The sequence below is a fragment of the Microbacterium canaveralium genome (assembly GCF_047238045.1).
Taxonomy (GTDB): domain Bacteria; phylum Actinomycetota; class Actinomycetes; order Actinomycetales; family Microbacteriaceae; genus Microbacterium.
Window position 1 is genome coordinate 679,168 of sequence record NZ_JBDFMA010000003.1, and the last position, 57,075, is coordinate 736,242.

Annotated in this window: 51 protein-coding genes and 1 tRNA gene (2 of these 52 cut by a window edge); 26 read left to right on the plus strand and 26 right to left on the minus strand. The window is 69.6% G+C overall.

Going from position 1 to position 57,075, the window contains the following annotated elements; genetic code table 11:
* The 4 genes in view from ABC271_RS04205 to ABC271_RS04220 are tightly spaced (at most 11 nt apart) and all read right to left on the minus strand, a layout consistent with a single transcriptional unit that may run on beyond the window.
* Positions 1-128 carry the beginning of an ABC transporter ATP-binding protein gene (locus ABC271_RS04205; protein ID WP_412923640.1) on the minus strand. Its footprint begins 655 nt before the window's first position, so 128 of the gene's 783 nt are visible here — the first part of the coding sequence; the start codon lies at positions 126-128; its stop codon lies beyond the left edge, outside the window.
* Positions 128-1,060: an ABC transporter ATP-binding protein gene (locus ABC271_RS04210; RefSeq protein WP_412923641.1), complete on the minus strand. Its 933-nt coding sequence runs from the start codon at positions 1,058-1,060 to the stop codon at positions 128-130. Before ABC271_RS04210 ends, ABC271_RS04205 begins: the two co-directional genes overlap by 1 nt.
* Complete coding sequence (locus tag ABC271_RS04215) at positions 1,053-2,033, minus strand: branched-chain amino acid ABC transporter permease (RefSeq protein ID WP_412923642.1); 981 nt, start codon at positions 2,031-2,033, stop codon at positions 1,053-1,055. Before ABC271_RS04215 ends, ABC271_RS04210 begins: the two co-directional genes overlap by 8 nt.
* An 11-nt stretch (positions 2,034-2,044) precedes the next feature.
* Positions 2,045-3,394 carry a branched-chain amino acid ABC transporter permease gene (locus ABC271_RS04220; RefSeq protein ID WP_412923643.1) on the minus strand — a complete coding sequence of 450 codons (1,350 nt, stop codon included), beginning with the start codon at positions 3,392-3,394 and terminating at the stop codon, positions 2,045-2,047.
* Positions 3,395-3,644: 250 nt separating this feature from the next.
* Between ABC271_RS04220 and guaB the strand changes: the two genes are divergently transcribed.
* From guaB to ABC271_RS04275, 11 genes are all read left to right on the plus strand, one after another.
* Complete coding sequence (gene guaB, locus ABC271_RS04225) at positions 3,645-5,147, plus strand: IMP dehydrogenase (RefSeq protein WP_412923644.1); 1,503 nt, start codon at positions 3,645-3,647, stop codon at positions 5,145-5,147.
* A gap of 74 nt (positions 5,148-5,221) precedes the next feature.
* Positions 5,222-5,884: a TMEM175 family protein gene (locus tag ABC271_RS04230; RefSeq protein ID WP_412923645.1), complete on the plus strand. Its 663-nt coding sequence runs from the start codon at positions 5,222-5,224 to the stop codon at positions 5,882-5,884.
* 144 nt (positions 5,885-6,028) lie between these two features.
* On the plus strand, positions 6,029-7,144 hold the full coding sequence (locus ABC271_RS04235; RefSeq protein ID WP_412926101.1) for a GuaB3 family IMP dehydrogenase-related protein: 1,116 nt from the start codon (positions 6,029-6,031) through the stop codon (positions 7,142-7,144).
* A 13-nt stretch (positions 7,145-7,157) separates the two neighbouring features.
* Positions 7,158-8,024: an SURF1 family protein gene (locus ABC271_RS04240; protein ID WP_412923646.1), complete on the plus strand. Its 867-nt coding sequence runs from the start codon at positions 7,158-7,160 to the stop codon at positions 8,022-8,024.
* Between the two features lie 262 nt (positions 8,025-8,286).
* Positions 8,287-10,305: a purple acid phosphatase family protein gene (locus ABC271_RS04245; protein ID WP_412923647.1), complete on the plus strand. Its 2,019-nt coding sequence runs from the start codon at positions 8,287-8,289 to the stop codon at positions 10,303-10,305.
* A 2-nt stretch (positions 10,306-10,307) separates the two neighbouring features.
* A complete protein-coding gene (locus ABC271_RS04250; protein ID WP_412923648.1) occupies positions 10,308-14,456 on the plus strand; it encodes a metallophosphoesterase in 4,149 nt (1,382 codons plus the stop codon).
* 96 nt (positions 14,457-14,552) lie between these two features.
* A complete protein-coding gene (locus ABC271_RS04255) occupies positions 14,553-15,074 on the plus strand; it encodes a DUF3817 domain-containing protein (protein WP_412923649.1) in 522 nt (173 codons plus the stop codon).
* Entirely contained in the window at positions 15,071-16,651 is a 1,581-nt protein-coding gene (gene guaA, locus ABC271_RS04260) for a glutamine-hydrolyzing GMP synthase (RefSeq protein ID WP_412923650.1), read from the plus strand. Before ABC271_RS04255 ends, guaA begins: the two co-directional genes overlap by 4 nt.
* A gap of 233 nt (positions 16,652-16,884) precedes the next feature.
* A complete protein-coding gene (locus ABC271_RS04265) occupies positions 16,885-18,099 on the plus strand; it encodes an MFS transporter (RefSeq protein ID WP_412923651.1) in 1,215 nt (404 codons plus the stop codon).
* 27 nt (positions 18,100-18,126) lie between these two features.
* Positions 18,127-18,579, plus strand: a complete 453-nt coding sequence (locus ABC271_RS04270; RefSeq protein ID WP_412923652.1) for a nitroreductase family deazaflavin-dependent oxidoreductase — start codon at positions 18,127-18,129, stop codon at positions 18,577-18,579.
* The gene (locus ABC271_RS04275) at positions 18,576-19,928 is read left to right on the plus strand and encodes a glycosyltransferase (RefSeq protein ID WP_412923653.1); all 1,353 of its coding nucleotides are present in this window, start codon (positions 18,576-18,578) and stop codon (positions 19,926-19,928) included. The genes ABC271_RS04270 and ABC271_RS04275 overlap by 4 nt, the downstream gene beginning before the upstream one ends.
* A gap of 31 nt (positions 19,929-19,959) precedes the next feature.
* Here the strand turns inward: ABC271_RS04275 and ligD (ABC271_RS04280) are convergent, their stop codons facing one another.
* Together ligD (ABC271_RS04280) and ABC271_RS04285 are read right to left on the minus strand one after the other, a co-directional pair.
* Positions 19,960-21,183, minus strand: coding sequence for a non-homologous end-joining DNA ligase (ligD, locus tag ABC271_RS04280; RefSeq protein ID WP_412923654.1), 1,224 nt, complete (start codon positions 21,181-21,183; stop codon positions 19,960-19,962).
* A gap of 195 nt (positions 21,184-21,378) precedes the next feature.
* Entirely contained in the window at positions 21,379-22,263 is an 885-nt protein-coding gene (locus ABC271_RS04285) for a Bax inhibitor-1/YccA family protein (RefSeq protein WP_412923655.1), read from the minus strand.
* Positions 22,264-22,406: 143 nt separating this feature from the next.
* Between ABC271_RS04285 and ABC271_RS04290 the strand changes: the two genes are divergently transcribed.
* Genes ABC271_RS04290 through ABC271_RS04305 form a run of 4 tightly spaced genes read left to right on the plus strand, consistent with a single transcriptional unit; the run spans position 22,407 to position 26,470 of the window.
* Complete coding sequence (locus ABC271_RS04290) at positions 22,407-23,396, plus strand: glycerophosphodiester phosphodiesterase family protein (protein ID WP_412923656.1); 990 nt, start codon at positions 22,407-22,409, stop codon at positions 23,394-23,396.
* Between the two features lie 46 nt (positions 23,397-23,442).
* On the plus strand, positions 23,443-24,375 hold the full coding sequence (locus ABC271_RS04295; RefSeq protein ID WP_412923657.1) for an NAD(P)/FAD-dependent oxidoreductase: 933 nt from the start codon (positions 23,443-23,445) through the stop codon (positions 24,373-24,375).
* A gap of 53 nt (positions 24,376-24,428) precedes the next feature.
* Positions 24,429-25,394, plus strand: a complete 966-nt coding sequence (locus tag ABC271_RS04300) for an ABC transporter ATP-binding protein (protein WP_412923658.1) — start codon at positions 24,429-24,431, stop codon at positions 25,392-25,394.
* A complete protein-coding gene (locus tag ABC271_RS04305; protein ID WP_412923659.1) occupies positions 25,391-26,470 on the plus strand; it encodes an ABC transporter permease in 1,080 nt (359 codons plus the stop codon). Before ABC271_RS04300 ends, ABC271_RS04305 begins: the two co-directional genes overlap by 4 nt.
* A 24-nt stretch (positions 26,471-26,494) precedes the next feature.
* Here ABC271_RS04305 and ABC271_RS04310 read toward each other — a convergent pair whose 3' ends face one another.
* From ABC271_RS04310 to ABC271_RS04320, 3 genes are read right to left on the minus strand one after another with little or no spacing between them, the layout of a single operon-like run.
* Complete coding sequence (locus tag ABC271_RS04310; RefSeq protein ID WP_412926102.1) at positions 26,495-27,328, minus strand: DUF72 domain-containing protein; 834 nt, start codon at positions 27,326-27,328, stop codon at positions 26,495-26,497.
* A complete protein-coding gene (locus ABC271_RS04315) occupies positions 27,325-27,513 on the minus strand; it encodes a hypothetical protein (protein ID WP_412926190.1) in 189 nt (62 codons plus the stop codon). The genes ABC271_RS04310 and ABC271_RS04315 overlap by 4 nt, the downstream gene beginning before the upstream one ends.
* Before the next feature lie 57 nt (positions 27,514-27,570).
* Entirely contained in the window at positions 27,571-28,572 is a 1,002-nt protein-coding gene (locus ABC271_RS04320; RefSeq protein ID WP_412923660.1) for a GTP-binding protein, read from the minus strand.
* Positions 28,573-28,650: 78 nt separating this feature from the next.
* Here ABC271_RS04320 and ykgO point away from each other — a divergent pair, with 78 nt between their 5' ends.
* The gene (gene ykgO, locus ABC271_RS04325; RefSeq protein WP_022877355.1) at positions 28,651-28,773 is read left to right on the plus strand and encodes a type B 50S ribosomal protein L36; all 123 of its coding nucleotides are present in this window, start codon (positions 28,651-28,653) and stop codon (positions 28,771-28,773) included.
* A gap of 18 nt (positions 28,774-28,791) precedes the next feature.
* On the opposite strand, the gene ABC271_RS04330 is transcribed toward ykgO, so the two are convergent.
* The 3 genes from ABC271_RS04330 to ABC271_RS04340 all read right to left on the minus strand — a co-directional run bounded on the left by ABC271_RS04330 (position 28,792) and on the right by ABC271_RS04340 (position 31,251).
* On the minus strand, positions 28,792-29,376 hold the full coding sequence (locus ABC271_RS04330; protein ID WP_412923661.1) for an HNH endonuclease: 585 nt from the start codon (positions 29,374-29,376) through the stop codon (positions 28,792-28,794).
* Positions 29,377-29,754: 378 nt separating this feature from the next.
* Positions 29,755-30,684, minus strand: a complete 930-nt coding sequence (locus ABC271_RS04335; protein ID WP_412923662.1) for a thermonuclease family protein — start codon at positions 30,682-30,684, stop codon at positions 29,755-29,757.
* A gap of 246 nt (positions 30,685-30,930) precedes the next feature.
* Positions 30,931-31,251 carry an SDR family NAD(P)-dependent oxidoreductase gene (locus tag ABC271_RS04340; RefSeq protein WP_412923663.1) on the minus strand — a complete coding sequence of 107 codons (321 nt, stop codon included), beginning with the start codon at positions 31,249-31,251 and terminating at the stop codon, positions 30,931-30,933.
* Positions 31,252-31,349: 98 nt separating this feature from the next.
* On the opposite strand from ABC271_RS04340, the gene ABC271_RS04345 reads away from it, so the two are divergent.
* Both ABC271_RS04345 and ABC271_RS04350 read left to right on the plus strand, forming a co-directional pair.
* The gene (locus ABC271_RS04345) at positions 31,350-31,991 is read left to right on the plus strand and encodes a MarR family winged helix-turn-helix transcriptional regulator (RefSeq protein WP_412923664.1); all 642 of its coding nucleotides are present in this window, start codon (positions 31,350-31,352) and stop codon (positions 31,989-31,991) included.
* Complete coding sequence (locus ABC271_RS04350; protein ID WP_412923665.1) at positions 31,979-33,154, plus strand: mechanosensitive ion channel family protein; 1,176 nt, start codon at positions 31,979-31,981, stop codon at positions 33,152-33,154. Before ABC271_RS04345 ends, ABC271_RS04350 begins: the two co-directional genes overlap by 13 nt.
* 45 nt (positions 33,155-33,199) lie before the next feature.
* Here the strand turns inward: ABC271_RS04350 and ABC271_RS04355 are convergent.
* A tRNA-Met gene (locus ABC271_RS04355) sits at positions 33,200-33,275 on the minus strand.
* Positions 33,276-33,442: 167 nt separating this feature from the next.
* On the opposite strand from ABC271_RS04355, the gene ABC271_RS04360 reads away from it, so the two are divergent.
* Positions 33,443-33,688, plus strand: a complete 246-nt coding sequence (locus tag ABC271_RS04360) for a hypothetical protein (protein WP_412923666.1) — start codon at positions 33,443-33,445, stop codon at positions 33,686-33,688.
* A gap of 16 nt (positions 33,689-33,704) precedes the next feature.
* On the opposite strand, the gene ABC271_RS04365 is transcribed toward ABC271_RS04360, so the two are convergent.
* From ABC271_RS04365 to ABC271_RS04380, 4 genes are read right to left on the minus strand one after another with little or no spacing between them, the layout of a single operon-like run.
* Entirely contained in the window at positions 33,705-34,874 is a 1,170-nt protein-coding gene (locus ABC271_RS04365; RefSeq protein ID WP_412923667.1) for a Mur ligase family protein, read from the minus strand.
* Between the two features lie 33 nt (positions 34,875-34,907).
* Positions 34,908-35,612, minus strand: coding sequence for a GntR family transcriptional regulator (locus tag ABC271_RS04370; protein WP_412923668.1), 705 nt, complete (start codon positions 35,610-35,612; stop codon positions 34,908-34,910).
* Positions 35,613-35,619: 7 nt separating this feature from the next.
* On the minus strand, positions 35,620-36,600 hold the full coding sequence (locus tag ABC271_RS04375) for a DMT family transporter (RefSeq protein WP_412923669.1): 981 nt from the start codon (positions 36,598-36,600) through the stop codon (positions 35,620-35,622).
* A 32-nt stretch (positions 36,601-36,632) separates the two neighbouring features.
* Entirely contained in the window at positions 36,633-37,070 is a 438-nt protein-coding gene (locus ABC271_RS04380) for a MarR family winged helix-turn-helix transcriptional regulator (protein WP_412923670.1), read from the minus strand.
* Positions 37,071-37,123: 53 nt separating this feature from the next.
* Here ABC271_RS04380 and ABC271_RS04385 point away from each other — a divergent pair, with 53 nt between their 5' ends.
* Complete coding sequence (locus ABC271_RS04385; RefSeq protein ID WP_412923671.1) at positions 37,124-37,492, plus strand: VOC family protein; 369 nt, start codon at positions 37,124-37,126, stop codon at positions 37,490-37,492.
* A gap of 221 nt (positions 37,493-37,713) precedes the next feature.
* Positions 37,714-38,664: a hypothetical protein gene (locus ABC271_RS04390; protein ID WP_412923672.1), complete on the plus strand. Its 951-nt coding sequence runs from the start codon at positions 37,714-37,716 to the stop codon at positions 38,662-38,664.
* Positions 38,665-38,673: 9 nt separating this feature from the next.
* Here ABC271_RS04390 and ABC271_RS04395 read toward each other — a convergent pair whose 3' ends face one another.
* Positions 38,674-39,081: a YccF domain-containing protein gene (locus ABC271_RS04395; protein WP_412923673.1), complete on the minus strand. Its 408-nt coding sequence runs from the start codon at positions 39,079-39,081 to the stop codon at positions 38,674-38,676.
* 60 nt (positions 39,082-39,141) lie between these two features.
* On the opposite strand from ABC271_RS04395, the gene ABC271_RS04400 reads away from it, so the two are divergent.
* Positions 39,142-41,580, plus strand: coding sequence for an ATP-dependent helicase (locus ABC271_RS04400; RefSeq protein WP_412923674.1), 2,439 nt, complete (start codon positions 39,142-39,144; stop codon positions 41,578-41,580).
* 49 nt (positions 41,581-41,629) lie between these two features.
* Complete coding sequence (locus ABC271_RS04405; protein ID WP_412923675.1) at positions 41,630-42,691, plus strand: SseB family protein; 1,062 nt, start codon at positions 41,630-41,632, stop codon at positions 42,689-42,691.
* Positions 42,692-42,997: 306 nt separating this feature from the next.
* On the opposite strand, the gene ABC271_RS04410 is transcribed toward ABC271_RS04405, so the two are convergent.
* Positions 42,998-43,624 (minus strand): DUF1684 domain-containing protein, encoded by a 627-nt coding sequence (locus tag ABC271_RS04410; RefSeq protein WP_412923676.1) that lies wholly within the window; start codon positions 43,622-43,624, stop codon positions 42,998-43,000.
* Between the two features lie 169 nt (positions 43,625-43,793).
* Between ABC271_RS04410 and ABC271_RS04415 the strand changes: the two genes are divergently transcribed.
* The gene (locus ABC271_RS04415) at positions 43,794-46,550 is read left to right on the plus strand and encodes a carboxypeptidase regulatory-like domain-containing protein (RefSeq protein WP_412923677.1); all 2,757 of its coding nucleotides are present in this window, start codon (positions 43,794-43,796) and stop codon (positions 46,548-46,550) included.
* Positions 46,551-46,659: 109 nt separating this feature from the next.
* Positions 46,660-47,685, plus strand: coding sequence for a non-homologous end-joining DNA ligase (gene ligD / locus ABC271_RS04420; RefSeq protein WP_412923678.1), 1,026 nt, complete (start codon positions 46,660-46,662; stop codon positions 47,683-47,685).
* Positions 47,686-47,696: 11 nt separating this feature from the next.
* On the opposite strand, the gene ABC271_RS04425 is transcribed toward ligD (ABC271_RS04420), so the two are convergent.
* The 3 genes from ABC271_RS04425 to ABC271_RS04435 form a co-directional block, all read right to left on the minus strand.
* Positions 47,697-48,740 (minus strand): ATP-dependent DNA ligase, encoded by a 1,044-nt coding sequence (locus tag ABC271_RS04425; RefSeq protein ID WP_412923679.1) that lies wholly within the window; start codon positions 48,738-48,740, stop codon positions 47,697-47,699.
* A 4-nt stretch (positions 48,741-48,744) separates the two neighbouring features.
* Entirely contained in the window at positions 48,745-49,926 is a 1,182-nt protein-coding gene (locus ABC271_RS04430; RefSeq protein WP_412923680.1) for an AI-2E family transporter, read from the minus strand.
* A 90-nt stretch (positions 49,927-50,016) separates the two neighbouring features.
* Positions 50,017-51,258, minus strand: coding sequence for an acyl-CoA dehydrogenase family protein (locus ABC271_RS04435; RefSeq protein ID WP_412923681.1), 1,242 nt, complete (start codon positions 51,256-51,258; stop codon positions 50,017-50,019).
* 218 nt (positions 51,259-51,476) lie between these two features.
* On the opposite strand from ABC271_RS04435, the gene ABC271_RS04440 reads away from it, so the two are divergent.
* Complete coding sequence (locus ABC271_RS04440; protein WP_412923682.1) at positions 51,477-54,659, plus strand: right-handed parallel beta-helix repeat-containing protein; 3,183 nt, start codon at positions 51,477-51,479, stop codon at positions 54,657-54,659.
* 60 nt (positions 54,660-54,719) lie between these two features.
* On the opposite strand, the gene ABC271_RS04445 is transcribed toward ABC271_RS04440, so the two are convergent.
* The 4 genes in view from ABC271_RS04445 to ABC271_RS04460 are tightly spaced (each overlapping or abutting the next) and all read right to left on the minus strand, a layout consistent with a single transcriptional unit that may run on beyond the window.
* Positions 54,720-55,670 (minus strand): sugar kinase, encoded by a 951-nt coding sequence (locus ABC271_RS04445; RefSeq protein ID WP_412923683.1) that lies wholly within the window; start codon positions 55,668-55,670, stop codon positions 54,720-54,722.
* Positions 55,667-56,293 carry a bifunctional 4-hydroxy-2-oxoglutarate aldolase/2-dehydro-3-deoxy-phosphogluconate aldolase gene (locus ABC271_RS04450; RefSeq protein WP_412923684.1) on the minus strand — a complete coding sequence of 209 codons (627 nt, stop codon included), beginning with the start codon at positions 56,291-56,293 and terminating at the stop codon, positions 55,667-55,669. The genes ABC271_RS04445 and ABC271_RS04450 overlap by 4 nt, the downstream gene beginning before the upstream one ends.
* The gene (locus ABC271_RS04455) at positions 56,290-57,051 is read right to left on the minus strand and encodes an SDR family oxidoreductase (RefSeq protein WP_412923685.1); all 762 of its coding nucleotides are present in this window, start codon (positions 57,049-57,051) and stop codon (positions 56,290-56,292) included. The genes ABC271_RS04450 and ABC271_RS04455 overlap by 4 nt, the downstream gene beginning before the upstream one ends.
* Positions 57,048-57,075, minus strand: partial view of a zinc-dependent alcohol dehydrogenase gene (locus ABC271_RS04460; protein WP_412923686.1) — the 3' portion only. It continues 995 nt past the right edge of the window; 28 of the gene's 1,023 nt are visible here — the last part of the coding sequence; its start codon lies off the right edge, out of view; its stop codon occupies positions 57,048-57,050. Before ABC271_RS04460 ends, ABC271_RS04455 begins: the two co-directional genes overlap by 4 nt.

Below are 57,075 nucleotides of genomic sequence, written 5' to 3' on the forward strand. Positions count from 1 at the left end.
CCGATGAGGTCGCCCTGGTAGGCATCCACGGTGCAGCCGTTGAGGATATTCACCCCGGGCAGGTAGCCGGCGACGAGGTCGTCGGTGCGCAGCACCGCGGTGCGGGTGGCGGTGGCGGTGTCGGTCATCAGAGCTTTCCGTCCTTCTCGTCGGCGACGAGAGCGGCCTCGGCCTCGGCGGCGGCCTCGGCCTCGATCGTCTCGATCTGCGAGGTGGTCATGTCGCCGAGGTCGGTGTCGTGGTGCGCGCCGAGGTAGGCGTCGATGACGGCCTGGTCGCTCATCACGGTCTCGGGCGGACCCTCGGCGACGACGCGTCCTTCTGCCATCACGACGACCCAGTCCGAGATGTGGCGGACCATGTGCATGTCGTGCTCGACGAAGAGCACCGTCATCCCCTCCTTCTTGAGGTCGAGGATGTGACCGAGGAGGCTCTGCGTCAGCGCGGGGTTCACACCGGCCATGGGCTCGTCGAGCATGACCAGCGTCGGGTCGCTCATGAGGGCGCGAGCCATCTCGAGGAGCTTCCGCTGACCGCCCGAGAGCGATGCCGCGAAGTCTTCGCGCTTGGCATCCAGCTTGAAGCGCCGCAGCAGGTCGTCGGCGCGCTCGGTGTTGGCCTTCTCCTGCGAGCGCCAGATCGAGGGGATCAGGGCGCGGAAGATGTTCTCGCCCTTCTGCCCTCGGGCGCCGAGCAGCATGTTCTGCAGCACCGACAGGCGGCCGAGCGACTTCGTCAGCTGGAACGTGCGGACCATGCCCTTGCGGGACACCTTGAACGCGGGGACGCTGGCGAGGTTGGATCCCTCGAAGCTCCACTGTCCGGTGTTGGGCTTGTCGAACCCGGTGAGCAGGTTGAACAGCGTGGTCTTCCCGGCGCCGTTCGGTCCGATGAGGGCCGTGATCTGCCCGCGCGGGATCTCGAGGTGGTCGACGTCGACGGCCTTCAGGCCGCCGAACTGACGGGTGACTCCGTCGGCGACGACGATGGGATCGACCTTCGCGCAACCAGGGCCGACCTCGCCCTTCACCAGGGGGTGGGTGACGGTCGTGTCAGACATTGAACGACAGCTCCTTCTTGTTGCCGAAGATGCCCTGTGGTCGGAAGATGACCAGGAGCATCAGCCCGATCCCGACGAGGATGAAGCGCACCTGACCGGTCTGGGTCGAGCTCATGAAGCCCAGGATGCCGACATCGCGGAGTCCGACGATGATGCCGTTCGACAGCGACAGCAGCACCCAGAAGAGCGCGGCGCCCACGATGGGGCCGAGGAGGGTCGCGGCGCCGCCGAGCAGCAGTGCGGTCCAGATGAAGAACGTCAGCGCGGTGCCGTAGTTCCCCGGTTGGACGGCGCGGGGGAGGATGAAGACCACTCCGGCGAGACCGCCCATCACACCACCGAGGACGAGCGCCTGCATCTTGTAGGAGTAGACGTTCTTGCCGAGGCTGCGCACGGCATCCTCGTCTTCCCGGATGCCCTTGACGACGCGGCCCCACGGGCTCCGCATGAGCAGCCAGACGAGCAGGGTCGCGAGGATCACGAGACCCCAGCCGAACACGCGCACCCACCAGTCGTTCGCCGAGTAGGTCCACGGCCCGATGCCGTAGGTGCCGCCGGGCAACGGGTTGAGGTTCTGGAACTCGCGGTTGTAGCCGTTCAGGCCCTGCGAGCCACCGGTGATGTCGGTGAGTCCCACGGTCGAGACGACGTAGCGGACGATTTCGGCCGCGGCGATGGTCACGATCGCGAGGTAGTCCGCTCGGAGCCGCAGGGTCGGGATGCCGAGGATGAAGGCGAACAGCACCGAGGCCACGATCGCGATGAGGATCGCGAGCCATACGGGGGCCGAGAACGACAGCGTGGCGATGGCGAAGGCGTACGCGCCGACCGCCATGAAGCCGGCCTGGCCGAAGTTGAGCAGGCCCGCATAGCCGAAGTGGACGCTCAGGCCGATGGCGGCGAGGGCGTAGGCCGCGGTGGTCGGGCTGATGAGCTCGCCCGCGGCGTTGTTGAGAATCGAAAGCCAGTCCATGTCGTTCTTCCTCAGCCGATCCGCTCTTTACGACCGAGCACACCTTGCGGCCGGAACAGCAGCACGCCGATGAGCACGATCAACGCCACCGCGTACCGAAGGTCCGGGGGGATGACGATGGTGGACATTTCCGTGATGATGCCGATGATCAGCGAGCCGACGAGAGCACCGAAGGCGCTGCCCAGGCCACCCAACGTCACGGCCGCGAAGAGCAGCAGCAGGATCGCGAAGCCCATGTCCCACGTGACACCGCGGTAGAGGCCGTACAGGACGCCGGAGAGGCCCGTGAGCGCTCCCGCCAGCACCCACACGATGCGGATGACCCGGTCGACGTTGATTCCGGATGCCGCCGCGAGCGAGGCGTTGTCGCTGACCGCACGCGTCGCCTTGCCGATCCGGGTGCGGGTCAGGAAGTAGGCCACCGCCGCGAGCATCACGACGCTGACGCCCATGCTGATGAGGGACGTGAGCGTGATGGTCACCGGACCGATCGTGACGTTGTCGGTGATGCCCGTGTCGATGTTCCGGGTGCCGCCGTCGAAGAAGTACAGGTACAGGTATCGCAGCACGATCGACAGACCGATCGTCACGATGAGCACCTGGACCAACCCCACCCCGCGTTTACGGAGGGGTTTGAACAGCACGGCATCCTGCGTCCATCCGAGCGCCGCGGACAGGGCCACGGTGAGCAGGACCGCGAGAAGCAGGTTCCATCCCAGCGAGGTGAAGACGTAGAAGATGATGGCACCGAAGGTCAGCATCTCGCCGTGGGCGAAGTTGTTGACTCCGGTCGTTCCGAAGATGAGTGAGATGCCGATCGCGGCGAGAGCGAGCAGCAGACCGAAGTTCAGGCCGTAGATGAAGCGCGAGAACAGCGTGTCCCAGATGGACCCGGTCGCCACGGTGCCTTCGCCCGTCGGGAAGAGGACGTTCACGGTGTTCGTGGTTCCGACCGTCACTTCGCGCGTGACGTTGTCGGGGTCGCGCGGAGCGACGCCGTCGGGCAGCGACTCGACGTTGAGCTCTGCCGTGTACGTGCCCGGTCCCGGGACGGCCACCGACCAACGCCCGTCCGCTCCGGTGGTGCCGACCTCCGAGAAGCCGGAGCCCTCGACGGAGATCTCGACGCCCTCGACGGGTTCGCCCTCGGATTGGATGATGCCGCCGATGGTGAACTGCGTCGCCACGTCGACCGCGCCGGGGCTCCCGGACGGTGTCGGCGAAGGCGTCGTCTGGGCATGGGCTGGTGAGGCCAGGACGAGGCTCAGCACGGCGATCGCGCTCGCGAGGAGCGAGACGAGCAGGACGGCTGGGCGGGCAAGGGTGCGCGATCGTGTCGCGGTGGGGGAGGAATGACCCACGGAGTCTCCAGTTCGGCAACGCTGACGAGGTCGTTTCGTCAGCTTCGACGATCGACGCTACGAGCGTAATGTGTCATCGGTGTTTCGCAGACCGCCTCGTTAGCGAACCGTGTCGTGGTGACGGAGCTCCCGGGGCGGTTTCCCGGGAATGTTTCCGCCGTCCGGGCGCTTAGAATTCAGGGCAGGGCGCGTTGCGCGCACCGGCCGACGTCGTCCTTTTCGAGCAGGCGCCGCGCGCGCAGGAGGATCCATGGAGCAGCACGACCCCTTCGGTTTCATCGGACTGACGTACGACGACGTCCTTCTCCTGCCGGGACACACCGACGTCATCCCCAGTGAGGCCGACACGTCGTCGCGCCTCACCCGTCGGATCACCGTGGCGACGCCGCTGCTGTCTTCCGCGATGGACACGGTGACCGAGGCGCGCATGGCGATCGCGATCGCCCGCCAGGGTGGCATCGGCATCGTGCACCGCAACCTCTCGATCGAGGACCAGGCGGCCATCGTCGACCAGGTCAAGCGCAGCGAGTCGGGAATGGTCTCGAACCCCATCACCACGACCCCGGATGCCACGGTCGCCGAGGTCGACGCGATGTGCGCGCAGTACCGCATCTCCGGTCTCCCGGTCGTCGACCCCGACGGTGTGCTCGTGGGCATCATCACGAACCGCGACATGCGCTTCGTGTCCGGCTTCGAGCGTCAGACCACCCTCGTGAAGGACGTCATGACCAAGGACGGTCTGATCACCGGTCCCGTCGGCATCCACGCGAACGACGTCATCGCGACTTTCGCGAAGCACCGCGTCGAGAAGCTGCCCCTCGTCGACGACGAGGGCAAGCTCGCCGGGCTCATCACCATCAAGGACTTCGACAAGAGCGAGAAGTACCCCCTCGCGACCAAGGACGAGCAGGGCCGCCTGCGCGTCGGCGCGGCGATCGGCTTCTTCGGAGACGCCTGGCAGCGTGCCGAGGCCCTCCGCGACGCCGGTGTCGACGTCCTCGTCGTCGACACGGCCAACGGCCAGTCCGCGGGCGTCATCGACATCGTGCGCCGTCTGAAGGCCGACGCGTCGTTCGACCATGTCGACGTCATCGGCGGCAACGTCGCCACGCGCGAGGGCGCCCAGGCGCTCATCGACGCGGGTGTGGATGCCGTGAAGGTCGGCGTTGGACCGGGCTCGATCTGCACCACTCGCGTCGTGGCGGGCGTCGGCGTGCCGCAGGTCACCGCCATCTACGAAGCGGCGCAGGCCGCGATCCCCGCCGGCGTCCCCGTGATCGCCGACGGCGGGCTGCAGTACTCCGGTGACATCGCCAAGGCCCTCGTGGCCGGTGCCGACACCGTCATGCTCGGTTCGCTCCTCGCCGGCACCGACGAGTCGCCCGGCGAGATCGTCTTCCAGGGCGGCAAGCAGTTCAAGCAGTACCGCGGCATGGGGTCGCTGGGTGCGCTGCAGACCCGCGGCAAGAAGACCTCGTACTCGAAGGACCGTTACTTCCAGGCCGATGTCCCCAGCGACGACAAGCTGATCCCTGAGGGCATCGAGGGCCAGGTTCCCTACCGTGGGCCGGTTGCCGCGGTGGCGTACCAGCTCATCGGTGGCCTGCGCCAGTCGATGTTCTACGTCGGCGCGCGCACGGTCGAAGAGCTCAAGACCAAGGGCAAGTTCGTGCGGATCACCTCCGCGGGTCTGAAGGAGTCGCACCCGCACGACGTGCAGATCGTCGTCGAGGCGCCGAACTACAAGAAGTAGTCGCTTTTCTTCGACGGGCCGGGCAGGCGACTGCCCGGCCCGTCGTCGTTCACCGGCGGGTCTACGCTGTCCGCATGATCCGGCGCGAGAGGCATCCTTCGGTCACCGTTTCGGCGCGACGAACCGAGGCGTACACGGACGGCGTCTTCGCGATCGCGGCGACGCTGCTCGTCCTGGACCTCACCTCGAAGTCGCTCGGAGAAGTGACGTCCGATGCCGATCTCGCGAACGGGCTCCTGGATCTCCTCCATCCGGTGTTCTCGTTCGTCATCAGTTTCCTCGTGCTGTGCATCATGTGGATGACGCATGTGCGGCAGTTCGAGTGGATCGTCCGAATCGACAACGCGGGGATGTGGATCAACAACCTGCGGCTGCTTCTGGTCGTCCTGGTCCCCTTCACCACGTCGCTCGACACCGATTACTCCGACTATCTGCTCGGCCGCGTGCTGCTGCCGGTGAACTTCTTCCTGGCGATCCTGGTGGGCTGGCTGCAATGGACGTGGGCCCTGCGTTCGGGCGCGATCCCCGATCTCTCCCGCGAGGACGCGCGCCGGCTCGGCCGAGCCGCGCTGAGCGCGGTCATCATCAGTGGGATGGCGGTCGCGGTGAGTCCGCTGGTGGGGTCGGCTGGATTCCTCCTCTTTTTCCTCGACGGCCCCCTCACCCGCGTTCTGCGTGGAGCGGACGCCCCGACGGATTCCGTCACGTCGGACGGGTCTGAGCCGCGAGAGACCTGAGCGGATCGGAGATCTTCGACGCGTGCTTCCCCACAGACAAGGTGCGGGTGCTGCCGATGGCGCCGCGCGCGGATGAACCGTGGTGACGAACCAGACGAGGACGCGGACCGGCAAAATGTGGGCGGGTAGGCTGGGGGAGTGACCATGGAGATCGATCTCGGCCGCGCCAAGCGTGCCCGCCGCGCCTACACCTTCGACGACATCGCCGTCGTTCCGTCGCGCCGCACGCGCAACCCGGAGGACGTGTCGACGGCGTGGACCATCGATGCCTTCCCCTTCGAGATCCCGGTGCTCGGCGCGCCGATGGACTCGGTCGTGAGTCCGCGCACGGCGATCGAGCTCGGCCGTCTCGGCGGCCTCGGCGTGCTCGACCTCGAGGGACTGTGGACGCGCTACGACGACCCCGAGCCGCTGCTCGCGGAGATCGCTGGCCTGCCCGACTCGGCGGCGACGCGGCGGATGCAGGAGCTGTACTCCGAGCCGATCAAGCCCGAGCTCGTCCGCGACCGCCTCGCCGAGGTCCGTGCCGCCGGAGTCACCGTCGCCGGCGCCCTGACGCCGCAGCGTACGCAGGATCTCTATGAGACCGTCGTCGCCGCGGGCGTCGACCTCTTCGTCATCCGCGGTACGACCGTCTCGGCCGAGCACGTCTCGAGCGTCGCGGAGCCGCTGAACTTGAAGAAGTTCATCTACGACCTCGATGTCCCGGTGATCGTCGGTGGCGCAGCGACCTACACGGCGGCCCTCCACCTCATGCGCACGGGGGCGGCGGGCGTGCTCGTCGGCTTCGGCGGCGGCGCCGCATCGACGACCCGCGCGACCCTCGGACTCCACGCGCCGATGGCGACCGCGGTCGCCGATGTCGCCGGCGCACGTCGCGACTACCTCGACGAGTCGGGCGGGCGCTACGTGCACGTCATCGCCGACGGTGGTGTGGGAACCTCGGGCGACATCGTGAAGGCGCTGGCCATGGGTGCCGACGCCGTCATGCTCGGCGTGGCGCTCGCTCGTGCGACGGATGCCCCGGGTCGCGGGTTCCACTGGGGCCCCGAGGCGCACCACGCCAAGCTGCCGCGCGGTCACCGCGTCGCCGTCGATCGCGTCGGTCCCCTCGAGCAGATCCTCTACGGCCCGGCCCCCGTGGCCGATGGCACCGCGAACCTCATCGGCGCGCTGAGGAAGTCCATGGCCACGACCGGATACTCCGACCTGAAGGAGTTCCAGCGCGTCGAGGTCGTCGTCGCCCCCTACGGACACTGACACCGGTGACCGTGTGACCTCCCCCACTGCGATCGAGCAGGAGCCCCGGCAGGTCTTCCCGCCGACCCTGCGCGAGGTCATGCTGCGCCCGCGCTGGCTGGCGCTGCTGGCGTTCTCGCTCGTGGTGGCGGGCGCCTTGGCGTGGTTGGGGCAGTGGCAGCTCGGACGCGCGATCGATACGGCCCCGTCCGAGCCGGGACAGACCGAGATCGTTCGCCCGCTCGCGGATGTGGCCCAGCCGGGGCAGTACCTCGCGGATCCGCTCGTCGGTCAGCGGGTGGAGGCGACGGGGCAGTGGATCCCGGGAGACTTCCTGGTCGTCGCGTCTCGCTACAACGACGACGTCGAGGGGTACTGGGTCACCGGACAGCTGCGGCTCGACGGGGTCCCGTCGCCGACCTCGATCGCTGTCGCCCTCGGATGGACGCAGGATGCCGCCGCCGCGCAGAGCGCCGCGAATGAGCTCGAAGCGCAGGTCACCGCCGACCCGAACACGTCGACCACGGTGACCGGTCGCCTCATCGCCGACGAGGGCCCCGCCCGGCCGCCGGCCGGAACCGATCCGCAGACCATGACGCGCATGTCTCCCGCGGTGCTTCTCGGGCGGTGGCACGACATCGACGGTGTCGCCGTGTATCGCCCGTACCTCGCCTCGCAGACGGCCATCGGGTCTGTGGATGCCATTGACTCCCCGGCCCCCGATGAGCGCTCCCGGGTCAACTGGCTCAACATCTTCTACGCCGCCGAGTGGGCCATCTTCGCCGGTTTCGCGTTGTACCTCTGGTACCGCCTCGCCCGTGATGCGTGGGAGAAGGAAGTGGAAGATCTCGAGGACGCCGAGGCGGAGACCGCCGGCGCCACCCCTTCGGCTTCGATCTAGCCGGACGGAAGGGCACACGCAAAGGTGACTGGCGGGTAACGCGAGCGCCAACGAGCGACGAGCGCGCGAGGACGCCCGACGAAGGTCGAGATGACATTTCTCGCCTGACGTGAACGTTGACGGAACGTCGCGCGAGAAGGCCGCCGACGACCTGATGAGGTCACGAGCCACCGACACAATCGCTAGGGATCCGCTGACAGCGGGTCATCTCGCGTGCATCCGTCGGCCTACCCGAGGCCGGCCATGTCGAAAGGGCTTCTGCGTGCTCAAATTCGCTCGTCCGACGGCCGTCACCGCGGGGGCTGTCGCCCTCGCGATCGGTCTGTCCAGCTTCGGAGGCGGCGTCGCCGTCGCCGCCGGCGGAGGCCTCGCGCCGCCCGCCATCGATCCCGTGCTCGTGCACGCCCCGACCGCGGTTCCGGACCGGGTGATCCTGACCCCGACCGAGACGCCGACGACGAGCCAATCCGTCACCTGGCGCACTTCGAAGGACGTGACGACGCCCCGCGTCGAATGGGCCGTGAGCGGCCCGAGCGTGGTCAGCGGGGCAAAGTCGATGGATGCCACCTCCACCCACCGACTGGACACCACCCTCGGCTACGAGATCGCGCATCACTCGGCCACGCTCACCGGCCTCGCGCCCGACACGACCTACGTCTACCGCGTGGGTGACGGCGAGACCTGGAGCGAATGGCTCGAGTTCTCCACCGCGAGCGAGAAGCCGGGCGACTTCAGCTTCCTCGTGCAAGGTGACGCCCAGAACGACAACAAGGCCTACACCTCCCGCACCTTCCGTGCCGCATTCGAATCGCGCCCGTACGCGCGCCTCGTCGTGCACGCCGGCGATCTGATCGACACCGAGACGAGCGACGCCGAGTGGGGCGAGTGGCACGAGGCCGCCGCCTTCTCCAACCAGTACCTCAACGTCGTGGCATCCACCGGTAATCACGAGTACTACCCCGGTCCCGACCTGGCTGCGCACTGGGGCGCGCAGTTCGAATACCCGCTCAACGGCCCCGCAGGCGAGGAGACGTTGAAGGAGACGGTCTACTCCGTCGACTACCAGGGCGTGCGTTTCATCAGCCTCGACTCCACCCAGGCGATGGGCGCGCAGTCGCGTGCGGCACAAACGGCGTGGCTCGAGTCGCGCCTGGCCGAGAACCCGAATCAGTGGACCGTCGTGACGTTCCACCACCCGATTTTCTCGGTCACGAGCGGGCGCGACAATGCCGTGTTACGCGAGGCCTGGCTGCCGCTGTTCGAGAAGTACGACGTCGACCTCGTCGTGCAGGGTCACGACCACGCCTACGGCCGCGGCAACCTCCGCGCCAATGAGCAGAACCTTCCCGAAGGCGCGGACCCCGCGAAGAGCCATACCGGTCCCGCCTATCTCGTCAGCGTCGCCGGACCGAAGATGTATGTGCCCGACCCCGCCGAGGCGAACAACTGGACCGCGAACAATGCGAACCTCCGGGTGACGGGCCGCGATGTCCAGCTCTTCCAGACGGTCGATGTGACTTCCGACGGCCGCATGCACGTCGAGGCGCGTACGGTCGACGGCGCGCTGTTCGACGCCTTCACGATCACGAAGGACGCTGAAGGCGCAAAGCTCGTGACCGACGACGACACCGCGTGGGCCGGTGGGCCCGGATCGACCCGTGACGGTGTCGCCGCTCCGAGCGTCCCGACGCCGACGCCGACCCCGACCCCGACCCCGACGCCGACGCCGACGCCGACCCCGACCCCGACGCCGACGCCGACCCCGACGCCGACGCCGACGCCGACCCCGACCGCCGAGCCCACGACCGGACCGACCCCGACGACCGGACCGACTTCGGAGCCGACGACGAGCCCCGCACCCACGCTCGCACCCGGCGGTGAGACGAAGATCATGGTCGGCGACAACACCGTGGCGCCGGGCGGAGCCCTGTCCGTCTCGGGCACCGGCTTCGTTCCCGGAGAGCGGGTCGCGGTCGAACTCCACTCGACGCCGGTGACCCTGTCGCTCGTGACCGCCGATGCGACAGGCGCGCTCAACGCGACCGTCACGATTCCGGCCGGCACCGAGCCCGGCGAGCACTCGATCGTGCTGACGGGACTCGACTCGAAGCGCACCGCGTCCATCGGGATCGTCGTGACCCAGCCAGCCGTCGGCGCCGCCTCGCTTGCCGCGACGGGTGCCGCACTTCCGACCACCCTGATGGTTCTCGGCGGCGTCCTCGCCGCGGGGGGTGCCGTCCTCATCCTCCGCTCCGTCCTTCGCAACCGAAAGGCCTCCTGATCATGGCCCGCATCCGTACAGCCGGTCGCGCCCTTGCCGCCGGTGTCGCCTTGGGTGTGATCGCGGCCGGTGGTGTCGTCGTCACCGCGGCACCCGCGTCCGCGGCATCCGTCTCCGCCGCTCAGCGTTATGCGCCGTCGATCGTCCCCGATCGCATCACGCTGCTGCCCGCGGCCGATCCCACGACCCAGCAGGTCGTGAAGTGGCGCTCGTCCACCGGCGTCGCGCAGGGTGTGGTGGAGTACCGCAGCTTCACCCCCGCCCCCTATCCGGCGAACGTGCTCTCGGTCGACGCGCAGAGTCGCGTCGAGCAGGCCGCCGATCTCGGGTACACCAACGTCATCCACACGGCCACCCTGAGCGGCCTACAGCCTGGCGTCTCGTACATGTATCGCGTCGGCGACGGCACAAACTTCAGCGAGTGGCAGGACTTCGACACCGCGGCCGTCTCCGACGACGACCGGTTCTCGTTCGTCTACCTCGGAGACATCCAGAACGGCATCCTCGGGGATGCCTCACGCGTCGTGCGCAACGCGTTCCGCGACCGCCCCAACGCCGACCTCGTCGTGCAGATCGGTGACCTCGTCAACGACGCGCACTCCGACCAGCAGTGGGGCGAGCTCTACGAGGCCTTCTCGTACGGCCTCGGAACGCAGCAACTGTTGACCACGCCGGGAAACCACGAGTACGACGGGGCTCTGTCGTCGCAGTTCACGAGCATGTACACCTACCCGGACAACGGCCCGCAGGGCGAGGGCGGGATCTACGACCAGCTCGCCGGCACGGTGTACTACACCGACCACGAGGGCGTTCGCTTCGTCTCGCTCAACAGCAACATCTCGGATGCCGAGGGGCTGCGCGTCCAGGGCGAGTGGCTCGACAAGGTGCTCACCGAGAACGACCAGCGGTGGACCGTGGTGTACTTCCACCACCCCGTCTACTCGCTCGACGAAGGCCGGAACAACCTCGGTATCCGTCAGGAGTGGGGTCCGATCCTCGAGCAGCACAATGTCGATCTCGTGCTGAACGGACACGATCACGCCTACGGTCGCGGCAACCTTCTCGCCAACGAGAAGAACCTGCCGGCCGGAGCCGACCCCGAGCTGAGCTCGACGGGCCCGGTGTATGTCTCGTCGAGCGTCGGATCGAAGTTCTACGAGGCCGGGCCTCGGCACTGGAACGAGAACGCGGCGCACCTGCGTCGTCTGGAGACGGGTCTGCAGACCTACCAGATGATCGACGTCAACGGTGGCACGCTCCGCTTCGAATCGCGCACAGCCGACGGCAAGTTCTTCGACGGCTTCACCATCACCAAGGACGGCGACACCAAACTCGTCGTCGACGGTGTCGAGCCGCAGGTCATCGACCCCGGGACCCCGGCGCCGTGCCTGGGCTGCGAGCCGAACCCCGACCCGGGCCCGACGGATCCGACCGACCCCGAGGTCCCCGTGGGCGACTTCGAGTACGAGCAGACGGCCCTTCTCGACGCCGTCATGCCGAACAGTGTCGGTGGGGCGCACACGGCGGCGTTGCCGGCCGGTGTGGCCTATCACCAGGGTCGTGACGTGCTGTACCTGGGTGACCAGAACGGTCGCAAGATCTTCGAGATCGACCCCGACACCGACACCGTGCGGCGCGAGATGACCCTGCCGGAGAACATCCGTGACCTGGGGATCGACGAGGAGCGACAGCTTCTCTACGTGGGTCAGCAGAACCGCAACTGGGTGGTCGTCTCGATCGCGGACGACACGTTCGGACAGGTCGTGCGCGGGCCCTACCCGATCATCGAGTCGCAGCGCTCGATCGACGTCGACCCGGTGAACGACTACGTCTACGTCGCGGTTCCCGCGCGGGGGATCGAGGTCTTCCGGGCCTCGACCGGTGTCTCGCTCGGAGTCGTGCGCGGAACGGCGGATGCCTATTACGTCGCAGCCGACCCGGCCACGGGCATGGTCGCGTCGACGAAGTTCCAGGGAGTCGCGGGCACCCCCGACCTCCAGGTGTTCGACGCCAAGAAGGGGTTCGCCCAGGTCTGGGAGGGTGAGGTGCGCCCCGGCGCGCGTCAGGTCGACATCGACAGCGAGCGCGGTCTGCTCTACGTCGGCTACACCGGTACCGCTGCCGACCGCGGTGGGTTCTCGGTGCACTCGCTGGCCACCGGTGAGAAGTACGCCGACCAGGTGGGTCCGCAGTTCGGTAAGGACGGCTACGGCATCGCCATCGACGAGGAAGACCAGCGCGTCTTCGTCGCCAACCGCGACTTCCGCCTCAACCCGCCCGGGGAAGAGCTCGAGCCCAAAGCGGTCACCGTCAGCGCTCGCGTGACGACGGATCCGACGGACCCGACCGACCCGACGGACCCGACCGACCCGACGGACCCGACCGACCCCGAGGTTCCCGGTACCCCGTACGAGCCGAAGGCTCTGACGGTCTTCCCGACCGAGGGTGCACCGGATGCCGCGGAGATCCGCCCCGTTGGCTCGGCGGTCGACCCCGCCACCGGCTTCGTCTACGTGGCCGACGAGATGCGCCCCGCGCGGGTGCACGTCGTCGACCCGAAGACCGACACGATCGTGCGCACCCTCACGGCGCCCACGACCGACCCGGTCGAGGACGGGCTGCGCGACATCGCGTTCGACCCGGCCACGGGCAACCTCACGGTTGCGTTCGGCAGCAACTGGGTGGTCATGGACGCCGAGACCGGAAACAAGGTCGCCGGACCCTTCGCCTTCAGTGGTGGGGTGCGGGGCATGGACGTCGACTTCGCCGGCGGACGCGTCTTCGGTGGCCTTCGCGGCACGGGCTTCGACGTGCGCAATGCGGTGACGGGCGAGCTCATCACCGCGGTCGAGGGTCCCGCCGACGGCGGAGCGTGGCGTACCCACGGCGTCGCGTACGACGAGAAGAACAACCTCATCTACGTCAGCAACAGCGACACCTCGGGGTCGACCCAGGGCATCCGCGTCTACAACGGCACGGACTACACGCTGGTCGACACGCTTGCCATCGACGGCGCGGACTTCCGCTCGATCGATGTCGACTCCGCCACCGGCGCCGTCGTGGTCGGTCACCAGTCGACCACGTTCGAGAACTCGGGTGTCTCGATCTACCGGGCGGCGGACCTTGGACTCGTCGAGCGGCTGTCGGCCCACACCTACGGCAACAAGGTCTACGGGGTCTCGATCGACCCGAAGAGCCACGCGCTGTACGTGTCGGCACGCGACCGCTTCCCGACCGGGTTCATCCGCGTGACGCTCCCGGCGGAGCTACCCGCCGCGCCGGCCGAGCCGTGGGTCGCTCGTGCCCTGAGCTCTGTCCCGACCGAGGGGGCGGCCGATGCGGCCGAGATCCGTCCGGTCGGGTCGGCGGTCGACCCGGCGACCGGGTACGTGTTCGTCGCCGACGAGATGCGCCCGGCACGCGTGCACGTGATCGATCCCGCGACCGACACGGTCGTTCGTACCCTGACCGCGCCGACCACGGACCCGGTGCAGGACGGTCTGCGTGACCTCGCGATCGATGCGAAGAACGGGCTGCTGTACGTCGCGTTCGGCTCGAACTGGGTGGTCATGGATGCCGAGTCCGGCGCCCCGGTGCGCGGACCGTTCGCGTTCAGCGGCGGCGTCCGCGGCATGGACGTCGACCTCGGTCGCGGACTCGTCTACGGCGCGACCCGTGGTGGGGGCTTCGACGTCGCGGACGCCGTGACAGGCGAGCTGAAGCAGACAGTCGCGGGTCCGTCCGACGGCGGCGCGTGGCGCACGCACGGTGTCGCCTACGACGCGGTCACCGACCGGGTGTACATCAGCAACAGTGATGCCGAAGGGTCGACCGAGGGCATCCGGGTGTACACGGGGTCGGACTACTCGCTGGTGCAGCGCCAGCAAGTCGCGGGAGCCGACTTCCGCTCGATCGCCGTGGACGGCAAGAGCGGAACGGTGGTCGTGGGCAACCAGAGCACGACCTTCGATCAGTCCGGGGCGACGGTGTTCTCCGCCGGTGACCTGAGCCTCGTCAGGCGGCTCTCGGCGCACGAGTTCGGCAACAAGGTCTACGGGGTCTCCATCGACACCGGACGCTACCTGCTGTACGTCTCCGCGCGCGACCGGTTCCCCGCGGGCATGATCCAGGTGACCCTGCCCCGGAGCTGAGTCGCCGCATCCGTCGGGCCGCACTTCCCTTGCGGGGAGGGCGGCCCGACGTCGTCGGGGCGGGGATGCCGCGGGGTCGCGACTAGACTGGCATCCATGCCCCGCGCCCCCAAGCTCGCCTCGTTCCCGGCGATCCGCGGAGCCCTGAAGTTCTACCAGATCTGCTCGATCATCACCGGTGTCGGCCTGCTTCTTCTGGTCGCCGAGATGATCGTGAAGTACACGCCCATCCACAAGGAACTGTTCCTGGGCGGGTCGGGTGGCTTCCTGTGGTTCGCGGATGCCATCCCCGGTCCGGGATGCCAGTGGTTCTCGCTGTTCGTTCCCGGCGGCAGCGGCTGCGAGATCCTGTCCACCGGCGACGGCCTGAACATCTCGCTCGCGATCCTCGTGGTCCACGGCTGGTTCTACGTCGTGTACCTGTTCTCGTGCTTCCGCGTGTGGAGCCTCATGCGCTGGCCGTTCTCCCGCTTCGTGTTCCTCGCGCTCGGCGGCGTCGTGCCCTTCCTCTCCTTCATTCTCGAGGTGCGCACCGCCCGCCGCGTGCGCGCCTATCTCGCCGAGCGCGAAGCCGCCGAGGCATCCGCTCCCGTCCCCGCCCCGGAAGGACCCCGGTGACCGAACAGACCGAAACGTCGCAGCGTCCCGTCCTCGTCGTCGACTTCGGCGCCCAGTACGCCCAGCTGATCGCGCGCCGCGTCCGCGAGGCGGGTGTGTACAGCGAGATCGTCCCGCACACCGCCACGGCCGACGAGATCGCGGCGAAGAACCCGGTGGGGATCATCCTCTCCGGCGGCCCGTCGTCGGTATACGAAGAGGGGGCGCCGCGCCTCGACGAGGCCGTGTTCGACCTCGATGTCCCGACGCTCGGCATCTGCTACGGCTTCCAGGTCATGGCGCAGGCGCTCGGCGGCGAGGTCGCGAACACGGGCCTGCGCGAGTACGGCGCGACGGATGCCACGGTCGTCACCGAAGGCACGCTGCTCGAGGGGCAGCCCGCCGAACAGAACGTGTGGATGAGCCACGGCGACCAGGTGTCGCGCGCCCCCGAGGGCTTCGAGGTGCTCGCACGCACCGCGCACACTCCGGTCGCCGCCTTCGCGAACGACACCCGTCGCATGTACGGGGTGCAGTGGCATCCCGAGGTCAAGCACACCGACCACGGCCAGCACGTGATCGAGAACTTCCTCCACAAGGCCGCCGGTCTGCCGGCCGACTGGAACAGCGGCAACGTCATCGCCGAACAGGTCGCGCGCATCCGCGAACAGGTCGGCACCGGTCGCGTGCTGTCCGCGCTGTCGGGCGGCGTCGACTCCGCCGTCTCGACCGCTCTCGTGCACGAGGCCGTCGGCGACCAGCTCGTCGCGGTGTTCGTCGACCATGGCCTTCTCCGCAAGGGTGAGCGCGAGCAGGTCGAGAACGACTACGTCGCCTCGACCGGCGTGCGTTTGATCACGGTCGACGCGCGCGAGACCTTCCTCAACGCCCTCGCCGGTGTGAGCGACCCCGAAGAGAAGCGCAAGATCATCGGCCGCGAGTTCATCCGCGCCTTCGAGAAGGTGCAGGCCGACCTCGTCGCCGAGGCGAAGGCCGATGGCGAGCCCATCCGCTTCCTCGTCCAGGGCACGCTGTACCCCGACGTCGTGGAGTCGGGCGGGGGCGCGGGCACCGCGAACATCAAGTCGCACCACAACGTCGGCGGCCTGCCGGAAGACCTGCAGTTCGAGCTCGTCGAGCCGCTGCGCACCCTCTTCAAAGACGAGGTCCGCGCGATCGGTCGCGAGCTGGGCCTCCCCGAGGCGATCGTCGGCCGCCAGCCCTTTCCGGGGCCCGGTCTTGGCATCCGCATCGTGGGCGAGGTCACCGCTGACCGCCTCGAGATCCTGCGTGATGCCGACGCCATCGCCCGCGCCGAGCTGACCAAGGCCGGCCTGGATGCCGAGATCTGGCAGTGCCCCGTCGTGCTGCTGGCCGACGTGCGCTCGGTCGGCGTCCAGGGCGACGGCCGCACCTACGGTCACCCGATCGTGCTGCGTCCCGTCTCCAGTGAGGACGCGATGACCGCCGACTGGACGCGTCTGCCCTACGACGTCCTGTCCAAGATCAGCAACCGCATCACCAACGAGGTGCGCGAGGTCAACCGCGTGGTGCTCGACGTGACGTCGAAGCCGCCGGGGACGATCGAATGGGAGTAGGCGTTCCGCCTGCTCCCGCGCCGACATCGTCGGCCGACTACGGGGCATCGTCCTCGGATCGAGAACAGGGCCCCTACCCCGATCGACCCGAGGACGATGCCCCTTCGTCGTCCGTCGGTGTCGGCGCTCTGTCGGTCCGCTGAGTGGGGAGCGCGGCCGGTAGGCTGACGGCGTCGGCGATCAGCCCTCGGGAATCTCCCGGGTTCGTCCGGCCAGAACGGCACAGGTCTCCCATGGCCCGTATCGACTTCTCCGGCTACCGCGACGTGCTGCGGGCCACCGGGGCTCCGTGGTTCACCCTCGCCGGATGGGTGGCTCGCTTTCCGCGCGGCACCCTGAGCCTCGGGATCATCCTTCTCGTCCAGACCGCGACGGGGAGCTTCGCGCTCGCGGGCGCCGTGGGTGCGGCGTTCGTGGTGGGCATGGCGTTCGCCGGCCCCCTCTGGTCCCGGATCATGGACCGGCGCGGACAACGGTCAGTGCTCCTGATCTCGGCGGGCACCCTGACGGTGTCGGTCTCGGCGCTCCTGTGGGCGGTGCTGTCGGCGACGCCCGTGGCGACCTGGTTCTTCCTCGCGGTCATCGCCGGGGCCGTCTCCGTCGACGTCGGACCCGCGGTCCGCGCGCGCTGGAATGCCCTGGTCCCGCCCACGCAGCGCCACAGCGCCTTCGCTCTGGAATCGATCGCCGACGAGAGCGTCTTCGTGATCGCGCCGCCCGTGCTGACCTTCATCGCCGCCGCGTCGGCGCCGCAGGCGGGGATCGCCGTCGTCGTCCTCGTGGGGGCGGTGGGCCTCGTCTGGCTCGGTCTCCTGAGCCGGTCGCAGCCGCCCCTCGTCCCGGCGAGCGGACGCCGCGTACGCCTGATCCCACCCGTCGGCATCCTCCCGGTGACGATCGCGTGGATCGGGGTGGGCGCGATGTTCGGCTCCTTCGACGTGACGAGCATCGCGTGGGCGGAACGCTCCGGCACACCGTGGCTCGCGGGGGTCATGATGGCGTCCCTCGCCGTCGGGAACACCGCGGGCGCGCTGGTGTACGGGGCGCTTCGCCCCCGGGCGTCGCTACGGTCCCGCTGGCTGTGGAGCAGTGCGGCGCTCGCCGTGGCGTGTCTCGCGCTTCCGGTTGCCGCCGACGGTGCGCTCGCGCTCCTCGTGGCCGCGGTGGTCGGCGCTCTCGTCGGCCCGGTCCTGGTGACGGGGTTCGCGCTCGTGGAATCACGCGCAGACCGCGATCGCGTCACGGAGCTGTTGGCGTACCCGTCCCTCGGCGTGGGAGCTGGCATCCCGATCGGCTCCACGGTCGCCGGCCTGGGACTGGATGCCGCGGGTCCCGCTCTCGGGTTCACCGTGATGGCCGTGAGTTGCGTGGCCATCCTCGTTTTCGGGGTGGTCGGGGAGCTCCTGCTGTCGATGAGGTCGCCGGAGGCATCCGTCCGCACGTCGTGACACGAGCGAGTGCGGGAGGATGGGGGCATGAGTGAGAGGTTCGTGCGCCCGACCCGGGTCGACACCGTTTTCAACGCCGCGGTCGCGGCCCTCACCCGGCTCGGTCTGCCCCTCGCGGGCAGTCGTGTCCTTGCGGTGCGCGGACGCGCCTCGGGGGAGTGGCGGACCACCCCGGTGAACCCGCTGCGGGTCGGCGGGGAGCGGTATCTCGTCGCTCCGCGCGGCACCACGCAGTGGGTGCGTAATCTTCGGGCGGCCGGTGGCGGCGAGCTGCGAGCCGGTCGGTCGGTCGAAGTGTTCCGTGCAGAAGAAGTCCCGGATGCCGAGAAGCCGCCGATTCTGCGCGCCTACCTCGTCGCGTGGGCGTGGGAGGTCGGCCGCTTCTTCGAGGGCGTCGACAAGAACTCCCCGGACGAGCGGCTGCAGGAGATCGCCCCCGGATTCCCCGTCTTCCGGCTGCGCTCCGAGGGGCGTCGATGACCGGGTTCCCCGACGCGTGGTACCTGATCCTCTCGAGCCGACTCATCCCCGACCTCGACGGCGGATACACGATCTCGACGCTCGCGCGGGCACGACAGATGGCGGATGCCGGGGCCCCGGCCTTGCTGCTCACGGTCGACCCCGGCCCCGCCGAGGCCCACGCCGAGCACCGCGCCGAGTTCGTGCGCCGCGGTGCGGCGGGGGCATCCGAGGTGTTCCGGAATCTGTTCGACGAGGCCGCCGATCCCGACGGTGGGGCGGCGGAGTGGCTGCGCGCGGCCGCGCGGACGGGGGAGGCCGACCCGGCGCTCGAGTACCGGAGCGTCGCAGCGGGGGCGATCGATCTGCCGAACGTCGTCGACCCGAACTGGCACCTGGCCACGGCCCCCATCGTCGTGCGGGACGGGGCAGGGCGCGCGATCGGCGTGATCGACGGGTTCGGCGCGCTGTACCGCGCGTGGCTCGGCGACGTCGTGGCAGGACTCCGCGCCGAAATCGAGCGCCCCGTCGTCGTGATCTGCGAGTCTCGGCAGCTGGGCGAGCTCATCGTCGGTTGGCAAGACCGCGACGTTCGCATCCTGCACACGATCCACACGATCCACCTCGAGCCCCCGTACACGGCGGATGCGTCCATGAACGCCCTGTGGGAACGGTGGTTCGCGGTGGCCCCGCGGTTCGACGCGGTGCTCTGGCCGACGCCCTGGCAGTTCGACGACGTGCGCGCCCGCTTCGGCGACGACCGGGTCGACGTCGTCGCACCGCACGGCATCTCGGCACCCGACGAGGTCGCGTACGCGGAGGACGGTCCCGTCGTGATGCTCGGGCGCCTCGCGCCGGGGAAACGTCTCGACCACGCGATCCGGGCTTTCGCGCACGTCGTCGACCAGTTGCCCGACGCGCGGCTGGAACTCTGGGGCGCGGGTGCGGGACGCGATTCACTCGAGGCGCTGGTGGCCGACCTGGGCCTCGAGGATGCCGTGTCGCTCCCGGGGCTGACCCTCGATCCGGATGCCGTTCTCGACTCCGCGGCCGTGTACCTCACGACGTCGGCGTTCGAAGGGCAGGGGCTCGCGCTCGCCGAAGCGCTCGCGCACGGGGTTCCCGTCGTGGCCTACGACATCCGCTACGGCCCGCGCGACATGCTCGCCCGAGGCGGCGGCATCCTCGTGCCCGACGGCGACGAGCGAGCGCTCGCCGACGCCCTCACGCGCCTCCTCGCCGACGCCGCGTTGCGTCGGCGGCTCGCTGCCGAGGCGCGCGCGGCCGCCGCGGCGCTCGCCCCCGAGCGCGCGATGGAGACCCTCGCCGCCGCGACCGCCGAGGCGTTGTCACGCCCGACGCGGCGGTAGCTCCGCACTCGAGATCGATGCGAGGGGCGGGTCAGGCGCGGCCGGCCCAGGGGTCGTAGTCGGCGATCAGGGGCTCTTGCGGTGGGCGGGTGGCATCCGGGACGTGCTGAAGGTTCACGCGCACCCGGTACCAGAGCGAACTCGAGCCGCGCATGCCGTCGACGAGGATGTCGGCCGGATGCAGCGCCGCCGTCGCCTCGGGATACCGACGCTTCCACTCCTCGAGGGCGTCGAGCGCCTCGGGCTTGGTCTTCGTGCGCGCCACCTCGATGAGCGGCATCGTCGATGCTCTCCGCCCCGACCCGTCGGAGCCGCGCGGGGGCTTCTCGGCTGGTCCCATCTCTTCGGCGAGGGCGAGCAGGCTCTCGAGCGATCCGGCGGCGGAGTCGATGCCCTCGTGAGGGTCGCCGATCGCGGCGAAACGTTCCGGCACGGTGAGGACAGTGAACTCCTCGGGTCGACGGCCCCGCACTTCGTCCCACGTGAGCGGCGTCGACACGCGCGCGTCGGGGAGCGCACGGACGGAGTACGCGGATGCCACCGTGCGGTCCTTCGCGTTCTGGTTGAAGTCGACGAAGACGCTTTCGCCCCGCTCCTCCTTCCACCAGCGCGCCGTCGCGAGCCCGGGTGCGCGGTTCTCGACCTCGCGGGCGAGCGTCTCGGCTGCCCGGCGGACGTCGGGGTACTCCCAGCCGGGACGGATGCGCACGAGGATGTGCAGTCCGCGCGAACCGGAGGTCTTCGGCCAGCCGACGAGACCGTGGTCGGCGAGGACATCGCGGGCCGTGAAGGCGACATCGACGATCTGCGCCCAGTCGACACCGGGCATGGGGTCGAGGTCGATGCGCAACTCATCGGGATGGTCGAGGTCTTCGGCGCGCACCGGATGCGGGTTGAGGTCGAGGCATCCGAGGTTCACGATCCACGCGAGGCCCGCGGCGTTGCGCAGAACCGTCTCCTCGGCGGACGTGCCGGAGGCGTAGTGCAGGGTGGCGGTGTGGATGAAGTCGGGATGGTTCTCGGGCACCCGCTTCTGGAAGAACGGCTCCTGATCGAGGCCCTTGGTGAAGCGCTTGAGGACCATCGGACGGCCGCCCGCTCCGCGCAGCGCTCCGTCGGCGACCGCGAGGTAGTACCGCACGAGGTCGAGCTTGGTGAGACCGGGCTGGGGGAACACGACGCGGTCGGGACTCGTGACGCGGACCTCGTGACCGTCGACGTCGAGGACCGTCGGGGGCGTCTTGGCGGGGCTCATGCCGCGAGGTTAGTCCGGTGGCATCCGCGGTGTCCGCCCCTTGCGGGACGCGGGGCGCGCGGGCGTCGAGTGTCCAAGACACGCCGTGTGCCGCCGACCGGATGCGGCGTGTCTTGGACACTCGATGAGAGAAGGACCTGAGGAAACGACGGAGGGCCGCCCCAAATGGGACGGCCCTCCGCGTGAAGCGGTGCGTCAGTTGTTGCCGCGGAGGATCGCGAGGATGCGCAGGATCTCGACGTACAGCCACACGACGGTGACCATGATGCCGAAGGCGCCGACCCAGCCGTAGACCCGCGGGGCGCCGTTGCGGACACCGCGCTGGATCTGGTCGAAGTCGAGCACGAGCGAGTACGCGGCCATGATGACCACGAAGACGCCGATGATGAGACCGAGCGGGATGCCGAAGATCTCGATGCTGCGCAGGCCGAACGCGCCACCGGCGAGCGGGACGTTGAAGAGCATCAGACCGAGGTTGACCAGGCTGAACACGAGGTAGCCGACCATGGCGATCAGGAAGATCTTGGTGGCGCGGGCGGAGGCGCGGATCTTGCCGCTCGCGAAGAGCGCGAGGGTCACGCCGACGACCGACAGCGTGGCCAGGGTGGCCTGGACGACGATGCCCGGGTAGAGGAACTCGAAGAACGCCGAGATGCCACCGACGAACAGGCCCTCGAACGCTGCGTAGGCGATGAAGACGGGGACGGACGGCTTCTTCTTGAAGATTGCGACCATCGCCAGCACGAAGCCGCCGAGACCGCCGATGACCATCGGCAGAACGTTCGGGCTGGGGTTGGCGACCGTGACGGTGCTCATCGTCCAGATCCAGCCGACGACGGCGGTCACGATGAGAACGGCGAAAAGGCCGAGGGTCTTGAAGACGGTGTCTTCGACCGTCATCCGGTCGGTCTGCACCGCGCCCGCGGACGGGGCCGAGTACATGCCCTCGATGTTCGCCGTCTCAGCGGCCGCAGCGGCTGCGGTCGTCGACGCGGCGGGCGGGGGGCTGTAACGGGTCTGGGCTCCGCCACGAGGGTCCTGGAACGCCGGGGTATTGAATGCCGGGTTGTTGAGGGCCACAGGGACTCACACTCCAATTGCTGGTGATCACAGCACCGTGCTGTGAAACAACACTAGCTGAGCAGGCCGTGAGAATCCTTGTGTCGACTGGGATTCTGCTTTGAGCGCAGCACCCTCCGAGGGGCCGCCGGTAGCCTGGCGCGGTGCCTGTCGAGCGCCCCCTGATCATCGGCCACCGCGGTGCCCCGGGCTATCTTCCCGAGCACTCCCGCTCGTCCTATGCGCGCGCAATTTCCGCGGGAGTGGATGCCATCGAGCCCGATGTCGTGCCCACGAGAGACGGCGTGCTCGTGGTGCGGCATGAGAACGAGATCGGCTCGACGACGAATGTCTCCGCGCGGACGGAATTCGCGGAGCGCCGCCGCACCGCGGTCGTCGACGGTGAACGCCTGGACGGCTGGTTCACCGAGGACTTCACCTGGTCGGAGCTGCGGACACTCCGCTGTCGCGAGCGCATCCCGGCGATCCGTCCCGAGAGCGCGGCTCACGACGACGAAGACCCGGTGCTGTCCCTGCGCGACGTGCTCGACCTCGCCCGCGCCGGTGGTGTCGGGGTGGTGCTCGAGATCAAGCACGCGGCGTACTTCGCGCGCGCCGGGTCCGACATGGCGGAGCTCGTCGAGAGGGAGCTCCGGGATGCCGATTGGTGGGACGATCCGGCCCTGGTCATCGAGTCGTTCGAGCCCCTCGTGCTGGAGCGGTTGCGGGAGCGCGGCATCCCGGCTCCGCTCGTCCAACTCGTGGAGGCGGGCGGGGCACCGTGGGACCTGCGCGAGCGCGACGGGGCGCGGGCCGCGTCGTACGCGTCGATGCTCACGCCCGCGGGGTTGGATGCGCTCGCCGAGGCGGTCGACGGGATCAGCCCCGACAAGCGGCTGATCCTCGCGCCCGACCGGCTCGGGCGCGTGCGCGGGCCCGCGCCCTTCGTCGCCCAGGCGCACGACCGCGGGCTGCGGGTCTTCACATGGACCTGCCGCCCCGAGAACCCCTTCCTGCTCCCGCCGTTCAGGCGTCCCGGCGGGCCGTCGGCATTCGGCGACTACGAGCGCGAGTGGGCGCTGCTGCGCGACGCGAGGCTGGACGGGGTGTTCGTCGACCACCCCGACCTGGGCCTCGCGTTCTTCGGTTCCTAGGCGCAAGCCCCGCCCGCCGCGGGCTCGTCGCCGCCAGGATGGCGGGATGACGGTGGACGTGACGGTGGTCGGGGGCGGCATCTCGGGTCTCGCGTGTGCGCGGGTCGTGCGGGATGCCGGTGGGGCGGTGCGGGTGATCGACCGCGGGCGCCGGCCCGGTGGCCGGCTCGCGAGCCGAACCCTCGACGGGCGTGCCGTCGACCTCGGCGCCTCGTACTTCGTCGTCGGCGATGACCACGCCGGGTTCGCCCGCGTCGTGGCCGACTGGGAGGCCCGCGGGATCGCACGCCCGTGGACGGACACGTTCTCGGCGTTCGATGCGGACGGCGCTGAGACACGGAAGACCGGGCCGATGCGATGGGCGACCCCGAGCGGATCGCGGTCGCTCGTCCTGGATCTCGCCGACGGCGTGGATGTCGAATCGGGTCGCGAGGTCGAGAGCGTCGCCCCGTTCCGCGTCGACGGGGAGGATGCCGGTGAGGTGGTGCTGGCGATGCCCGAACCGCAGGCGCGGCGTGTGGTCGATGGCATCCCGGTCGCCTCGCAGGAATGGGAGGCCGTGATCGCCGTCGTGCTGCGGTGGGACGAGCGGCGTTGGCCCGCGGACCTGCACGGGGCCTTCGTGAACGACGATCCCGACGTCTCGTTCATCGCGGACGACGGCGACCGGCGTGGAGACGGGGCGCCGGTGCTCGTCGTCCACACGACCGGCGCCGCGGCGCGGCGGCACCTCGGTGACCCGGACGGGGTGGTCGCGCCTGTGGTGGCAGCGACCAGAAGGCTCCTCGGGATCGAGGCCGAACCGGTTGCGACGTTCGCGCACCGGTGGACCTTCGCCCGCCCCGCGGCGGCGACGGGAGAGCCGTTCTTCCATTCCCCCGGCCTCTCTCTGTGCGGTGACGCGTGGGGCGCATCGGCGGCCGTCCGTACGGCGTGGTCGTCGGGCGACGCTCTGGGACGCGCGCTCGCGGCATCCTGAGTCCTGTCCCGGAAACCGTGGGGCGTGTCCGAGTGCGCCCATAGGGTGGAGGAATGGACGCAGGGGGCGCGGGCATCGAGGCACGACAGGTCAAACGGGCGTTCGGCGCCGTGACGGCGGTGGCGGACGTGACGTTCACCGCCGAGCCAGGGCGGGTGACGGGCCTGGTCGGGCCGAACGGGTCGGGCAAGACGACGCTGTTGCTCATGCTCGCGTCGCTATTGCGGCCGGACCAGGGAGAGATGCGGATCGGCGGTGTCGACCCGGTGTCCGATCCGGCCGGCGCGCGCCGGCTCCTCGGGTGGATGCCGGACTCATTGGGCGCGTGGCCCAGCCTCACCTCCCGCGAGGTGTTGATCGCCACCGCGCAGCTCTACGACCTGCCGCGCGCGGAGGCCCGAGAGCGCGCCGACCGCCTGCTCGACCTCGTCGATCTCGCCCCGCTCGCGGGTTCCGCGGCCCGCGTGCTCTCCCGCGGGCAGAAGCAGCGCCTGGCGCTGGCGCGGGCGCTCGTGCACGAGCCGCGCGTCCTCTTGCTCGACGAGCCCGCGTCCGGGCTTGATCCGCAGGCTCGCATCTCTCTCCGTGTGCTGCTGCGGCGCCTCGCCGACGAGGGTCGCACGATCCTCATCTCCAGCCACGTTCTGTCGGAGCTCGAGGAAGTCGTCGACGACGCCGTATTCATGCTCGACGGTCGAACGGTCGGCCGCGATCGGGTGGCGGCGGCGACCACGCGCGTCCGCGTCTGGCGGGTGCGCATGGCCACCGACGCCTCGAGAGCGATCGGCTCCGACCGTGATGCCGTCGCCTCGGCTCTGGGCCGCGCGGTCGACGACGTCGGCATCGACCGTCGCGACCTGCTCGTGCCGTTCGCGGACGAGTCCGCGGCCGTCGCGGGCCTGCGTGCGGTGGTGGGAGCCGGCATCCCTGTCGTCGAGTTCGCCCCCGCCGTCGGCGATCTCGAACACGCTTTCCTCGACCTCCGAGGGGATGCCGCGACCGAGGGGAGCCTCGAATGAACTTCCGTCGTCTCGGCACCGTCATCGGCATCGACCTGCGTCAGCGGGTGCGCTCGGTCGGCTGGTACGTCCTGCTCGGCATCTTCGCCGTGATCCTGCTGGCCCTGCTGATGCTGTCCTTCTCGTCCTTCTCGCTGAGCACGGGCGGCAACGGCTGGTTCTATTCGCTCGTCATCATGTTCGTCCTCCTGCTCGTGCTGCTCGTGTCGCCCACGCTCAGCGGCAGCGCCGTCAACGGCGACCGGGATGCCGCGACGCTCGCGCCCGTGCAGGTGACGCTGGTGACGACCGCCGAGATCGTGCTCGGGAAGTTCCTCGCGGCGTGGATCTCGGGCCTGGCGTTCCTCGTCGTCGCGCTGCCGTTCCTCGTGATCGCGACGTTCGCCGGTGAGCTCAACCCGGCGGTCATCGCCTCGTCGCTCGGCATCCTGATTCTCGAGGTCGGCGTCGTGGCGGCGATCGGCGTCGGGGTGAGCGCGATCGTGGCGCGCCCCGTCTTCTCGGTGGCTGCGACGTACCTGCTGGTGGCCGCGCTGACACTGGGGACGCTGATCGCGTTCGGGCTCGGCGGGACGGCGCTGCGCACGGAGCAGACGGTCACCACGCGGGATGTGAACTGGGACGCCGTTCCCGTGGGCTGCGACCCCTTCCTCGAGAACGATGCGACCGAGTGTCCGCGACCCGACGAGCTGGGGTGCACGACCTCGACCTACACGAGTGAGGTGCCGCGCTTCGACCGCGTATGGGGCGTGCTGGCGGCGAACCCGTTCGTCATCCTGGCGGATGCCACCCCGCCGACCTACGACGAGTACGGCAGCCCGTCCGACCTCTTCTCGCAGATCGCGTCCGGTGTCCGCCTCGCTCAGATCGCGCCCGACCCCGCGCCGTCCTACGACTCCTGCAATGGCGCGACGCTCACGAACGAGTCGATGGAGGACCGTATCGCGGGCACCGTTCCGAGCTGGTTCGTGGGGCTGTTCCTGCAGCTGCTGCTCGCTGCCGGACTCCTGGCCTGGGGCATCGCCCGCACGCGGACGCCCGCGCGGCGGCTGCCGCCGGGGACGCGTATCGCCTGACGCGTGTTTCCAGCGGATGGCGCGTCAGCGAAGTCGCGCGTCCAGCGCGACCGCGTCGTGGGGCGCCCTGCCGCGCGCGTCGTTGTCGAAGTAGACGTAGACGTCGCGCGGCATCCCGTCTTCCCCGGTACCGTCACGCCACTGCCGGACGCGGTCGGCCCAGGTGTCGAGTTCGGCCGACGTGTACCCGCTCGCGTACAGCTCGGTCGAGCCGTGCAGGCGGACGTACACGTGGTCGGTCGTGACCGCATCGAACGCAGGCCAACGCCCGGCCGTGTCGGCGAGAACGAGGGCGACGCCGTGCGCGCGGAGGATTTCGACGGCGTGCGGGTCGCGGAACGATTCCGACCGCGGCTCGATCGCGTAGCGCAGAGGGACGTCCGACTCGATGTCGAGCCACGCGCGTCCGTTGAGGCGAGCATCGTGTTCGCGGGCGAGAGCCAGCGCCGAGCCGGTGGTCCGGGGGAGGCTGTCGAGGAACGCGTCGAGTACCTCGGGGTCGAACTCCACGCGTTCAGGCAGTTGCCACAGGATCGGACCGAGGGTCGAGCCGAGCGCGAGGACGCCGGAAGCGAAGAAGTTGGCCAGCGCAACACCGACGTTCGTCAATCGAAGCATGTGGGTGACGTAGCGCGAGCCCTTCACCGCGAAGACGAAGTCCTCGGGCACGGAGTCGCGCCAGCGCCGGTAACTCTCGGGGCGCTGCAGGGAGTAGAACGATCCGTTCAGTTCGACGCTCGGGAGACGCTCGGCGAGGTATTCGAGCTCGCGGCGTTGCACCAGGCCACCGGGATAGAAGTCGCCCCGCCACCTCGGATACCGCCACCCCGAGGTGCCGACGAAAGCCGTCCCGCTCAGGCGTGACCCTCCGCGGCGGGGGCGTCGTCGTCGGTGATGGCGTCGCCCGTGTGGTCGTCGAGGTCGACGTGCTCCTCGGCCTCCGCGGCATCCTCGCGGACGTCGTCGGTGACGGCGTCGGTGGGTGCCGCGTTGTCGGCGTGTGCGTCGTCGGAGTGGCGGGTGGGGAGATCCGGTGTGCTCATGTCGCCACGGTGCCCCATGGCCTCCGTGCGGACGAGCCTCTTGACAGGACCGGGGCGTTAGTCGTTGGCATCCGGGATCGTCAGGTCGACCGTCGGCCAGGTGGGCAGGGGGTCGTCGAACGCCGTCCATGCGCCGGGACCGGCCGCGAGCTCCTCGTCGGTCAGCGCGGCGGTGTCGAGGAGGTGGCGGAGGCGCGGCGACGAGAGGTCGAGGCCCGTGAACGCGATCTCCTGCCCGAAGCCCATCCGCCCGTCGTCGGCGCCGATCGGCTCGATCCACATCGCGGAGCCGACGTGCTCCCACCGGGCCAGGATGCCGGGGCGCGATGCGATCCGGCAGAACCCGGCGGAGCGGACCAGGCGTCCGGCCGCCCCGTCGTCGAGGCGGTCGAGGGCGGCCTGCAGACGCGCAGGGTGGAACGGGCGCACCTGGTCGTAGCGCAGCGTGCTGACGCGGTTGTCGCGCATGTAGGGGTCGTGCTCGTCGTTGAGCGCGCGGACCCAGCCGGCGCGCTCCAGCACCTCGGTCTCGGGCGCGCGTGGGGTGCCGGCGTGGAGGTCGGCACGCGGATCGCGCGTGAGCCGCAGCGTCGCGCCGGGGTTCAGGTGCGACGCGAGCGCCATCTGCACCGCGAGGGCTGCGGTGGGCACCTGCTCCCAGTTGACCCAGACGATGCGGGTTGCGATCTCGAGGGCCAGGGCCGCCTGCCGGGCGCGGGCGCCGACGTCGCCGCGCGAATCGCCGACCACGGTGGATGCCACGAGCGGTGCCTCGTCGAGAAGGTCGCCGATCATGTGCCGCGCGTCCACCACGCACACCGCTTCGACGTCGACCCCGCCGCGCGCGACGACCGCGTGGAGCAGGTCGACGTCGGTGCCGAGGTCGACGACGACACGCTCCCCGTCGGCTCGGACGTGCGGGTGGGGGAGCGCGTGCGCGGCGCGGAGATCGCGGTATCTCACGAGGTGAAGCGGGCGGCTCAGCGCGACGGCGGTGCGTTCTGCGTAGGCCTGGCGTTCGGGTGCGCACACGCCCATCGTCACGATCGTCGTCTCCACGGCATCCGCCCTTCGTTTGTCGGGAATCGATCGCCAGCCTATCTTGTTATTGAGAACGATTATCAACAGGAGGATGCCATGAAGGTCCGCAACTCGATCAAGTCGCTGAAGAACCAGCCCGGCGCGCAGGTCGTCCGCCGCCGCGGGCGCGTGTTCGTGATCAACAAGCTGAACCCGCGGTGGAAGGGGCGGCAGGGCTGAGGAAGCCGTCCGGGCCGGTCAGCCGACGAAGCGGTTGCTCTTGCCGAGATTGCAGGACTGGCAGAGGGTCTGCAGATTGCCCGGCTCGGTCAGCCCGCCGTGACTGATCGGCACGATGTGATCGACGTGGAGGATCGCGCCGGTCTGGGCCGATGCGCCGCACATGCGGCATCGCGACCCGTCCCGACGAAGGATGTCCGTGCGCAGCTTCGGGGTGAGCAGGCTCCGTTCGCGACGGCGGAGGTACTCTGAGGTCGACTTGGCGGCACGCTGGCGCCGCGCCTCGTCCAGGCCCGCGCGCAATTCGGCGAAGCTCCACTCCAGGTGTTTGCGATACGAGTTGCGCCCCTGCGGACTCGTATACGTGACCACGGCGGTCACCGTTGCGAGAGGTGTGGGCGCGGCCAGCATCCGTTTATGAAAAAGTCGCCGTTCGATCTTCGCGTATTTGTCGGGATTCACGCGTCGGTCGCCGGAGCGGCCGATCGACCGATTTCCGACGTCGGTCAGTTCGTGCGTGTAGGCGGAGTAGTGCCGCATCTGCTCGAGTCGCTGGTCGATATCAAACAAGAGGCGCGTCTCCTCGTCGAGGACCGCATCCATGAGAAACGCGCGGAGAGGAAAGCGGTCGAACGCCGATTTCGATGTCGTCGCCGCGCGATAGCGTCGTGTGAGGACCGGGAGCGGCATGACGGACGCGGCGTACCTCCCGTTCAATTGGTGCAGGGCGCCGAGGGCGGCACTCGTCCCGGCGACGATTCGCCGAGTTCGATCCACGATGACGAGCGGGATACCGATACCCGCGACCAGAACGAGACCGGCACTGATCGACAGGAAGAGCGTGAGGCTTCCCCCGGGGATTCCGTCGATCGCTGAACCCGCAATGGCTGCAAGAAAGGCGGGGGAATCCAACCCGTGGGGCATCAGTGGTTCCTCGGGCCAGTCGTCAGCGTGATCCGCTTCGTCTTTGCTGCGCGACGCTCAACTCTCACAGTTCCACCCGTCCTTGTCGCCATCCCGGTACCAGTCGTACTCGGGGTTCACACCACGCTGGTAGGGGCCGTACCCATTGGCGATGGCCTCCTTGCACGTGCCGAAACGCGGGTCCAAGCCCGGGGCCGGTTCGGCGGGGGCAGGCTCGGGCTGAGCGGGTTGGGGTTCGGGCTCAACCGGAGCCGGCTGCGGGGGTGCGGGGGCGGGTTCCACGGGTGCCGGGGCCGGTTCTGCGGGCATGGCCACGGAGTCGTCGAGGCGAACGTATGAGGCTTGCAGCGGATGCGTGCCGTATCCGTCACGCCCGTCGTAGCGGGCGATCGCCCACCCCGTGTTGATCATGTGGGTTCCGGCATCCTGCCCATTGATCTGGACGTACCGCAGGAGTCGCCCGTACTGATCGTGGTCGTCGCGTCCGGGGACACTGACCAGAACGGCGCCGCTCGGAGCCAGGAATGTGGTCAGCTCGGCAGTTGCCTGGTCGTAGCCCCAGGAGCCCGTTTCGGGTGCGTCGATACCGATCAGCCGCACTTTGCCGACGTTGGTGTCGATCGTGTCGCCGTCGATCACCGACACGATCTGGACGGAAGTCGCGGTCGCGGTGGGCGTGGCCGACGGCGTCGACCGCGGTGTCCGGGACGGCGCCGGTGTCGCTGCGCTGTCGGGCGTGGGTGTGCCCACTGACGTGGCGGCGACGGCGACCGGGCGACTATTCGCGCCTCCGGTCACGAGAGCGTTGGTCATTCCGGCCGTTGCGAGAAATCCGATCGCGGCGACCGCCGTTACCCATGCGGCGGTCTTGCGGCTCTTGAAGCGCAGCCAGGTCCGGCTGTTCTTGGCAAGCGCAACGATCCCTGTAATGAGGACCACCAGGAATAGGACGGCGAAGATCGGCGACAGGATGAGCGCAACGATCATCAACGGGATGCCGACAATCAGCCACACCCAAATCGGAATCCGGCCTTTGGCCTGAAGGTTTTCGTGCGTGAGCGACGGACGTTTCACGCGTGCGCGCGCGTTCGAACGAGTCATGAATGCGCCCCCCGACGCCGGGGAAGCACTCCCCATATGAAACGAACAATAGCGCTCGCGAAACCGTCATTCATCCGGGGAGGTGGCGGCGGTACAGAAGACGGCGGGGTTCGACTGCGTCGTCCCGCTACCTCACCGCCCCCGCAGCACCGCCTCCGCCTCGTCCCACAGCCGCGAAGCCGCGTCTGCGTCGAGCGCGTGCGCGGCGACGCCCTTCGTACGGCCCGCCGTCTCGACGATGACCTCGGCTTCCTGGTTGTCTTCGAAGTAGCGTCCGGTGACGCCGTCGAGCAGCGGGGATGCCACGACCAGCACCGAAGTCGACGCACCCTGTTCGACGGTCTTGAAGTGGTCCTGATCGATGCGGTTGCCCTCGGCATCCATCGCTCCCATCGAGCGGAGCGTGTCATCGTCGAGGTGGCGCTGGAGGTTGGTCGTTATCCACCCGGGCATCAGGGCGTTCGCGGTGATGCCGTCCGCGGCCCAGCGATGGGCGATGCCGACGGCCCGCTCGGATGCCGGGGAGCGGACCGCCGATGGGCGGAGAACCCATGAGTCGATACGACGTGCCCGCCGAGTTGCCCTACGCGTTCCTCAACGACGACGACGTCCGTGCCTGGTTCGCGTTCATGAAGGTGCAGTTGCGCCTTCGCTACGAGACGAACCGGCAGTTGCGCGACGACAGCGGTATCTCGCTGGCCGACTACGACGTTCTCGTCGCGCTGACGAGCGAACCATCCGGGACGATGACGGTGTCCGACCTCGCGATCCGCATCGGAGCGGAGCGCAGCAGGGTGTCGCACCAGTCGCGCCGTCTCGCGGGGGACGGCCTCGTCGACCTGACACCGAACGCGAACGACCGGCGAGCGACCGACGTGACGCTGACCCCGGCGGGCGCGACCTGCTCCGTCGTGCCTCGCCCGCCACGTCGCTTTCGTTCGGAAGGTCTTCTTCGACGCGCTCGACGAGGAGCAGAGCGCACACCTGGCCAGCGCCTTCGAGAAGATCTACGAACTCCTCATCGCGCACGGCAGCCTGCCGCGGCCGGCGGATCACCCCTAACCCTCGGGAGTCGTGATTCCCACGCCCGAGGTCGCGCGCGGTGCATGGCGACGGGCGTCGAGCGAACGTGGGTGCGTCTCGCTAGGGTGGTGAGCTCCGAAATCGTCTGGAGGTTCGGATGCTCGAACTGAGATCGTGGATCGGTGTGGCGGTCGCCTCGGCGATTGCGCTTGCTGCAGCCCTTGTCGTCGCGGGGGTCATCTCGCTGGTCGTACGAAGGATCGCGCGGCGGCACGATTGGCCGCAAACGCTCTCGGCCACGGTGCGCGGGCCGTTCCGCGCGCTTCTGACCGTGGTCGGTCTCTGGGCTGTGTTCATCTTCACCTGGCCCGACCCCGACACGAGCGAGCAGGTCGCTCACCTGCTCGTCATCCTCACGATCGCTGCGAGCGCGTGGTTCGTCGGTGCGATCCTCGCATTCGCGATCGGCGTCGCCATGGCCAGGCTTCCGCTCGAAGTGGCCGACAATCGTGTCGCTCGCAGCCGCCAGACCCAGTTGATCCTCATCCGTCGCCTGCTGATCGTCTTCATCATCGTCTTTGCCCTCGGGTCGATCCTCATCACCTTCCCCGCCGTCGCCGCGCTGGGCACCAGCATCCTCGCCTCCGCAGGCGTCGCCGGAATCGTCGCCGGACTTGCTGCGCAGTCGACCTTGGCGAGCGTGTTCGCAGGAATTCAGATCGCGTTCAGCGGGGCGATCCGTGTGGACGACGTCGTGGTGGTCGAAGACGAGTGGGGTCGCATCCAGGAGATCACCCTCACGTACGTGGTCGTGCACATCTGGGACGATCGTCGACTCGTGCTGCCTTCCACGTATTTCACAACGACGCCGTTCGAGAACTGGACCAGGCGGTCGAGCGAACTTCTTGGCGCGGTCGAACTCGACGTCGACTGGCAGGTGCGCACTTCTGAGATGAGGAACGAGTTCGACCGCATCCTCGAACGCACGCCTTTGTGGGACGGTCGCACGAGTGTTCTTCAGGTCACCGACGCCACCGGCGGACTCGTGCGTGTCCGTGTGCTGGTGTCGGCCGCCGACGCGGCCAAGCTGTTCGACCTGCGCTGCTTCGTCCGGGAAGAACTCGTGGAATGGGTGCGCGAGTCCAGAGTCGCGCTGCCGCTGTCGCGGGTGCAGATCGTGACTGGTGAGGAGGAGCCGACAGCCCCTGAGGCCCGTTCGGCCGACCAGTCAGGGCTGTTCTCGGGCTCGGAACAGAGTCAGGAGCGAGCAGACCAGTTCACCGGGGCTGTTCCGACAGTGATTGACTCCCGAACAGAGTCGCCCTCGCGCTAGGCGATGACGTCACGCTCGGTGGCGCGCATCGTTGCCCTCCGGGAGTGGACGCGACGGCGGGAGTCGAACCCGCCACGCCTTCGGTTATGAACCGAGGCCCGGGACCGCCCGGATCGCCGCGATGTGCCCCCACGCTAACCCGGGGCGGCGATACCGCAAACGGTCGTTTCGGGGCGTGACGAGATATGTCGTCGTGTGGCGCGGCGGCGTGCGTTCCGATGCTTGCGCTCAGCATCCCGGAGGGCGTTCAATCGGTGGCACATCGCAGTCGAAAACTTTGGGGGCATCATGAGCGACGCATCGGCTTACGACCCGGATGGCGGGTATGACCCGGATGGGGGTTATGACCCGGATGGGGGTTATGACCCGGATGGGGGTTATGACCCGGATGGGGGTTATGACCCGGATGGTGGTTATGACCCGGATGGGGGTTATGACCCGGATGGTGGTTATGACCCGGATGGTGGTTACGACCCGGATGGTGGTTACGACCCCGACGGCGGTTACGACCCCGACGGCGGTTACGTGATCTGAGGCGGGAGCAGCTCCCTCAGGCGAGCGCCTGCCGGAGAACCTCTCGATCGTCGTACGGCACCTTCGTCGTGCCGACGATCTGAGTGTCCTCGTCGCCCTTCCCGGCGACGAGGACGAGATCGCCCGCCCGCGCCATGCGGAGCGCGGCGTGGATGGCATCCGTTCGCGAGGGGATCTCGACGCAGTCCGGGATGCCCGCCCGGACTTCGGCGCGGATGCGCTCGGGCGGTTCGCGGCGCGGGTTGTCGTCGGTCAGCACCACCACATCGGCCAACTCTGCGGCGATCGCTCCCATGGGGGCTCGCTTGCCGCGGTCGCGCTCGCCGCCGGCTCCGAACACGAGGATCACCCGGCCGGCGGTCCGCGCTCGAGCCGCGCCCAGAGCGACCCTCAGGGCGCCCGGATTGTGGGCCGTGTCGACCATTGCGGTCACGCCGTCCTTCTCGCCGATCACCTGAAGCCGGCCGGGCGGCGGCTCGACCCGCGAGAGCGCATCGGTGACGGCCGCGGGGTCGCCGCCGGCAGCGATGACGGCTGTCCCCGCTAGGAGCAGATTCGTCACCGCGACCGCGTGCACCGTGGGGAGGGAGACGGGATGGGCCCGTCCCTCGACGCGCAGAGTTCCCACGAGTCGACCTGACCGTTCCTCCAGGCCCTCGGTGCTCACGTCGCCGCCGTCGCCCACGACGACGAGGCGGATCCCGCGCAGCGCGACGGCCTCGCGCACGAGATCCCCTTGCGCAGAGTCGGCCGCGACGACGGCGATACCGTCCGGGCGCAGATACTCGCGGAACAACCGCAGTTTGGCGTTCCAGTACCCCTCGACGCTGCGGTGGACGTCGATGTGATCGCGCTCCAGCCCCGTGGAGACGGCGACGTCGACGGGCACGCGATCGAAGAGTCCGTCCGCGAGGATGCCGACGAACGCTTCCAGCGACACCGCGTGCGCGCCCGCGCGCGCCTGCGCGTCGATCAGGTCGGGGAGGTAGTCCGGGGAGCGGCGGACACGGCTCTCCCGCAGGGTGCCGTCGACCTCCGTCACCCCGGTCGAGTCGTATCCGGCGGCCCGCCACCCGATGAGGTTCATCACCTGGCGTGTCGCGGTGGCGACGGTCGTCTTCCCGTTCGTCCCCGTGACCGCCGTGATGATCGGCCGTCCCACCGGCGGCTGGATGTGAAAAGTCATGGTGCCCCCACCGTTCCCCTTCCCGTCATCATGTCATCCGGGTCGATCGGCCGCCCGGCGTCCCTCGATGATCATGCGCGTCGAGTGGTCGAGGTGCTCGCGGACCGCGCGCCCCGGATCCGCCAAAGCCGCCTCCACGTAGGCGCGGTGCTCCTCCGCGAGTGCGCCCGGGGAGTACGCGGGTCGAACGTGCGTCAGCAGCAGGTGCATCTCGGAGTCGAGGCGCCGGTACTCCTCGGCGATGCGCGGGGAGTCCGCGGCATCCACGAGAGCGCGGTGCACCCACGCGTGGGACTCGAGCGTGGCCGGCCAGTCCCCGGATGCTTCGGCGGCGGCCAGCGCGTCGAGTGCGGCATCCACATCGGGCGGACGGATGCCGCGGTCGCGGACGATCCGGAGCGCCTCGGTCTCGAGGGCGCACCGCAACTGCTGCAGGGCGACGAGCGCGGCATCGTCGAGCAGGGAGACGCGCACGCCGCGGTACGGTTCCGCAGTCACGAGGCGCTCCGCCGTCAGCGTCGCCAACGCGGTGCGGGCGGTATGACGCGAGACGCCATGCGTCGCGCTCAGCTCCTCTTCCCGCAGAGGGGTTCCCGGGGCGAGCTCGCCCGACAGGATGCCGCTGCGCACCGCATCCGCGACGACGTCCGCCGCACGAGGGCCCGGGGTGCCGTCACGGCGAGGGCCGTGACGGATCGACGCGGAGCTCGCCGTGCTGGCGGCAGTGGGCGGAACCATCGGGGGATCACGCCGGGGCCGTGGCATCCGGAACACCCTCCCGCCGACGAGACGGAGCGGACACGACGGCGAGGCCGACGGCGATGAGCGCGAGGCCGACCGCGCTCACGGCCGTGAGCTGCTCGTGCAGCACGAGGAGCCCGAGGAGCGTCGCGCCCAGCGGCTCGGCGAGGGTCAGCGTGGACACGGTCACCGCCGTCAGTCGTGCCAGGCCCCACCCGAACAGCAGGTAGGCCACCGCGGTGGTCACGACGCCGAGCCAGAGCGTGAGCATGACACCGTTCGGCGTGGCCAGCCACGACGTTCCCGCGGCGAGCAGCACCGGCACGCTCGCGACGGCGGCCGCGCCGAAGACGGTACCCATGACGCGTGTGGAGTCCCACCCCCTCTCGATGAGCGCCTTGCCGCACACCGTATAGAGGGCGTACGACATTCCTGCCCCGGCCGACGCGAGCAGGCCCGCCGGGGCGAGTGTCACGGCGCCGCCTGTCACGCCCGAGACCAGGACGACGCCGGCGAGGGCGATCGCGGTGGCGAGCATCCACCGGCCCGAGGGCAGGCGACGTGAGCGGATGGCATCCACGATTCCCGTCGCGATGGGGGCGGAGCCGAGCGCGACGACCGTGCCGATCGCGACACCGTTCTCACGTGTGCCGAGGAAGAACAGCGGCTGGTAGGCGAGAACCCCCGCGGCGCCAATGGCGATGAGCAGCGCCGTCGGGCTCTTCGCCGTCGGGCCCAGCGCCGTCGGGCCCTTCGCCGTCGGGCCCAGCGCCGTCGGGCCCTTCGCCGTGGGGCTCTTCGTTCCGGGCGATCCGGTGCGCGGGCGAACCCGCAGCAGAGCGATGACCCCCAGGATGCCGCCACCCACGACGATGCGCGCGGCTCCGACGGCCAGGGGAGACGCGTCGACGTCCGCGAGCGCCTGGGCCGTGCCGGTCGTGGCGAAGCACAGGGCGGCCGCGAGAACCGCGAGGGCGGGAAGCATGAGCAGATTGTTACACAATCTGCTCCTGTCCGTCAGTCGCGCAGGGACTGCACCATGGACCGAAGGGCTTTTCGCGCCCCGATCTGCTCGGCATCCGTCATCCCGCTCAGCATGCGCCGCTCGACCGCCCGCACGGCCGCGCTCGCACGAGCGAGGTCGCTGCGCCCCTTCTCGGTGAGCCTCGTGGGAAGAGCCTTGCCCGTGGGGGCGCTCTCGGCGCGCTCGACGATGCCATCGCGCTCCAGTGCTTGCAGGAGCACGTTCATCGACTGCCGCGTCACGAAGGCCCCGCGGGCCAGGTCCGAGTTCGACGAGCCGGGGCGCTGGGCCAGCTGCTCCAGGCAGGAGTAGTGAGTGATCGTCATCCCGAGGGGGCGCAGAACGTCTTCCATCGCCACGCGAAGGGCACTCGACGCTTCTTTCACGAGATACCCGAGTGACGTGTTCAGATCGATTCCCTCTTGCGCCATGTCAGTAGTCTGACATACATTCGGTGTCAGTTATCTGACACAAGGAGAATCCCATGCCCGTCACCGGACCCGACTTCATCTCCCTGCAGGTGCGCGATCTCGACGCCTCGCAGTCCTTCTACGAGAAGTACCTCGGCCTCGTCCGATCGCCCGCCGGTCCGCCGCACGCCGTCGTCTTCGACACCGCGCCGATCGCCTTCGCCAACCGAGACCTCGCACCCGGTACCGATCTGACCGGTGTTACGCAGCCCGGCATCGGCACCGCCCTGTGGCTGCACGCCACCGACGCGCAGGAGATCCACGACGCGCTCGCCGCGGACGGCCACCGCATCGTGGCCGCGCCCATCGACGGACCGTTCGGCCGCACCTTCACCTTCGCCGACCCCGACGGCTACCACGTGACCCTCCACGACCGCGCGTGAATCCGGGCCGCCGGTGAGGCCGGGCCGTCGGTGGGGGCCGGGCCGCCGGTGAGGCCGGGCCGTCGGTCGGGGCCGGGCCGTCTCGCGGAGTCCGGTCCCGACGCGCCGGTGGCGGATGCCGCTGGCCCGGCGTGTCGGCGACGAACTCCGCCGGAGGGCCCGGGGTCTCGTCGCGGCGCCCGCGTCGAAAAACGCCCCGCGCGGCCCGGTAACGTGGGTGCATGGCGACGACGGCGGGGCGAGGCATCCTGGCCCTGAGTACCGTCGCCGCGCTGCTGATCATCGGGGCGGTGCTCGCGCTGGTCGTCGATCCGTTCACCCGGACGCCGGTCGAGATCGACGCGGCGACAGCGTGGATCGCTCGCGCGCTGCTCGTGCTCGGGGCGGCGTGGGTCGTCATCGGCATGGTCGCGGCCCGGACGCGATTGGTCGGCCGGCCCGGCGCCGCGGCCGCCCGCGCGACCTGGATCGCATCGACCCGCCCATGGCGTGCCCGCGAATCGACGCTCGGAGTCCTTCCGCTCGACCGGTGGTTCATGATCGCCATCCCGGGCGGACTGCTCCTGGCGACCCGCATCGTGCAGGCGCCGGGCGAGGGCGTCGGGAGTGTCATCCTCGCCGTCGCGGGTTGGCTCCTGTTCGCGCTGGTCGTCCGGCTGCTGCTGGGATCGCGGTCGCCGTGGCCGATCATCGCCGCCGTCGGGGGTGCCCTCGTCTTGCGCTGCATCGTCGCGCTCGCGCCCCTCGCGCTCTCGGGCCCCGGCGGCCCGTGGCCCGCACTCTGGAGCATCCTCGTCGTGCGGATCGTCTACCTCACGGCAGCATTCGCGCTCGTCGCGTGGGTCTTCGTCGTCGCCGGATGGTCGCTCGCCGCGCAACTCGGACGACGTCGAGCCGCCGGTGTCGCGATCGGCGGGGTGGGCGTCGCGTTCGCGCTGCCCGCGATCACCGCGGCCGTCGTCGGTGCGGGCGACGCCCTGCAGTCGTGGAACAGCGAGATCGGCGTCCTTCCGTGGCACCTGGCGCGACTGTCCGGCATGTACGAAGAGCACTTCCCCGCGGGGATGACGGTCGCGGTGGCCACCGTGGGCAGCATCATGACGATCGTCGGTCTCGTCCTCGCGTTGCCGTTGCGCGCGGGGGAGCGCCGACGTCACCTGCCGCCGGCCTGAGTCGGCGCGTCAGCCCGCGAGCGTGCGGTCGAACGGTCCGCCGCGTCGGATCTCGCGCACCTCTTTGCCCAGCGGCATCAGCGACACCGGCACGAGCTTGAAGTTCGCGATCCCGAGCGGGATGCCGATGATCGTGATGCACAGGGCGAGGCCCGTGACGATGTGGCCCAGGGCGAGCCACCAGCCCGCGAGCACCACCCACACGACGTTGCCGAGGAAGGATCCGACGCCCGCCGTCGGCTTCGCGACGATCTCGCGGCCGAACGGCCAGAGGGCGTAGAGCCCGATGCGGAACGACGCGATGCCCCACGGGATCGTGAGGATCAGGATGCAGAGCACGATGCCCGGGCCGAGGTAGCCGAGGAACAGCCAGAACCCCGAGAGGACGAGCCACAGGACGTTGAGGATCAGGCGCATGTGTCCATGATCCCCGAACCGGGCGGGGTGTCGGAGCCCCCGCCTAGACTTGAGATCGCCATGACCGACGCCTCCACCCCCCTCATCGTCGGCGGCTCCGCCCCGTCGGAAGCCCGCCCCGACGCCGACCTGCTCGAAGGGCTGAACGGACCGCAGCGCGAGGCCGTCACCTACCGTGGGCAGGCGCTGCTCATCGTCGCGGGTGCGGGATCGGGCAAGACGAGCGTGCTGACGCGGCGCATCGCCTCCCTTCTGCGGACGCGCGAGGCGTACCCCAGTCAGATCCTCGCGATCACGTTCACCAACAAGGCCGCGGGCGAGATGCGTGAGCGCGTCCACAACCTCATCGGGCAGCGCGCCGACGGCATGTGGATCTCGACGTTCCACTCCGCGTGCGTGCGCATCCTCCGTCGCGAGGCGCAGCAGTTCGGCTTCACGAAGGCCTTTACGATCTACGACTCGGGCGATTCCCGCGCGTTGATCAAGCGTCTCGTCAAAGAGCACGAGGGCGACGCGTTCGGGCTCACCCCGGCCGGAACCCAGAGCCGCATCTCCAAGCTCAAGAACGAGCTCGCGGATGCCGAGTCCTACGCGCGGCAGGCCAACACGAGCGACCCCGCGGAGCGCGTGTTCATCGAGATCTTCGCGGCGTACCAGCGCGAGTTGCAGCGCGCCAACGCGTTCGACTTCGACGATCTCATCGCCCAGACCGTCTACCTCTTCCGGGCGTTCCCGCAGGTGGCCGACGTCTACCGCAAGCGGTTCCGCCACATCCTGGTCGACGAGTATCAAGACACCAACCACGCGCAGTACGCCCTCATCCACGAGTTGACGCGCCCGCCCGGCAGCGACGCCGAGCCGATGTCCGCGGGCGGCGGCATGATGATCTTCGAGGCCGAGCCCTCGACCGAGAGCGGTGCGTCGCTCACCGTCGTCGGTGACTCCGACCAGTCCATCTACGCCTTCCGCGGCGCCGACATCCGCAACATCAGCGAATTCGAGCGCGACTACCCGGGCGCCAAGGTCGTCCTGCTCGAGCAGAACTACCGCTCGACGCAGAACATCCTGTCGGCAGCCAACGCGGTCATCTCCAACAACTTCGACCGCAAAGACAAGAAGCTGTGGACCGACGTCGGCGCGGGCGACCCCATCATCGGGTTCACCGGCTACTCGCAGCACGACGAGGCGCAGTTCGTCGCCGACGAGATCGAGGCCCTGCACCGCAAGGGCGTCGACTACGCGCAGATGGCTGTGTTCTACCGCACGAACTCCCAGTCCCGTGCGCTGGAAGAGATCTTCATCCGTTCTGCGGTGCCGTACAAGATCATGGGCGGCACGAAGTTCTACGAGCGCGCCGAGATCAAAGACGCCCTGGCCTACCTCGTCGCGGTCGCGAACCCCGCCGATTCCATGGCGCTGCGGCGCATCCTCAACCGCCCGCGCCGAGGCATCGGCGATGTGACTGAGACGGCGATCGCGCGCTACGCCGCCGAGCACGACATCACCTTCCGCGACGCCCTCGCCAACTCCGCTCAGCTCGGTGTGGGCCCGAAGCTGCAGAAGGCGATCGATCAGCTCGATGCGGTGCTGAGCGAGGCGTCGGCGCTGATGCTCCCGGCATCCGGTGAGCTCGCTCCCTCGAGCTCGGTCACCGAAGGTCTCACGCTGCTGCTCAACAAGAGCGGGTACTTCGACGCTCTGCGCGCCAGCCGCGACCCGCAAGACGAGGCGCGTCTGGAGAACCTCGACGAGCTCGTCGCCGTGACCCGCGAGTTCGCGAGGAACAACCCCGACGGCACGATCATCGACTTCCTCACGGAGGTCGCCCTCGTCGCCGACGCCGATGACCTTGACGATGCGTCCGGCTCGGTCTCTCTCATGACCCTGCACACGGCCAAGGGTCTCGAGTACGACGCGGTGTTCCTCACCGGCGTCGAAGAAGACCTGCTTCCGCACCGCATCTCGGCCGGTGAGCCGGGCGGCCCGCAGGAGGAGCGTCGGCTCTTCTACGTGGGCATTACCCGCGCGCGCAAGCGCCTGCACGTCTCGCTCGCGATGACCCGGGCGCAGTTCGGTGAGGTCACGGTCGCGATGCCGAGCCGGTTCCTTCAGGAGATCCCCGCCGATCTCATCGACTGGCGCCAGTCGCCCGGCGACGTCAACGGTCGCGGCGGAACGCAGTCACGCGCGCTCAACGCGCGCGGGCGCCGTCCCGGGCAGCCCGGCGGCGGCGGCAACCGGTACGGCGACGACCTCGTGCCGCTGCCCAAGCGCGCGCCCGCCGATCCCAGCAAGTTCCCGAACCGCATCCCCGCGAAGGTGCGCGACAACGGCGACATGGAGCTGTCCGCCGGCGATCGCATCCGACACGACGATTTCGGCGAAGGACGCGTGGACGCCATCACGGGCGAGGGCGCGAAGAGGGTGGCGCACGTGCGCTTCGAGACGGTCGGCGCGAAGAAGCTCCTCGTCAAGATCGCGCCCATCTCCAAGCTGTGAGGTCCCGGCGACACGCCGGGGGCTGTCCGCCCACGGATAGGGTCGAACAATGGCACTCTTCTCGCGCCGCAAGAAGTCCGATTCCGATGACGTGTCGGCCGACCGCCCCGAGGGCGTGATCGAACCGGGCGAGCAGCCCGTCGATCCCGCGAGCCCCGACGACGCGACCGCGTCCGCGGCGCCCGTGCCCCAGGTCACCATCTCGACTTCGTCGTTCCGTGGCGTCGGCGCCCCGGCCGATGCGACCCCGGTCGCCGACTCCACCCCGCCGGTGGCCGCTCGCCCGTCCGCGCGGCAGCCGGGACCGATGGAGGCGCCCGAGGGCTTCGAGTCCATCCCCGGCCTGCGCGACAACGCGCTTCTCGCGGTCGCGCTGGCCGAGATCACCGGTCAGGCGGAGCCTCCGCAGCTCCTGAACGTTGCTCGTCAGCTCCTGCAGGGCCACGTCTTCCTGCGCGTCAAGGGCGATGCGCGCGCGCTCCTCGCCGAGGGCAAGGACCTGCCGCTCGCGGTCGCCACGCGCGGCGACGAACAGCTCGTGCTGGCGTACAGCAGCGGAGACGCGCTGACCAAGAGCGTTCAAGAGGACGGCGATCGTGACACGTCGGCCATGGGCCAGCCGGTGATGGCGCTCATGCAGCATGCGCTCAGTGGCCCCTACGCGGGTGTCGTCCTCGACCATGCCTCCGGTGACGCGCGCGCCGTCCTTCCCACGGCGCTGCTCGAGCGGATGGTGTCCGAGGCCGACCCCGAACTTCGGATCAAGACGGCACTCAGCGAGAAGCGCACCGAGCAAACGGCATCCACGATCGTCGAGGCCATCGTCGCGGGTGCCCCGCTGTGGATCGCCGTCAGCCAGGCCGAGGGCGGACCCGTCGGCGTGGCCGAGTCGCGGACGGCGTCGGGCGAACGCGTCCTCGAGGTGTTCTCGCATCCGCTCGAGCTGCTTGCCCTCGGCAGAGGCGATCAGGCGGTGCCCCTGAAGAACGAGCAGCTTGCGAAAGCACTCCTCGGCGACGAGGGGCTCACCGGTCTTCTCGTCGACCCGGCCGGTCCGTGGATCCGCCTGACCCGCGACGACCTGGCCGCAGTGCTGGAGCTCGCGGAGTAGTTCAGCCGGCTCCGCGCCGCGGCTGGTGCGGGGCTCTGGGGGCGCTGCGTTGCGGCCCGAACTCCTGAGTTCTCGGCCTCGCGGGGTCGCGACGGCCGGTTCCGCGCGCTCCGCGCCGGATTTCTCAGGAGTTTCGCACGGTGGCGCATGTCACATGGCGGGCGAGGCCGGCCTCTCGATTGTGGGTGCGGCCGCGACCGCATCGACCGGTGCGCGGACCGAACTCCTGAGTTCTCGGCCTCGCGGGGTCTCGACGGCCGGTTCCGCGAGCGGAATCCGCGATTCTTCAGGAGTTTCGCTCGCGGACTAGACCCCGTACAGCTCCCCGACCGGAACGGTCACCGGCAGCACGTTGCCGACCGGAGCGAGGGGGCACGCCCACGCCGGGTCGTACGCGCACGACGGGTTGTACGCGAAGTTGAAGTCGATCACGAGGCTGTCCGGGGTCGCGGCGACGCCGAGATCCGCACCCTTGATCGTGTCGAGGAGGTAGCGACCTCCGCCGTACGTTCCGCCCGGTCGCCCGGCCGAGGCATCCCGAACGGGCACGAACAGGCCGCCGCCGTACGAGGTGAGCCGCCACACGTCGAGCGATCCGGTGTCGGGCAGCTCGACGCGGCCGATGCGCTCGAACCCGACGTCGCCGTCGGTGCCGGTGGTCGCGACGAAGGATGCCTCATCGGCGTCGAGCAGTGTGACCTCGAACCGCCACGCGGCGTCGTACGGTGCCAGCGGCAGCCCGGTGAATCCCTCGCGCTGCTCGGGCAGCAGAGGAGTGGCGGGGTGGTCGGCGAAGAGCGCATCGCGCTCGATGCGCCACAGCTCGTGGGCGTCTTCGGGATCGTCCGCCTCCCGGATCGCGGCGTAGAGCGCGAAGACGCGGCGCCGCCAGTCGGCGACGTCGAGGGCAGTGCGGGCGGCGCGGGAGGTCATGGCATCGAGCGTACGGGCGCTATCGGCCACCCGGGTCGCCGTGGGAGGCGCTTTGCCCCGCCCCGGGCCGCACGATAGCCTTCGGACAAATGAGGGCCGACTCGGTGACATCAGGGGTGCCATCCGCGCCGTGAGGGTGCCGATCCGCCGTACATCTCTTGGGGGGACGATGTTCGACGTACGACAGCGCGCTACCGCACGCCTCGCGGGGGTCGCGGCCATGGGAGTGCTCGTGGGGATACTCTCCCTCGGTGCCGTTCCCGCAGTGGCAGCGACCGAATCACCCTCGCCCACGCCGACTTCCGTCGGCGCCGGATCGATTTCGGGAACCGTCACCGACACCCGAGGAGTGGGCATCGCCGATGCCGACGTGTCGGTCGTCCCCGCGGGCGGCGGCGCAGCTACCGAGGTGACGACGGGATCTCTCGGCGGGTACACGGTGGCAGGCCTTCCCGCGGGGACGTTCTCCGTGTCGGTTGTCGCGGACGGGGCCGGTCCCGTGTTCTGGCCGGATGCCACGACCCTCGGCGATGCGCGCACTGTCGAGGTCTCGGACACCGCGGCGGTGACGGGCATCGACGTGGTGGTCGGGGCGGGACGGGCGCCCGTGCCGAGCCCGACGGGGGCCGCACCGAGCCCGACCGAGGCCCCGGCCAGTGCGAACGAGGCCGCGCCGGACGTCGCGACCGCGCGCGCTGCAGCCGAGCCCGCCGCGGTACCCGGGGTTTCCGCGACGTACAGCGTGAACGTGCGCCTCACGGGGGGTAGTGGGGGCTCGCTGGATGCCTACGTCACGCTAATCAATGATTCGTCCTCGTCCGCAGGCTTCACGGACGCATCCGGCGAAACGCTCCTCACCGATGTGCCGCCGGGCTCGTACAGCCTCGACATCTACCCCTCCGACGTGACCTATGCCCCGTATTGGCAGAGGCTCGAGGTCACGGGGGACACGACCACCGACGTCGTACTGCAAAGGCCGGGGACCGTCAGCGGCCACGTCGCCTCGACGGATGCCAGTGCCATCGACGTCCGATTGCTGCGCATCGAGGATCTCGAAATGGAGAAGGAGGTGCGGGCCGTCGGCGGTCAGTTCACGATGGACCATGTGCGTCCTGGCCAGTACTTGCTCGAGGCCGATGCCGACGGCGGTTCGCAGGCACCCACATTTTCTCCGGGGGTGTTCGACCCCCATGACGCGGCGGTGGTGACGGTCGGCCCGGGGGCAACCGTCGAGGGGCTCGATTTCGCCCTCCTGGCCGGTCACAGCATCACGGGAACGGTGACAGGAGTGCCGCTGGAGTCCGGCCACGCCAACGCGACCTCCGCTCCCATCGAGTGGCAGGGACAGTCGATCCACCTGACTATGCGTCGGGGCGACGCGACCGCGGGCCGAGACGGCAGCTACACCATCGAGGGACTCGCCGATGGCGATTACCTCGTGTCCGTGCAGGGGTTTCGCCAGTTCGATGACGATTCCAGTGGGCCGTACCTCTTGTACAGGGGCTACTACAAGGGTTCCCCCACGGCCTCCGGGGCCACGCCCGTCCCGGTGCACGGCGAGAACGTGATCGGAATCGACATCGTCTTGTTGGGCCACGGGACGGCCTCCGGTGAGGTCGGCGTGGAGGGCGGCGCGGCACCGCTGGAGAACACTCTGGTCACTGCCTACCGCTGGAATGGCGCCACCTGGGATGAGGTTCTCTCTGTCTCGGGATGGGGGCGCTACAGCTTGGGAGCGCGGCTCACCGACACCAGCTACGGGCTCCCGGAAGGCACGTACACCGTCGGTTTCTCCGACCCCGATGCCGTCTTCGGGGATGACGGCGTCGACTACCCGTACTGCCCGCAGTACTGGAACGGCGAGGATGCGTTCGGATCCGCGGACCACTTCGAGGTCGTGGACGGCGAGGACACTCCCGGCATCGACGCCACCCTCCGACTGAAGTCGAGCGGGTGCGTCGCCAACGGTGTGGTCGCCGGCGCGCCGATGATCGTGGGTACCCCTCAGGTGGGTGGCTTGGTCACCGCCGACTCCGGTTCGTGGGCGCCGCTGCCGATTCAACTGGCCTACCAGTGGCGGGCGAACGGTGTCGACATCGACGGCGCCACCTCCAGAGCGTTCACGCCGACGGCCGCGCAGGCCGGAACGAAGCTCACGGTCGCCGTCACGGGGTCGCGTCCCGGCTTCGACAGCGTCACGGTTGTGAGCCCCGAGTCGGCGCTCGTCCTCGCGGGCGCTCCCGGAACGCTCCAGCCGGGTCGGCCCGGGCTGTCGGGACCGGCGCTCAGCAGCGTTCCGCTCGTGGTGAGCCCCGGTGACTGGGCGCCACCTCCGGTCGACCTCACCTATCAGTGGTCCCTCGACGGCAAGCCGATCGACGGGGCGACCGGGGCGGGGTACACACCCACCGCCACGGATGTCGGTGGACACTTGACGGTGTCGGTCACGGGAACCAAGTCCGGCTATACCCCCGCCACCGTGATCGTGGACGCGGGGACGGTTTCGGCATCCATCGCGCTCGACTCGTCGTCGGCGTTGCCGGGCGGCGCAGTCGTGGTCGCCGGGTCCGGCTACGAGCCAGGAGAGACCGTTCGTGTCGAACTGCATTCCACGGTGATCCAGCTGGGCACGGCTGTCGCGGACGCGGGAGGGAACTTCCGCCTCCCGACCACGCTGCCGCTGACGGTGGTCCCCGGGGAACACCACATCTTCGCAATCGGGGAGCGAAGCGGCCGCGAGGCATCCGTGCCGATCACGGTCGGCTCGCCGACGCCCATCGGCGGAGGAACCGCGTCGTCCCCGGTGAGCCCGCCGGCGCTGGCCGACACCGGGACGACTGTGCCGCTCGCGCTGACGGTGCTCGGCATCATGCTCACCGTCGCGGGTGCCGTGCTGCTGCGCCGCCCCGGGCGACGCGGAGCGTGACCCGAGCTCGGGCGCGGCGCCGCATTCGGCCGGTCACCGCCGCCGTTGGCATGGTGGGCCGTGGGGCAACGGGGCAGACACGGGTCGCCGCGACCGTTAGCGTCGGGTCATGGCATCCCCGCGCATCACGCTGACCGTGCCCGGCCCCGACGGCGATCGTGAGATCGGCGTGTCCAACCCCGACCGTGTGCTGTGGCCCGAGGTCGGGATCACGAAACGCGAGCTCGCCGAATACTTCGTCGCCGTCGCCGAGCCGTTCCTCGCGGCCAACGGCAACCGCCCCGTCTCGTTGGAACGCTTCCCCGACGGTGTGGGCGGCGAGAGCTTCTTCTCGAAGAACCCGCCGAAAGGGTCTCCGTCGTTCGTCGAGGCGGTGACCGTGACGTACAACAGTGGGCGTCGGCATCCGCAGCTCGTCCTCACCGAGATCGGATCGGCCGTGTGGGCGGCGCAGATGAACACGATCGTCTTCCACCCGTGGGCGTCGCTCGCGAGCGACCCCGACCATCCGGTCGAGCTGCGCATCGACCTCGACCCGCAGCCGGGCACCGGTTTCGCCGACGCGGTCGTGGCCGCGCACGAGCTCCGGAAGGTCCTGCGCGAAGCCGGCCTCGAGGCGTGGGTCAAGACGAGCGGCAATCGCGGTCTGCACGTGTTCTGCCCGATCGAGCCCTCGCACGAGTTCCTCGACGTCCGGCACGCCGTGATCGCCGCGGCGCGCGAACTGGAGCGCCGGATGCCGGATGCCGTCACCACCAACTGGTGGAAGGAGGAGCGCGGCGAGCGGATCTTCGTCGACTTCAACCAGGCCAACCGCGACCGGACGATGGCCGGGGCCTATTCGCCGCGGGCGCTCCCCGCCGCAACGGTCTCGACGCCGGTGACCTGGGACGAACTGGATGCCGTCGACCCCGCGGCCTTCACCGTGCGCTCGGTGCCGGAGCGGCTGGCATCCGTCGGCGATCCGTGGGCGGACTTCGGTGCCGCACCCGGCCGCATCGACACGCTGCTCGAGTGGTGGCAGCGCGACCTCGACGCGGGTCTCGGAGAGCTGCCCTTCCCGCCGGAGTTCCCCAAGATGCCGGGGGAGCCGCCGCGCGTGCAGCCCTCGCGCGCGAAGAACCCGGCGGATTAACGCCCCGGCCGTCAGTCCAGGACGTCGCCCAGGTCGTAGGCGCCGACCGTCTCGAGCTGGTCGAACGAGCACGAGGTGGCGTCGCGGTCGGGACGCCAGCGCTCGAACTGCACCGTGTGCCGAAAACGCATGCCCTCGAGCTGGTCGTAGCGCACCTCGAGCACGCGCTCCGGCCTCAGCCGCACGAACGACACATCCTTGGATGCCGAGAAGCGCGACCGATCGGTCTCACCGACGACGGCCTCGCCGTCGGCGTCCCGTTCGACGAGGGGCGCGAGGTCGTCGATGAGTTCGAGGCGGCGCTTGTCGGTCCACGCCGAGACCCCGCCGACGCCGTGCAGCCGGCCCGCGTCGTCGTAGAGGCCGACGAGCAGCGACCCGACGCCCTGGCCCGACTTGTGAATGCGGTAGCCCAGCGCCACGACGTCCGCCGTGCGCGCATGCTTGATCTTGAACATGGTCCGCTTGCCCGGGGCGTACGGCTGCGCGAGCGGCTTCGCGACGACGCCGTCGAGACCCGCGCCCTCGAACTCGGCGAGCCACCGGCGGGCGAGGTCGGGGTCATCGGTCGTGCGGGTGACGTGCACGGGGTGCGGGACGGAGCCGAGGAGGTCGACGAGCTGGGCGCGGCGCTCGGCGAACGGCTCGTCCCGGAGGTCGCGGTCGCCGCGGGCGAGCAGGTCGAACGCGATGAACATCGCCGGGGTCTGCTCCGACAGCAGTGTCACGCGGGACGCGGCGGGGTGGATGCGCTGCGACAGCGCCTCCCAGTCCAGGCGTTGGGCGCCGGACTCGCCCCGCGCCACGACGACCTCGCCGTCGATGAGGCACGGTTGGGGGAGCAGACGCGCGAACGCCTCGACGAGTTCGGGGAAGTAGCGCGTGAGAGGTTTCGCGCCGCGGCTCCCGATCTCGACGTCGGTGCCGTCCCACGACACGAGCGCGCGGAACCCGTCCCACTTCGGCTCATACGACAGGCCGCCCGCGACCTTTCCCGGCTCAGGCACGTCGGTCACGGCTTTTGCCAGCATCGGCGCGGGGATGTCGTACGGCATCGGCTCAGCCTTCGCTCTCGCTCCCGGCAAGCGGCACGGGGTTGCGGCGCTTCTTGCGGCGCGCCCACTCCGCGGGCTGGTCGGGACCGTTCCAGACGGTGATGATGCCCCACGCCACGGCCGTGAGCGGCACGGCGAGGAGCGTGCCGAGGATGCCACCGATCGCGGTTCCGCCGGCAAGGGCGACCAGCACGACGAACGAGTGCAGCTTCATCGAGCGACCCATGAGGACGGGCTGGAGGAAGTTGCCTTCGAGCTGGTTCACGAGCACGACGATGCCGACGACGATGAGCGCGACGACCCAGCCGTTCGTGACGAGGGCGACGAGCGCGGCGAGGATGCCGGCGGTCACGGCCCCCACGATGGGGATGAACGCCAGCAGGAAGACGAGGACCGCGAGCGGCAGCGCGAGGGGCACCTGCAGGATCGCAAGACCCACGCCGATGCCGATCGCGTCGACGGCCGCCACCGAGGCGGTGCCGCGCACGTACGAGCCGAGCACCGTCACGGTCTTGTCGCCGATGCGTCGGGCGCGGTCGTAATCGCTGCCACGGAACGGACGCAGCACGAACTCCCACATGCGCGGTCCGTCTTTGAGGAAGAAGAACAGGATGACGACCAGCAGCACGAAGCCCGTGACGAACGAGGCGACGGCGCTGACGCCGGCCAGGGCTCCCGTGCCGAATTGCGCGCTGGTGACGAAGTCGCCGATGCCCTTCAGAGCCGCGTCGACCTGATCGGGCGGGATGGCGAACGGCAGGGTGTGATACCAGTCCTGCGCCTGCTGGAAACCTTCGACGGCCTGCGAGCTGAGGTAGCTCCACTGGCCGATCACGGCGTTGACCACCAGCCACCCGAGGGCTGCCAGCACCGCCACGACCGCGAGCAGAGTCAGCAGGGTCGCGAGGACCGCGGGGACGCCCTTCCGGCGCAGCCACATGGTGACCGGTCCGAACGCGGAAGCGAAGATGAGCGCGAGGATCAACGGGATGATCACGAGCGACACCTGCCGGATGCCCCAGATGAGGCCCGCGAGCAGGAGCACCACGATGATGATCTGCACCGCCCGGACGGCCAGGCGGCCGAACCCGTCGGCCCAGAGGCTGTGCGGCGGGGTCTGCTCGGTATGGGTGATCGCCGACGCCACGGCGTCGCGGTGCGGCGGGCGGCGAGAGAACAGGCTCATGTCACGAAGGTAGCGGGGCCGACCGACATCGGGCACTCGGGTTGCGCCCGGCCCCGGGGCGGATTAGGCGCCGGGGCGTGGCATCCGGGATCAGACGAACGCGCTCATGCCGGTGATGTCACGTCCGAGGAGCAGCGCCTGCACGCTCTCGGTGCCCTCGTATGTGTGGATCGCTTCGATGTCGGCCATGTGCTGCATCACGCCGTTCTCGAGCAGGATGCCGTTGCCGCCGAGCAGGTCGCGCGCGATCGCCGCCACCCGGCGTGCGGCGCGGGTGTTGTGGTACTTCGCCAGCGACGCTTGCGTCGGGCGCAGCCCCCCGGAGGTCTCGAGGTCGGCGAGGCGGCGGCAGAACAGCTGCATCGCGGTGAGCTCGTCGAGCATCTGCGCGAGGCGCTCCTGCACCATCTGGAACTTCGCGAGCGGCTTCCCGAACTGCATGCGCTCGGTGGCATATGTCCGCGCGGCCTCGTAGCAGGCCGTCGCGTGGCCCAGTGCCGACCAGGCGACGCCCGAGCGCGTGGCGAACAGGACGGTCGACGCGTCCTTGAAGGTGTGGGTGCCGGGGAGTGCGGCATCCGCGGGAAGGCGCACGTCATCGAGCGCGATGTGGGCCTGATGGATGCCACGCAGCGACACCTTGCCGGTGATGACCGTGCCCGTGTACCCGGGGGTGTCCTGCTCGACGAGGAAGCAGCGGACCTTGTCGTGGTCGTCGTCGCCCTCGGCATTCACGCGCGCCCACACGAACGTGATGCCGCCGGAGGCGCCGTTGCCGATCCACTTCTTGGTGCCGGACAGCGACCACCCGTCGGCGGTGCGGGTGGCGGTGGTCTCGAGCGAGACGGAGTCCGAGCCGTGGTCGGGCTCGGTGAGGGCGAACGCGCCGAGCACCGTGCCGTCCGCGAGCGGCTTCAGCCAGCGCGCCTGCTGCTCGGGGGAGCCGAACAGGGCGAGCGTCCGAAGGGCCAGGCCGCCCTGCACGGCGAGAGCCGTCGCCAGCGAGCCGTCGCCCCGCGAGACCTCCATGTTCACCAGGCCCGCCGCGAGCGGTGAGGAGGCCGGGAGGTCGGGGTGCTCGACGCCGTCGGTGAAGAGTTCGAGCTCGCCCATCCGCCGCAGGAGCTCGACCGGGTAGGTCGCGGCATCCCACTCCGCCTGCATGCGGGTGCCGACTTCGTCGACGAACGTCTTCGCGCGGTCCCACGCGTCGCGGTCGGCGTCGGGGACGTCGGCGAATACGGCGTAGTAGTCGGTGTCGCGTCGGCCGAGGAGGTCGTACGAGGCGATGCGCTCGCCGGGGAGCGTGCGGGGCTGGGCGTCGGTGCTCATGTACTCAGTATCGCGCATGGTGGTACTCGGTGTCATTCGCGCGCCGGCGGATCGACGGGCGACGGGTCGGGTCGCGTCACGGATTCAGAAAGAACCTTGCGTTCTCATACATCATTCATATGATGTTTGATGTGCAGCCGCACGCCCCGTTCACAAGGCCGTGATCGAATCGCGAGTCGCGCGTCCGGGAAATCCCCCTTCCTCGACAGGACCCCCCCGTGAAGAAAAGCCCCCTCCGCGGCGGCGCACTGGCGGTGATCGGAGCCCTCGCGGCATCCCTCGCCATAGCCAGTCCCGCCGTCGCCGCACAAGCTCGGACCCTCCACGTCTCGCCGGATGGCTCTGGCTCCGTCTGCTCTCCCGGCAACCCGTGCGACCTGCTGACGGCGAAGGACCGCGTCCGCGAACTCGTCGCCGACGGGCGCGCCGACGTCGTCGTCGAGCTCGCCGACGGCGAGTACCGGGTCGGCGAGCCGTTGCAGTTCCGTCCGGAAGACGCCGGCGGCGACGGCGGGTCCGTGCGCTGGACCGCCGCCGCCGGCGCCCACCCCGTGATCTCCGGCGCCGATCGGGTGTCGGGATGGCGCGTGCACGACGGCGACGCCGGCATCTGGGTGGCCGACACCCCGCAAGGCGTCGACACCCGCCAGCTCTACGTCAACGGCGTCTACGCGCAGCGGGCGCAGCGTCAGGTGGCCGGAGCCGATCTGGCGCTCGACGAGTCCGGGATCACGCTGAAGAACCCCGACCTCGCCTTCCTCAACGATGTCCCCCAGCCCGACCGCATCGAGTTCGAGGCGAAGGGCGACTTCACCTACCGGTATTCGCCCGTGGCGAGCATCGCCGACTCGAAGCTGACGATGGTCCAGCCGGCCTGGGAGAACAACACCTGGGGATGGGACACTCCGCAGTTCGCCCTCCTGGGAGGGTCCACCTACTGGCTGTCGAACTCCCTCGCGTTCGTCGACCAGATGAACGAGTGGTACATCGACCCCGACGGCGGGAAGCTCTACTACAAGCCCGGTGCGGGGGTCGACCCCAACGATCTCGACGTCGAGCTTCCCCGGGTCGAGGTTCTGCTGAGCATCGGCGGCACATACGACGAGCCGCTGCAGAACCTGGCGTTCGAGGGCATCACCTTCACCGGTACCTCGTGGCTCGGTCCGACCACCGACGGGTACGCCACGCAGCAGAACGGCTCGTACATCAAGGGCCACTACGACTACCGACCGGAAGACGCCTTCACCAGCTGTTCGCGTGGATGCGAGCAGTTCGAACGCGCGCGGACGGGCTGGTACCAGCAGCCGGCCGCGGTGCAGGTGTCAGCGGCATCCGGCGTCCGCTTCGAGAACAACCTGTTCGTCGGACTCGGGTCGTCGGCGCTCGGTATCGGCAACGACGCCAACGCCGCGCTCAGCGGTGTCGGCCTCGGCGCGCACGACATCGACGTGATCGGCAACCGCTTCACCGAGGTGGGCGGTCACGGGGTGTTCGTGGGCGGTAACCGTCCCGAGGCCCATCACCCCGACGATGAGCGGATGATCAACCGCGACATCACGGTCGAGCAGAACACCGTGACGCGCGCGGCGGTGGAGTACAAGGACAATTCCGGCATCCTGAGCACCTACGTCACGAACGCTCGTATTCAGAACAACGAGGTCGCGAACGTCGCCTACGACGGGATCGACACCGGCTACGGCTGGGGAATGAACGACGCCGGCGGGTCGGGGGAGTACACCAAACGCGGGTACTACAACTGGAACACCCGCTACGAGACGCCCACGACCCTGAAGGACAACGTCGTCTCCGGAAACCTCGTGCACAACACCAAGTCGCAGTTCGCCGACGGCGGCTCGATCTACAACCTCTCGGCCAGCCCGGGGTCGGTCACCGAGCGGAACTACCTCTACAACGTCTCCGGCGTGGGGCTGTACCTCGACGAGGGCACCCGCTCGACGATCTACCGGCAGAACGTGCTGCAGGGCACCAACCCGTGGGTCTTCACCAACGCCTACAACGCCACCAACACCAGCGACAACCTGATCACCGGCAACTGGTACAACTCCGGTGGCGCGCAGACACCCAATCTCGAAGCGAACCGCAACCGGCTCGTCGACAACGTGCAGGTGTCCGGGCTGAACTGGCCGGATGCCGCGCGCCAGGTCATCTGCGAGGCCGGGGTCGCGCCCGAGCGGCGGACCGCGCTCAACGCCACCCTGTTCACCGAGGACGCCGCGTGCGGCAACACGGGCGAGCAGGTGGGTGCGCCGTTCACGACCACGGCGGCGTCCGCCGGGAGCTCGCACTTCGCCCAGTCGGACGGTCATTTCGCCATCCGCGCTCAGGGGGCGGACGTGTGGGGTGGAGGCGGACAGCGCGACGACGCGTACGGCTCCATCTTCCAGAAGGACGCCGTGAACGCCGTCTCCAGCGTGTCCGCGCGCGTCGACACCGTCGGCGATGCGAACGCCTGGGCGAAGTCCGGCGTGATGATCCGCAACGACATCGATCAGCCGGGCGCGTCCGGCGGGTACGCGCTCGTGGCCGTCACGCCCCGCAACGGCGTCGTCTTCCACTGGGATGCCAACGGCGACGGCTACGTCGAGAGCTCGGCCGCGGCGAACGTCAACACGTTCCGCCCGGTGTGGGTCAAGCTCGACCGCAGTGGTGAGCAGGTCAGCGCTTGGTACTCGTTCGACGGAACGAACTACGCGCAGATCGGCTCCGCGGTCACGCTCACGGGAGCGGCAGCGGTTCAGGATGCCGGGATCTTCTCGTCCTCGCACGACGCGGGCCGCTCGGCACTCAACGTGTTCAGCGACCTCCGTATCGAACGCGACGACGTGAAGCCGACGGCGGCGCTCGTCGCGCCGACCGCGGCGGGTCCGTTCCGCACGCTCGACCTCCGGGTCGACGCCACCGACGACCGCGGTCTGTCTCAGATCGTGGCCAACGTCTACCGCGACGGCACGCTCGTGCGCAGCACGCAGACGGCGGTCGCGGACGGGGCACGCGCGGCGACCCACACGGCGTCGGTCTCCCTACCGGACGGGCAGTACCAGCTGAAGTACAACGCGCACGATCGCGCGGGCAACGTCTCGGCGACCGGCACGTTCGCGTTCACGATCGACGCGACCGCGCCGACGGTGACCGTAAAGGACGGTCAGAACTTCACCGTGGCCACCGGGGACTCGTACGACCGGGTCAGCTTCAAGCTGTACGACGCCGGTCGGATCGACCGGGTCGAGCTCAACGGCGTCGTGAAGAATCTGGCGAACGCGCCGTGGTCGGACGTGAACTTCGTCACTCCCGGCGTCTTCGGTGCGGTGCGCGGAGAGAACACGCTCGTCGTGTTCGACGTCGCCGGCAACAGCCAGTCGACGCTGTTCACACTGAACTGACGAACGACCGTGCCCCCTCGTTCCGCGGAGCGAGGGGGCACGGTCGTGTCCGGCGGCGGTTCACCGCACGACGGGGTCGCCGTCTCCCGCCGCGAGGAGCTCCAGCTGGCGGCGGTGCGGCAGGCTCTCCCAGTCGCCGCGGCCGAGGCACGCGAACGCGCCCGCCGCCACCGCCGTGTCGATGCGGTTCTCGAGGGACGAGCCGCTGAGGTGTTCCGCGAGGTAACCGGCCACGAAGGCGTCGCCCGCGCCGACCGTGTCGACGGGGTGGATCGGCCAGGCGGGTCGTCGGAGCAGGCGGCCCTCGGCGGAGACCGTGGCCCCCTCCGCGCCGCGCTTGAGTGCGACGGTTGCGGGCCCGAGGTCGGCGATGGCGCTGATGAGCTCGTCATCGGATCTCTCGCCGACGATGAGCGCCGCCTCCTCGCGCCCGGCGAACACGATGTCGGACTGCGCGGCGAGCCGCCGGTACACCGCGGACGCATCTCGACCGCGCCAGAGCGAAGGTCGATGGTTGACGTCGAACGACACGGTCGCCCCGGCCGAGCGGGCGGCCGAGACGGCCGCGTCGACGGTCTCGGACGCGGATGCCGACAGTGCGGGAGTGATCCCGGTCACGTGCAGCACCGTTGCGGTGGTGAGGATCGAGAGGTCGAGGTCGTCGGGGCGCAGACGGCTTCCCGCACTGCCGCCGCGCCAGTACTGAACGCCGACGCGTCCCGGAGCGATCTCGGTCTTCATCATCGAGCCGGTGAAGGCTTCTGCGTCGACGGTGACGTGGAGCTCCACGCCCTCGGCGCGCAGTTCCCTTCGGATCCGTCGCCCGGCGACGTCATCGCCCACGCGTCCCATCCACACCGCGCGGCCGCCGAGACGCGCGACGCCGACGGCCACGTTGCTCTCGGCGCCACCGAAGGACAGGCGATAGGCGTCTGCGCTCTCACCCTCGGCGGGGTCGACCGGGCGGAACAGCGCCATGGTCTCGCCGAACGTGATGACGGCGGCGTTCACGACGCTGCCCGCAGGCGCATCGCCGCGCGGCCGCGCTCCGCCACGCGCGCCAGGTCTCCCGCCTCGATCTCCGCGCGCGGAGCGAGCCAGCTCCCGCTCACCGACGGCACCGAGGGATGCGCGAGGTAGTCGGCCGCGTTGTGCGGACCGACGCCGCCGCTCGGCACGAAGCCCGTATCGGCGAACACCGCCGACAGCGCGTCGATCGCCGCCCGTCCGCCGAGGAGATCGGCCGGGAAGAGCTTCACCGCGCGGAGTCCCGCGCGCCGGGCACGCTGCACCTCGGTCGCCGTGGCCACACCCGGCAGCACGTCGAGCCCGCGGTCACGGGCCCGGTCGACGACATCGGGGTCGAACCCCGGACTGACGATGAACGCGGCACCCGCGTCGGCCGCTCGGTCCGCCTGCGCGACGTCGAGGACCGTGCCCGCGCCGACGACGAACCCGGGGGGTGCGCCCGCGGTCATCGCGGCGAGCACCTCCAGGGCGCGCGGCGTGCGCAGTGTGATCTCGGCGCAGTCGACACCCCCGTCGTGGAGGGCGTGCGCGAGGTCAGCCGCGATGTCGGGGCGGTCGCACACGATCACCGGAACGATCGGGAACGGCCGCAGCCACTCGCTCATCGGCCGAGCCACCCGCCGTCGACGGGCAGCACGATGCCGTTCACGTAGTCCGATGCGGCCGAGGCCAGGAACACCGTCGCACCGGCGAGATCCGAGCCCTCCCCCCAGCGTCCCGCGGGGATGCGCTCGAGGATGCTGCGCGATCGATCGGGGTCGCCGCGCAGCGGCGCGGTGTTGTCGGTGGCGATGTACCCGGGGGCGATCGCGTTGACGTTGACGCCCCTGGCGGCCCATTCGTTCGACAGGGCTTTCGTCAGCCCCGCGATGCCCGACTTCGCTGCGGCGTATCCGGGCACGTTGATCCCGCCCTGGAAGCTCAGCAGTGAGGCGGTGAAGACGACCTTCCCCGAGCCGCGCTCCAGCATGCCGGCCGCGACGGCCTGCGTCAGCAGGAACGGACTGGTGAGGTCGACCTCGAGGACGCGGTCCCACAGGGCCGTCGGGTGCTCGACCGCGGGGGCGCGCTCGATGGTGCCGGCGTTGTTGACGAGGATGTCGATCCGATGGTCGCCGAGGTCTTCGATGAGCGCCAGCACAGCGGACCGGTCCGAGAAGTCGCACGCGAACGACGTGAACCCCCGCCCACGGTCGCGCACGGCGGTCGCAATGGCGCTGTCGGGCTCGGCATCCCTGGTGCTGACCGCGACGATGTCGGCGCCTGCCTCCGCCAGGGCGGATGCCATGGCCAGGCCGATCCCGCGGCTCGCCCCCGTGACGAGGGCGGTGCGACCGGTGAGGTCGAACAGGCCGGCGCTCACTGCTCGCCCCCGACCGCGACGAGC

Bases quoted from the DNA above. Each gene is read 5' to 3' on its own strand.
- ABC271_RS04360 (WP_412923666.1), top strand. From the start codon at position 33,443: ATGAGCGACGCATCGGCTTACGACCCGGATGGCGGGTATGACCCGGAT.
- ABC271_RS04315 (WP_412926190.1), bottom strand. From the start codon at position 27,513: ATGAGCACACCGGATCTCCCCACCCGCCACTCCGACGACGCACACGCC.
- ABC271_RS04255 (WP_412923649.1), top strand. From the start codon at position 14,553: ATGCCCCGCGCCCCCAAGCTCGCCTCGTTCCCGGCGATCCGCGGAGCC.
- ABC271_RS04400 (WP_412923674.1), top strand. From the start codon at position 39,142: ATGACCGACGCCTCCACCCCCCTCATCGTCGGCGGCTCCGCCCCGTCG.
- ABC271_RS04430 (WP_412923680.1), bottom strand. From the start codon at position 49,926: ATGAGCCTGTTCTCTCGCCGCCCGCCGCACCGCGACGCCGTGGCGTCG.
- ABC271_RS04300 (WP_412923658.1), top strand. From the start codon at position 24,429: ATGGACGCAGGGGGCGCGGGCATCGAGGCACGACAGGTCAAACGGGCG.
- ABC271_RS04305 (WP_412923659.1), top strand. From the start codon at position 25,391: ATGAACTTCCGTCGTCTCGGCACCGTCATCGGCATCGACCTGCGTCAG.
- ABC271_RS04385 (WP_412923671.1), top strand. From the start codon at position 37,124: ATGCCCGTCACCGGACCCGACTTCATCTCCCTGCAGGTGCGCGATCTC.
- ABC271_RS04330 (WP_412923661.1), bottom strand. From the start codon at position 29,376: ATGGATGCGGTCCTCGACGAGGAGACGCGCCTCTTGTTTGATATCGAC.
- ABC271_RS04380 (WP_412923670.1), bottom strand. From the start codon at position 37,070: ATGGCGCAAGAGGGAATCGATCTGAACACGTCACTCGGGTATCTCGTG.
- ABC271_RS04215 (WP_412923642.1), bottom strand. From the start codon at position 2,033: ATGGACTGGCTTTCGATTCTCAACAACGCCGCGGGCGAGCTCATCAGC.
- ABC271_RS04375 (WP_412923669.1), bottom strand. From the start codon at position 36,600: ATGCTTCCCGCCCTCGCGGTTCTCGCGGCCGCCCTGTGCTTCGCCACG.
- ABC271_RS04415 (WP_412923677.1), top strand. From the start codon at position 43,794: ATGTTCGACGTACGACAGCGCGCTACCGCACGCCTCGCGGGGGTCGCG.
- ABC271_RS04210 (WP_412923641.1), bottom strand. From the start codon at position 1,060: ATGTCTGACACGACCGTCACCCACCCCCTGGTGAAGGGCGAGGTCGGC.
- guaB (WP_412923644.1), top strand. From the start codon at position 3,645: ATGGAGCAGCACGACCCCTTCGGTTTCATCGGACTGACGTACGACGAC.
- ABC271_RS04370 (WP_412923668.1), bottom strand. From the start codon at position 35,612: ATGGTTCCGCCCACTGCCGCCAGCACGGCGAGCTCCGCGTCGATCCGT.
- ABC271_RS04250 (WP_412923648.1), top strand. From the start codon at position 10,308: ATGGCCCGCATCCGTACAGCCGGTCGCGCCCTTGCCGCCGGTGTCGCC.
- ABC271_RS04335 (WP_412923662.1), bottom strand. From the start codon at position 30,684: ATGATCGTTGCGCTCATCCTGTCGCCGATCTTCGCCGTCCTATTCCTG.
- ligD (WP_412923678.1), top strand. From the start codon at position 46,660: ATGGCATCCCCGCGCATCACGCTGACCGTGCCCGGCCCCGACGGCGAT.
- ABC271_RS04350 (WP_412923665.1), top strand. From the start codon at position 31,979: ATGCTCGAACTGAGATCGTGGATCGGTGTGGCGGTCGCCTCGGCGATT.
- ABC271_RS04425 (WP_412923679.1), bottom strand. From the start codon at position 48,740: ATGCCGTACGACATCCCCGCGCCGATGCTGGCAAAAGCCGTGACCGAC.
- ABC271_RS04395 (WP_412923673.1), bottom strand. From the start codon at position 39,081: ATGCGCCTGATCCTCAACGTCCTGTGGCTCGTCCTCTCGGGGTTCTGG.
- ABC271_RS04340 (WP_412923663.1), bottom strand. From the start codon at position 31,251: ATGCCCGGGTGGATAACGACCAACCTCCAGCGCCACCTCGACGATGAC.
- ABC271_RS04275 (WP_412923653.1), top strand. From the start codon at position 18,576: ATGACCGGGTTCCCCGACGCGTGGTACCTGATCCTCTCGAGCCGACTC.
- ABC271_RS04410 (WP_412923676.1), bottom strand. From the start codon at position 43,624: ATGACCTCCCGCGCCGCCCGCACTGCCCTCGACGTCGCCGACTGGCGG.
- ABC271_RS04365 (WP_412923667.1), bottom strand. From the start codon at position 34,874: ATGACTTTTCACATCCAGCCGCCGGTGGGACGGCCGATCATCACGGCG.
- ykgO (WP_022877355.1), top strand. From the start codon at position 28,651: ATGAAGGTCCGCAACTCGATCAAGTCGCTGAAGAACCAGCCCGGCGCG.
- ABC271_RS04405 (WP_412923675.1), top strand. From the start codon at position 41,630: ATGGCACTCTTCTCGCGCCGCAAGAAGTCCGATTCCGATGACGTGTCG.
- ABC271_RS04265 (WP_412923651.1), top strand. From the start codon at position 16,885: ATGGCCCGTATCGACTTCTCCGGCTACCGCGACGTGCTGCGGGCCACC.
- ABC271_RS04295 (WP_412923657.1), top strand. From the start codon at position 23,443: ATGACGGTGGACGTGACGGTGGTCGGGGGCGGCATCTCGGGTCTCGCG.
- ABC271_RS04235 (WP_412926101.1), top strand. From the start codon at position 6,029: ATGGAGATCGATCTCGGCCGCGCCAAGCGTGCCCGCCGCGCCTACACC.
- ligD (WP_412923654.1), bottom strand. From the start codon at position 21,183: ATGAGCCCCGCCAAGACGCCCCCGACGGTCCTCGACGTCGACGGTCAC.
- ABC271_RS04390 (WP_412923672.1), top strand. From the start codon at position 37,714: ATGGCGACGACGGCGGGGCGAGGCATCCTGGCCCTGAGTACCGTCGCC.
- ABC271_RS04345 (WP_412923664.1), top strand. From the start codon at position 31,350: ATGAGTCGATACGACGTGCCCGCCGAGTTGCCCTACGCGTTCCTCAAC.
- ABC271_RS04435 (WP_412923681.1), bottom strand. From the start codon at position 51,258: ATGAGCACCGACGCCCAGCCCCGCACGCTCCCCGGCGAGCGCATCGCC.
- ABC271_RS04270 (WP_412923652.1), top strand. From the start codon at position 18,127: ATGAGTGAGAGGTTCGTGCGCCCGACCCGGGTCGACACCGTTTTCAAC.
- ABC271_RS04230 (WP_412923645.1), top strand. From the start codon at position 5,222: ATGATCCGGCGCGAGAGGCATCCTTCGGTCACCGTTTCGGCGCGACGA.
- ABC271_RS04450 (WP_412923684.1), bottom strand. From the start codon at position 56,293: ATGAGCGAGTGGCTGCGGCCGTTCCCGATCGTTCCGGTGATCGTGTGC.